The sequence below is a fragment of the Ralstonia flatus genome (genome assembly GCF_958439105.1).
In the GTDB taxonomy this organism is placed as follows: Bacteria; Pseudomonadota; Gammaproteobacteria; order Burkholderiales; family Burkholderiaceae; genus Ralstonia; species Ralstonia flatus.
Map to the genome: position 1 here is coordinate 621,513 of NZ_CAUDLI010000002.1, position 57,671 is coordinate 679,183.

The 57,671-nt window shown below is 65.3% G+C and carries 45 protein-coding genes and 1 riboswitch (2 of these 46 cut by a window edge); of the genes, 16 read left to right on the forward strand and 29 right to left on the reverse strand.

Annotated features, from left to right (window positions below):
* Nucleotides 1–206 carry the end of an NAD(P)/FAD-dependent oxidoreductase gene (locus R2676_RS06535; RefSeq protein ID WP_206273665.1) on the forward strand. It extends 1,021 nt beyond the left edge of the window, so the window shows 206 of its 1,227 coding nt (coding positions 1,022–1,227); the start codon falls outside the window, past its left edge; its stop codon occupies nucleotides 204–206.
* Between the two features lie 290 nt (nucleotides 207–496).
* The gene (locus R2676_RS06540; protein ID WP_206273553.1) at nucleotides 497–3,238 is read left to right on the forward strand and encodes a molybdopterin-dependent oxidoreductase; all 2,742 of its coding nucleotides are present in this window, start codon (nucleotides 497–499) and stop codon (nucleotides 3,236–3,238) included.
* Nucleotides 3,239–3,358: 120 nt separating this feature from the next.
* Here R2676_RS06540 and R2676_RS06545 read toward each other — a convergent pair whose 3' ends face one another.
* A complete protein-coding gene (locus tag R2676_RS06545) occupies nucleotides 3,359–3,736 on the reverse strand; it encodes a hypothetical protein (RefSeq protein ID WP_206273552.1) in 378 nt (125 codons plus the stop codon).
* A gap of 175 nt (nucleotides 3,737–3,911) precedes the next feature.
* Complete coding sequence (locus tag R2676_RS06550) at nucleotides 3,912–7,040, reverse strand: type VI secretion system Vgr family protein (protein ID WP_206273664.1); 3,129 nt, start codon at nucleotides 7,038–7,040, stop codon at nucleotides 3,912–3,914.
* Between the two features lie 321 nt (nucleotides 7,041–7,361).
* Between R2676_RS06550 and R2676_RS06555 the strand changes: the two genes are divergently transcribed.
* Together R2676_RS06555 and R2676_RS06560 are read left to right on the forward strand one after the other, a co-directional pair.
* Complete coding sequence (locus R2676_RS06555; protein WP_206273551.1) at nucleotides 7,362–7,976, forward strand: DUF2239 family protein; 615 nt, start codon at nucleotides 7,362–7,364, stop codon at nucleotides 7,974–7,976.
* Nucleotides 7,973–9,340, forward strand: a complete 1,368-nt coding sequence (locus R2676_RS06560) for an MATE family efflux transporter (protein ID WP_206273550.1) — start codon at nucleotides 7,973–7,975, stop codon at nucleotides 9,338–9,340. The genes R2676_RS06555 and R2676_RS06560 overlap by 4 nt, the downstream gene beginning before the upstream one ends.
* A gap of 52 nt (nucleotides 9,341–9,392) precedes the next feature.
* On the opposite strand, the gene R2676_RS06565 is transcribed toward R2676_RS06560, so the two are convergent.
* The 9 genes from R2676_RS06565 to R2676_RS06605 all read right to left on the reverse strand — a co-directional run bounded on the left by R2676_RS06565 (nucleotide 9,393) and on the right by R2676_RS06605 (nucleotide 18,421).
* Complete coding sequence (locus R2676_RS06565; RefSeq protein WP_206273549.1) at nucleotides 9,393–11,039, reverse strand: fatty acid--CoA ligase; 1,647 nt, start codon at nucleotides 11,037–11,039, stop codon at nucleotides 9,393–9,395.
* Nucleotides 11,040–11,087: 48 nt separating this feature from the next.
* Complete coding sequence (locus tag R2676_RS06570) at nucleotides 11,088–11,405, reverse strand: Rieske (2Fe-2S) protein (protein ID WP_206273663.1); 318 nt, start codon at nucleotides 11,403–11,405, stop codon at nucleotides 11,088–11,090.
* Between the two features lie 8 nt (nucleotides 11,406–11,413).
* Nucleotides 11,414–12,130 (reverse strand): DsbA family oxidoreductase, encoded by a 717-nt coding sequence (locus R2676_RS06575; RefSeq protein WP_316856769.1) that lies wholly within the window; start codon nucleotides 12,128–12,130, stop codon nucleotides 11,414–11,416.
* The gene (locus R2676_RS06580) at nucleotides 12,117–12,692 is read right to left on the reverse strand and encodes an RBBP9/YdeN family alpha/beta hydrolase (protein ID WP_206273547.1); all 576 of its coding nucleotides are present in this window, start codon (nucleotides 12,690–12,692) and stop codon (nucleotides 12,117–12,119) included. Before R2676_RS06580 ends, R2676_RS06575 begins: the two co-directional genes overlap by 14 nt.
* Nucleotides 12,693–12,795: 103 nt before the next feature.
* Nucleotides 12,796–13,929 (reverse strand): porin, encoded by a 1,134-nt coding sequence (locus R2676_RS06585; protein WP_206273546.1) that lies wholly within the window; start codon nucleotides 13,927–13,929, stop codon nucleotides 12,796–12,798.
* Nucleotides 13,930–13,986: 57 nt separating this feature from the next.
* The gene (locus R2676_RS06590) at nucleotides 13,987–14,835 is read right to left on the reverse strand and encodes a TauD/TfdA dioxygenase family protein (protein ID WP_206273545.1); all 849 of its coding nucleotides are present in this window, start codon (nucleotides 14,833–14,835) and stop codon (nucleotides 13,987–13,989) included.
* Nucleotides 14,836–14,844: 9 nt separating this feature from the next.
* Nucleotides 14,845–15,825 carry a quinone oxidoreductase family protein gene (locus R2676_RS06595; RefSeq protein WP_206273544.1) on the reverse strand — a complete coding sequence of 327 codons (981 nt, stop codon included), beginning with the start codon at nucleotides 15,823–15,825 and terminating at the stop codon, nucleotides 14,845–14,847.
* A 131-nt stretch (nucleotides 15,826–15,956) separates the two neighbouring features.
* Nucleotides 15,957–17,294, reverse strand: coding sequence for an MFS transporter (locus R2676_RS06600; RefSeq protein WP_206273543.1), 1,338 nt, complete (start codon nucleotides 17,292–17,294; stop codon nucleotides 15,957–15,959).
* Between the two features lie 71 nt (nucleotides 17,295–17,365).
* Complete coding sequence (locus R2676_RS06605) at nucleotides 17,366–18,421, reverse strand: beta-keto acid cleavage family enzyme (RefSeq protein WP_206273542.1); 1,056 nt, start codon at nucleotides 18,419–18,421, stop codon at nucleotides 17,366–17,368.
* Between the two features lie 142 nt (nucleotides 18,422–18,563).
* Between R2676_RS06605 and R2676_RS06610 the strand changes: the two genes are divergently transcribed.
* Nucleotides 18,564–19,628 carry an AraC family transcriptional regulator gene (locus tag R2676_RS06610; RefSeq protein WP_206273541.1) on the forward strand — a complete coding sequence of 355 codons (1,065 nt, stop codon included), beginning with the start codon at nucleotides 18,564–18,566 and terminating at the stop codon, nucleotides 19,626–19,628.
* Here the strand turns inward: R2676_RS06610 and R2676_RS06615 are convergent.
* Nucleotides 19,583–20,845, reverse strand: coding sequence for an MFS transporter (locus R2676_RS06615; protein WP_206273540.1), 1,263 nt, complete (start codon nucleotides 20,843–20,845; stop codon nucleotides 19,583–19,585). The two genes, R2676_RS06610 and R2676_RS06615, sit on opposite strands and share 46 nt — an antisense overlap.
* Before the next feature lie 91 nt (nucleotides 20,846–20,936).
* Entirely contained in the window at nucleotides 20,937–22,370 is a 1,434-nt protein-coding gene (gene cls, locus R2676_RS06620; RefSeq protein ID WP_206273539.1) for a cardiolipin synthase, read from the reverse strand.
* Between the two features lie 185 nt (nucleotides 22,371–22,555).
* On the opposite strand from cls, the gene R2676_RS06625 reads away from it, so the two are divergent.
* Nucleotides 22,556–24,283 carry a phospholipase D family protein gene (locus R2676_RS06625; protein WP_206273538.1) on the forward strand — a complete coding sequence of 576 codons (1,728 nt, stop codon included), beginning with the start codon at nucleotides 22,556–22,558 and terminating at the stop codon, nucleotides 24,281–24,283.
* Between the two features lie 73 nt (nucleotides 24,284–24,356).
* Here the strand turns inward: R2676_RS06625 and R2676_RS06630 are convergent, their stop codons facing one another.
* Entirely contained in the window at nucleotides 24,357–24,497 is a 141-nt protein-coding gene (locus R2676_RS06630; protein ID WP_206273537.1) for an entericidin A/B family lipoprotein, read from the reverse strand.
* A 295-nt stretch (nucleotides 24,498–24,792) separates the two neighbouring features.
* On the opposite strand from R2676_RS06630, the gene R2676_RS06635 reads away from it, so the two are divergent.
* A complete protein-coding gene (locus R2676_RS06635; RefSeq protein WP_206273662.1) occupies nucleotides 24,793–26,361 on the forward strand; it encodes a methyl-accepting chemotaxis protein in 1,569 nt (522 codons plus the stop codon).
* A 64-nt stretch (nucleotides 26,362–26,425) separates the two neighbouring features.
* Here the strand turns inward: R2676_RS06635 and R2676_RS06640 are convergent, their stop codons facing one another.
* The gene (locus R2676_RS06640) at nucleotides 26,426–27,868 is read right to left on the reverse strand and encodes an EAL domain-containing protein (RefSeq protein WP_206273536.1); all 1,443 of its coding nucleotides are present in this window, start codon (nucleotides 27,866–27,868) and stop codon (nucleotides 26,426–26,428) included.
* 224 nt (nucleotides 27,869–28,092) lie between these two features.
* A complete protein-coding gene (locus R2676_RS06645; RefSeq protein WP_206273535.1) occupies nucleotides 28,093–29,004 on the reverse strand; it encodes a flagellar brake protein in 912 nt (303 codons plus the stop codon).
* Nucleotides 29,005–29,120: 116 nt separating this feature from the next.
* Between R2676_RS06645 and R2676_RS06650 the strand changes: the two genes are divergently transcribed.
* A complete protein-coding gene (locus tag R2676_RS06650) occupies nucleotides 29,121–29,633 on the forward strand; it encodes a GtrA family protein (RefSeq protein ID WP_206273534.1) in 513 nt (170 codons plus the stop codon).
* A gap of 14 nt (nucleotides 29,634–29,647) precedes the next feature.
* On the opposite strand, the gene R2676_RS06655 is transcribed toward R2676_RS06650, so the two are convergent.
* On the reverse strand, nucleotides 29,648–30,130 hold the full coding sequence (locus R2676_RS06655) for a hypothetical protein (RefSeq protein WP_206273533.1): 483 nt from the start codon (nucleotides 30,128–30,130) through the stop codon (nucleotides 29,648–29,650).
* 649 nt (nucleotides 30,131–30,779) lie between these two features.
* Between R2676_RS06655 and R2676_RS06660 the strand changes: the two genes are divergently transcribed.
* The gene (locus tag R2676_RS06660; RefSeq protein WP_206273532.1) at nucleotides 30,780–32,120 is read left to right on the forward strand and encodes a diguanylate cyclase domain-containing protein; all 1,341 of its coding nucleotides are present in this window, start codon (nucleotides 30,780–30,782) and stop codon (nucleotides 32,118–32,120) included.
* 79 nt (nucleotides 32,121–32,199) lie between these two features.
* Here the strand turns inward: R2676_RS06660 and R2676_RS06665 are convergent, their stop codons facing one another.
* The 5 genes from R2676_RS06665 to R2676_RS06685 form a co-directional block, all read right to left on the reverse strand.
* The gene (locus tag R2676_RS06665) at nucleotides 32,200–32,763 is read right to left on the reverse strand and encodes an acyloxyacyl hydrolase (protein ID WP_206273661.1); all 564 of its coding nucleotides are present in this window, start codon (nucleotides 32,761–32,763) and stop codon (nucleotides 32,200–32,202) included.
* A gap of 302 nt (nucleotides 32,764–33,065) precedes the next feature.
* On the reverse strand, nucleotides 33,066–34,571 hold the full coding sequence (locus tag R2676_RS06670; RefSeq protein ID WP_206273531.1) for an efflux transporter outer membrane subunit: 1,506 nt from the start codon (nucleotides 34,569–34,571) through the stop codon (nucleotides 33,066–33,068).
* 2 nt (nucleotides 34,572–34,573) lie between these two features.
* A complete protein-coding gene (locus tag R2676_RS06675) occupies nucleotides 34,574–37,675 on the reverse strand; it encodes a multidrug efflux RND transporter permease subunit (protein WP_206273530.1) in 3,102 nt (1,033 codons plus the stop codon).
* Nucleotides 37,672–40,806: an MdtB/MuxB family multidrug efflux RND transporter permease subunit gene (locus tag R2676_RS06680; protein ID WP_206273529.1), complete on the reverse strand. Its 3,135-nt coding sequence runs from the start codon at nucleotides 40,804–40,806 to the stop codon at nucleotides 37,672–37,674. Before R2676_RS06680 ends, R2676_RS06675 begins: the two co-directional genes overlap by 4 nt.
* Nucleotides 40,807–40,863: 57 nt before the next feature.
* Nucleotides 40,864–42,261 carry an MdtA/MuxA family multidrug efflux RND transporter periplasmic adaptor subunit gene (locus tag R2676_RS06685; RefSeq protein WP_206273528.1) on the reverse strand — a complete coding sequence of 466 codons (1,398 nt, stop codon included), beginning with the start codon at nucleotides 42,259–42,261 and terminating at the stop codon, nucleotides 40,864–40,866.
* Between the two features lie 253 nt (nucleotides 42,262–42,514).
* Between R2676_RS06685 and R2676_RS06690 the strand changes: the two genes are divergently transcribed.
* The 3 genes from R2676_RS06690 (at nucleotide 42,515) to R2676_RS06700 (ending at nucleotide 45,094) form a co-directional block, all read left to right on the forward strand.
* Entirely contained in the window at nucleotides 42,515–43,243 is a 729-nt protein-coding gene (locus R2676_RS06690; protein WP_027679133.1) for a response regulator, read from the forward strand.
* Nucleotides 43,230–44,525, forward strand: a complete 1,296-nt coding sequence (locus tag R2676_RS06695; RefSeq protein ID WP_206273527.1) for an ATP-binding protein — start codon at nucleotides 43,230–43,232, stop codon at nucleotides 44,523–44,525. Before R2676_RS06690 ends, R2676_RS06695 begins: the two co-directional genes overlap by 14 nt.
* A gap of 122 nt (nucleotides 44,526–44,647) precedes the next feature.
* Nucleotides 44,648–45,094: a putative hemolysin gene (locus R2676_RS06700; protein WP_206273526.1), complete on the forward strand. Its 447-nt coding sequence runs from the start codon at nucleotides 44,648–44,650 to the stop codon at nucleotides 45,092–45,094.
* Nucleotides 45,095–45,179: 85 nt separating this feature from the next.
* Here R2676_RS06700 and R2676_RS06705 read toward each other — a convergent pair whose 3' ends face one another.
* On the reverse strand, nucleotides 45,180–46,835 hold the full coding sequence (locus tag R2676_RS06705; RefSeq protein WP_206273660.1) for a phospholipid carrier-dependent glycosyltransferase: 1,656 nt from the start codon (nucleotides 46,833–46,835) through the stop codon (nucleotides 45,180–45,182).
* 339 nt (nucleotides 46,836–47,174) lie between these two features.
* Here R2676_RS06705 and R2676_RS06710 point away from each other — a divergent pair, with 339 nt between their 5' ends.
* A complete protein-coding gene (locus tag R2676_RS06710; RefSeq protein WP_206273525.1) occupies nucleotides 47,175–48,398 on the forward strand; it encodes a Zn-dependent hydrolase in 1,224 nt (407 codons plus the stop codon).
* A gap of 116 nt (nucleotides 48,399–48,514) precedes the next feature.
* Nucleotides 48,515–48,670: riboswitch (FMN riboswitch) on the forward strand.
* A 126-nt stretch (nucleotides 48,671–48,796) separates the two neighbouring features.
* Nucleotides 48,797–49,522: a 3,4-dihydroxy-2-butanone-4-phosphate synthase gene (gene ribB, locus R2676_RS06715; protein ID WP_316887234.1), complete on the forward strand. Its 726-nt coding sequence runs from the start codon at nucleotides 48,797–48,799 to the stop codon at nucleotides 49,520–49,522.
* A gap of 34 nt (nucleotides 49,523–49,556) precedes the next feature.
* On the opposite strand, the gene R2676_RS06720 is transcribed toward ribB, so the two are convergent.
* The 5 genes from R2676_RS06720 to R2676_RS06740 all read right to left on the reverse strand — a co-directional run bounded on the left by R2676_RS06720 (nucleotide 49,557) and on the right by R2676_RS06740 (nucleotide 54,447).
* A complete protein-coding gene (locus R2676_RS06720) occupies nucleotides 49,557–50,183 on the reverse strand; it encodes a bifunctional 4-hydroxy-2-oxoglutarate aldolase/2-dehydro-3-deoxy-phosphogluconate aldolase (RefSeq protein WP_102066226.1) in 627 nt (208 codons plus the stop codon).
* Nucleotides 50,184–50,217: 34 nt separating this feature from the next.
* The gene (locus tag R2676_RS06725; RefSeq protein ID WP_027679122.1) at nucleotides 50,218–51,570 is read right to left on the reverse strand and encodes a GntT/GntP/DsdX family permease; all 1,353 of its coding nucleotides are present in this window, start codon (nucleotides 51,568–51,570) and stop codon (nucleotides 50,218–50,220) included.
* 81 nt (nucleotides 51,571–51,651) lie between these two features.
* Nucleotides 51,652–52,038, reverse strand: a complete 387-nt coding sequence (locus tag R2676_RS06730; protein ID WP_009240594.1) for a RidA family protein — start codon at nucleotides 52,036–52,038, stop codon at nucleotides 51,652–51,654.
* A gap of 41 nt (nucleotides 52,039–52,079) precedes the next feature.
* Complete coding sequence (locus R2676_RS06735; RefSeq protein ID WP_206273523.1) at nucleotides 52,080–53,576, reverse strand: N-acyl-D-amino-acid deacylase family protein; 1,497 nt, start codon at nucleotides 53,574–53,576, stop codon at nucleotides 52,080–52,082.
* A gap of 1 nt (nucleotide 53,577) precedes the next feature.
* Nucleotides 53,578–54,447: a MurR/RpiR family transcriptional regulator gene (locus R2676_RS06740; RefSeq protein ID WP_027679120.1), complete on the reverse strand. Its 870-nt coding sequence runs from the start codon at nucleotides 54,445–54,447 to the stop codon at nucleotides 53,578–53,580.
* Nucleotides 54,448–54,609: 162 nt separating this feature from the next.
* Here R2676_RS06740 and R2676_RS06745 point away from each other — a divergent pair, with 162 nt between their 5' ends.
* A complete protein-coding gene (locus R2676_RS06745) occupies nucleotides 54,610–55,887 on the forward strand; it encodes an amino acid deaminase (RefSeq protein ID WP_316856760.1) in 1,278 nt (425 codons plus the stop codon).
* Nucleotides 55,888–55,898: 11 nt separating this feature from the next.
* A complete protein-coding gene (locus R2676_RS06750; RefSeq protein WP_206273521.1) occupies nucleotides 55,899–56,825 on the forward strand; it encodes a sugar kinase in 927 nt (308 codons plus the stop codon).
* A gap of 332 nt (nucleotides 56,826–57,157) precedes the next feature.
* Here R2676_RS06750 and R2676_RS06755 read toward each other — a convergent pair whose 3' ends face one another.
* Nucleotides 57,158–57,671: the 3' end of a penicillin acylase family protein gene (locus R2676_RS06755; protein ID WP_206273520.1), read on the reverse strand. It continues 1,916 nt past the right edge of the window; only the last 514 of its 2,430 coding nucleotides appear in the window; its start codon lies beyond the right edge, outside the window; it ends in the stop codon at nucleotides 57,158–57,160.

Here is a 57,671-nt window from a genome sequence, read left to right on the forward strand (position 1 = left end):
CCGAAGACATCGTGCTGCGCGACCCGCGCCGCGGCGTCTACAAACGACTCGTCCTGAAGGAAGACCGCATCGTCGGCGCGGTGCTGTACGGCGACGTGGCCGACGGCCCGTGGTACTTCGACCTGATCCAACGCGAGGTGCCCATCACGTCGATCCGCCAGCGCCTGTTGTTTGGCCGCGCGCTGTGCGAAGCGGAAGCGGCGTAATGAACACCGGCAAGACGCAAAGCTGGCAACACCCTTTGCACGCCGCCGGTGTGGCAGTTGAAGCCCTAGATGGCGCCTTGAATTTCTGTTGCAGGGAGGAAAAAGAGGGGAGGCCTGTTTGAGCGAAGCGAGTTTGCCTCCCCTCCCTCCCTGCGACATAAATTCAAGGGGAGGTCGCCATCTCGGGCGCGCCTTTCTTTGCTTACTTTCTTTGGCAAGACAAAGAAAGTGAGTCGCCCCCGGCAGGGGGTGAAACAAGGGATGCACGACAAACGCACAGCAATACGGAAATGACGATGACCACCATCCCCCTCCACCCAGCAACCAACGCCGTACGCACCACCTGCCCCTACTGCGGCGTCGGCTGCGGCGTGCTAGCGACCCCGCAAGCGGATGGCAGCGTCAGCATTCAAGGCGATCCAACGCACCCCGCCAACGCAGGGCGCCTATGCGTAAAGGGCGCCGCGCTGGGGGAAACCGTCAGCCTAGAAGGCCGCCTCCTGTATCCCGCCATCCGCGAACGTTCGCATGACCTCGACGCCTCCATTGCCCCGCTGCAGCGCGTGACATGGGATACCGCCCTCGACACCGTCGCCCAGGGTTTCCGCCGCATCATCGACGAACACGGCCCCGATGCGGTCGCGCTCTATGTCTCCGGCCAGTTGCTGACCGAGGATTACTACGTCGCCAACAAGCTGATGAAGGGCTTCATCGGCACGGCCAACATCGATACGAACTCTCGGCTGTGCATGTCGTCGGCTGTGGCCGGCCACAAGCGCGCGTTTGGCGAAGACCTCGTTCCTGTCTGCTATGACGATCTGGAAATGGCGGACCTCATCGTGCTGGTCGGCTCCAACACGGCGTGGTGCCACCCGATCCTGTTCCAGCGCATCGTGCGCGCCAAGGAAGCGCGGCCCGAGATGAAAGTGGTGGTGGTCGACCCGCGCCACACGGCCACGTGCGAGCTGGCCGATCTGCATCTGCCCATCAAGCCCGGTACCGATGTGCGGCTCTTCAACGGCCTGCTGTCGTTCCTCTCGCGGCGCGGCGTGGTGGACAGGAACTTCGTCACGCTGCATACCAACGGCCCGGACGCCGCGTTGGAAGCCGCCGGCACCGAGAGCGAAGACGTCGAAGCCGTCGCCAGGGCCTGCAAGCTCAAACTCGACGATCTGCTCACCTTCTACAGCTGGTTTGCCGACACCGAACGCACCATCACCGCGTTCTCGATGGGTGTGAATCAGTCGACAGCGGGCACGGACAAGGTCAACAGCATCATCAACTGCCACTTGCTCACGGGCCGCATCGGCCGCGCGGGCATGGGGCCGTTTTCGATTACCGGCCAGCCGAATGCCATGGGCGGCCGCGAGGTGGGCGGGCTGGCGAACATGCTGGCCGCGCACATGGAGCTGAACGAGCCGTCGCATCGCGATCTCGTGCAGACGTTCTGGGGCGCGCCGCGCATGGCCGACAAGGCGGGCCTGAAGGCGGTCGATCTGTTCAACGCCATTGAAGACGGGCGCGTCAAGGCCGTGTGGATCATCGGCACCAACCCCGTGGTCAGCCTGCCGGATGCGGACCAGGCGCGCCGTGCGCTCGCCAAGTGCGAACTCGTCGTCGCGTCCGACATCGTTGAAGCCACCGACACGACCGTGCTGGCCGACATCCTGCTGCCCGCGCTCGGCTGGGGCGAAAAAGACGGCACGGTGACGAACTCCGAGCGCCGCATCTCGCGCCAGCGCGCCTTTCTGCCCGCACCCGGCGAGGCACGCGCCGACTGGGACATCATCGCCGACGTCGCCCGCCGCATGGGCTACGACGGCTTCGACTTCAAGCGCGTGCACGATGTGTTCGACGAACACGCGCGTCTGTCCGCCTACGCCAACGGCGCGAGCGGCATTCGCCGCGCCTTCCACCTCGGCGGCCTGGCGGGCCTCGATGCCGATGCATACGACGGCATGTTGCCGGTGCAATGGCCCATCACAACGTCGGGCAACGGCGAAGCGCGCCTCTTCAGCGATGGCCGCTTTGCCCACGCCGATGGCCGTGCGCGCTTCGTGCCGACGCCGGCCCGCGCGCCCGCGCATGCGGCCGACAGCGAATATCCGCTCATCCTCAACACGGGCCGCGTGCGCGACCAATGGCACACCATGACGCGCACCGGCCGCGCGCCCAAGCTGGCGGATCACGTGCCCGAACCGTTCGTCGATCTGCACCCGCACGATGCGCTGCTGGCCGGCGTGCGCGAGGGCGGCCTTGCGCGCGTGTCGTCGCGCTGGGGCAGCGTGGTGGCGCGTGTGCGCATGACGGGCGGCATCGCGCGCGGCAGCGTGTTCGTGCCGATCCACTGGAACGGCCAGTTTGCTTCCGATGCGCGCGTGGGTGCGGTCGTCAACCCGGTGGTCGACCCGGTGTCCGGCGAGCCCGAGTTCAAGCACACGCCGGTGATGGTCGAGCCGTTCGATGTGGCGTGGCACGGTTTCGTGCTCTCGCGCCGCGCGCTCGACACCGACGATGCAACGTGGTGGACGCGCATCCAGGGCAAGCAGTTCGTGCGCTATGAGCTGGCCGGTCGCCAGCAACTGGGTGCCGTACACGATTGGGCGCGTGCGCTGCTCGGCGTAGCGGATCCGCACGCCGACTGGCTCGAATACGAAGACGCCACCGCGCGCGTCTACCGCGCCGTGCATGTCGTGGACGACCGCATCGAAGCCTGCGTGTTTCTCTCGCCGCGCCCGGACCTGCCGTCGCGCAACTGGCTGGCCGGCCTGTTCGCGCAAGAACGGCTGGAAGACGTCGACCGGGCGGGCGTGCTGCTCGGCCAGCCGATCGAAGCCGGCGTCGACGTCGGTCCCACCGTCTGCTCATGCTTTGGCGTGGGCCGCAACACCATCTGCGATGCCATCCGCACGCAGGGCCTGCAATCCACCGGCGAGATCACGGCCTGCCTGAAGGCGGGCGGCAATTGCGGCTCGTGCGTGCCGGAGCTGAAGCGGTTGCTGGTGGAGGCGCGCGTGCAGCAGGCGGCGTGACTTTGCTTGGTGACGAGGTTTTGCGCCGTGTTGCCACCATCGTTAGAACAACGGTTCGCACGTGTAGCTTGCACACGTACCGCACGAACGGTGGTCCGGCTTGTAAGAACCGTCAGGTCATCAGGGGAGAATGGAGTGCAGTACGGCATTGCGTGAGAAATCCCCCAACATGCCCTCAGCGGTTGCCTGATCCTCGGGTGACTTCGGGGATGCCAGAAAGCGAGTGCGATAACGCAATGCGTCCGGTAAAGAAGCCATAGAGGCAGCGACAACGCAGTTGAGATTGCTTTCGCAAGGTGCGCCACCAGCGTTATAGGCCCGCACAACGTTCGCATAGCAGTCCAACTGAGGCTGGTTGCTCACGCGTTCACTCAACATGCAACGCATCATTGAGTACTCTGGTACGTCGCCTCGAATCGCGATCGCCGCTTCAAGCTTGCTCAATGCGCCCGCATAGTCACGTCGGCCGGCATGCTCGCTTGCTTCTTGCGCCAGCAAGAACGCTCGTTTCGACTCTGACGTCGGCACTGGCTTAGCCTGGGCAGCGACTCCACTCGATTGCGTTGAAACTTGCTCCTCTTGCCGTGGTGCGACCGGAGTGTTGGTACCACTGTCAGTGCAACCGAAAAGCCCTGCGCCCACCAGAGCAAGAGACAGCAACCATGCTTGATTTCTAGACATTGATGACTCCACTCTTGACTTTGCCAGGGACCACTTGAATCGGTATCGCGATTGCGCCACGGGGTGGGTTAGGTACCGCGTGACCCTCATCGCCTTTGTAGATGTACCCACCTGTGATGAGCAGCTCAATTTTCATCGAGGGGTCCGCTTTCGGCAGTTTCAATACGGCCGAGCCAATGGGCGAGAAATTATCCTTCGGCCAAACGCCAGGTTCGTTGTCCAAGCCCAGCGGAGTACTCGGCCCTTCGATGTCATTTATGCGAAGGGAGGCCGAGGCAAAGAAATGCGTCTTACCTATTCTTCCGGCGCTGGTGTAGCCCATAGCACTCAACCAAATGGACTCTTCCGCACCGCCGCTCTTCACTGCGAGCCCCCCCTTGAGATTGAACGCGCCATTCATGCCCACGCCTTCCGCAAACAAGTGGGCCCATTGGTTGATTTGATAGCTGGGCTGCGCAAGCTGATAGCGATACTCGCGACTTTCCTGCCCCCTATCATTTCCCACCATCAGGGCCGTCTTCACCATACCTGGCACTGAGCCAGCCGACTGGGGCTTGCCGAATTTGACGGCCAACACGTCGGTCGTCTCAGATTCATGCAGCTCCGTCTCTCCAAGAGCATTGGTAACGCCCTTGATGACGCTGCCGTCCTTCTTGGTGATTTCGTATGCGCGGTTGGCAACCGGCTTGTTGTCTGCGGGACGGATCAGTCGGAACTTGCGACCCACGTCGCCCGAATCAAACTGCGGCAGCGCCTCATTGACGCCCTCCGGCCCCGGCACGTCGAAGTTCCCCGTATGCAGGTGGATGAGCGTCGGCCCAAAGGCCTCGACCTTCCCATCCGCAATCCGAATCCCCGCGTCGCCGCTCATGAGCGTGATGCCCGTCTTGGCATTGAGCAGGATGGTGCCGTCCGTGGCGGTGACGACCACGTCCTGTCTGGCGTTGGCAGTGATGCTCTTCTGGTGCGCTTGCAATACGAGTTGCCCCTGATGGGCGATTCCCTTCCATTCACCGCTGTGTGCGAACAGACTGATGCCGGTGCCAGCGTTGACGAGGTATTGCTGCCCTGCGGTCTGTTGCTGGTTCAGCTTGGAAACGGTGTCGATGTGTTGGCCCGCGTAGCTGGTCAGGCTCTTGGGGCTAGCCAAGGCAATACCGGCCGACGCGTAGGCGCCCAGCAGGGGCTGGCCACCTTGGCCTGGCTTGTCCTGATGGTTGTTGGCGCCGGCATCCCATTCCTCAATGGCTTTGGCGAGTGTCGATTGCGGACCGGCGTCGGTTTTCAGGGCTTCATGCTGACTGCTGTAGTCGCCCAGGGATTTCGCGGCTTCGAGCGCGGCCTCCATGCAGCGGATGAACTCTTGCCGGTCGAGGTGGCCGCCCACGGCAGTAACCTGCCCCTCGGTGGTGAGGAACAAGCCCTTAGCCCCACGGATGGCGCCATGCCCATCGGTGCGCAGATCAAAACCCTCGCCTCTCTGGTCTTTGCGCCCGGGGTTGCCGGGCACACCGGTCAGGTAGCCCAGATTGAGCTGGCTGGTCTGGTGGTCAGACGACAACTGGGCCTGGATCTGGCCCTGCGTGTCATCCATCAGCAGGTGGTTGCGCCGCTTCCCGAACAGTTCCTTGCTGGCAATGCCCGAGAGGGCATGCTGACCGGGCAGTTGCCATGGCGGCAGATTCAGCTGGTTCGGCACCCGCCCAATAATGATCGGCGTGTTCGGGTCACCATTGAGGTAATCGACGAGGACTTCCTGCCCAATGCGCGGGACATGCATGGCACCGAACTGGTCACCCGACCAGCCGTTGGCGACGCGGATCCACGGCGAGGAGTTTTCGTTGTACTGGCCGTAGCGGTCCCACTCGAACTGGACCTTGACGCAACCGAAGTCGTTGGTCCAGACCTCCTGGTTCTCGGGGCCGGTGACGACGGCGCGCTGAATACCCTTGACGCGCGGTTTTGCGGTGGTCAGCGGTGGGCGGAAGACTTCATCCGTCGGGTGGGCTTCAAAGCGGACGTGACAGGCGTAACGCTGGGTGCTGCCCGATTGGACGGCGACGTCTTCGAGTTCGAGCTCAGTGCTGACGACGAGAAATTCCCGGTTGAGGTCATCCTTGTCGTGATTGGCGATCTGATAGGTGCAGCCAGCAGCGAGGCCGCGCAAGGCGCCGGCACCGCGTGCACGCCGTCCTTGCGATCGACGCTCCTCCATGCGGATGCGAGCGCGCTGGCTGCCAACGTCTCGGCTGGTGTAGACGCCGGGGTCGTATTCGTAGCGTTCGAACTCGGAGTGGTGCGTGTCACGCGGCAACCTGTCGCCCGTGGTGAGATCGGCCTTGGGCTGGCGCGGGTCGTAGTCTTTGAGGGTGATCTTGCCGGTACGGAGGCGGTTGATGGGTTCAAACCGGGTGAGGTGTTCTTCGTCGACCTTCAAGCCCTGCGGGTAAATCGGTAGCGTGTGATACGCAGCGCTGGGGAATTTGCGCCACGCGCCGGATTCGCTCACCAGCACGAGGCGGTGGTGGCCGCCGTCGTGCTCGAAGAAGTACGTGATGCCCCATTCTTCGGTGAGGCGTTGGAAGAAGTCGAAATCCGTTTCGCCGTGCTGGACTTCCCATTCGAGTTTGGGGAAGACGCTTTCGTCTAGGCGTTTGTCGACGCTGAAGGTGTAGTCGGCCAGGACTTCATCGAGGATGTCGATGACGCTCTTGTTCTGGAAGGCTTTGTAGTCGCTGGTCTGGGTAGCGAGCCACAGCCATGGGCGCAGGGTGTAGCGGTAGAGACGGTTGTCGCTCACACCGCCAACTTGTTCGACAGCGCTGATGACGCCAGTAATTTGGCGCTCGCCGGCACCAACACCACCCGTCAAGCCGGTACCGATGCCGTCTAACTCAATCGTCAACGTCATCTCTAGGCCGATGGCATCGTCCAGGTCGGCTTCGAGCATGGCTTGCTCGGCAGCCAGGGATACGGGACGCAGGTCGACCGTGTAGGTGAACAGTTCGCTCAGGGCTTCGCGGCCAGTGACGCGCACGAATTCCAACTGCGGTTGACCGAGCAATTCCGGGATCGCAGCACTCGTGGCTTTGACTGTGCGGTGAGGACCGGGTGGAGGGATGGCGTTACGCGCGTTCCCGGGGCGGTCGATGCGACGGGTGTTCTGACTCACGAGCGGTCTCCCAGTAGATGTCAAGAGGGAACATGCTCATGGCCCTGTCGCGTCGGCGGAGCGGAATTGACGAAACTTGACGCAATGCTCGAGTCGGACCCGTACTGTGGGCGGCGGAGGGCCGCCTATGCACGAATAGGTTTCGGCGAGCGCCCGGCTAGCCATTCCGCAATCTCGCAACTAATCCAAATTTTATCCGGGCGATATTGCTGTGTTAATTAAACCCGGGTAGAATGCGTTCCTGTTGAAACTTCAGCAGGAGCCTTTCTCATGGATGCCGCAGCAACCCAAGCGTGCACGGCGTTTGCCGGCACGCAGCGCCTGGCCGCCGGGCCCGTCCGCGACGTCGCCCGGGCCGTCAAGATCCACGTCGATGCACACCCCGAATCGCAGGTGCTGGTGTTCGACCGCACCACCGCGCAGCCCGTGGAATTCGACTTGCGCGGCACGGTGGAAGACGTGCTTGCGCGCCTCGATCCAACCGCATCGTCTGCCACGCAACCGGCCGAGTCCGATAGTCGCCCGCGTGGTCCTGGCCGTCCCAAGCTGGGCGTGATCGCGCGCGAGGTCACCTTGCTGCCGCGCCACTGGGACTGGCTGGCCGCGCAGCCGGGCGGGGCATCGGTTACGCTGCGCAAGCTCGTGGAAGATGCGCGCCGCGCTGCCGAAGGCGCCGACCGCCGCCGGACTGCGCAAGAGGCGGCGTACCGCTTCATGTCGGCGATGGCCGGCAACGCCGCGGGCTTTGAAGAGGCCACGCGCGCCCTGTTTGCCGCAGATGCCGCGGCGTTCGAATCCCTCACACACTCCTGGCCCGCCGACGTGCGCGACTTTGCGCGCGAACTGGCGAGCCGGGCCTTCAATCCTCAACAGGAGGCTGCATGACAGCGCCTGCTGCTCGCCCGTTGTGGCGAACATTCATCGCATTCCTCGGCCCGCTGATCCTGGCCAACATCCTGCAATCGTTGTCGGGCACGCTCAACAACGTCTATGTGGGGCACATGCTGGGCGTGAAGGCCCTCGCCGCGGTGTCGGCGTTCTTCCCGATCCTGTTCTTCTTCATCGCTTTCATCATCGGGCTCGGCTCCGGTGCGGCGGTGCTGATCGGGCAGGCGTGGGGCGCCAAGAAGCCAGAGGCAGTCAAGACCGTGGCCGGGACAACGTTGTCGGTGGGCTTCATCGTCGGGCTGGCGGTGGCGCTGCTGGGCGGCCCGTTCGCCAACGCGCTGCTGGGGTGGCTCGGCACGCCGGCCGACATCCTGCAAGACGCCACGCTCTACGCCAGCGTCATGCTCTATGCCATGCCGGGCCTGTTCGTCTACCTGCTGGCCACGGCGATGATGCGCGGCGTGGGGGACACGCGCACGCCTTTGCGCACGCTCGCACTGTCGACGGCGATCGGGCTGGTGCTGACGCCGACCTTCATTCGCGGCTGGTTCGGCTTGCCGCAGCTGGGCGTGGCAAGCGGCGCCGCGGCGACCATCATCTCGTTCACGATCGCGCTGGTGTGGCTCGCCTTCTTCCTGCGCCGCCGCAACCATCCGCTCGCGCCCGATGCCGTGCTGGCGCGGCATCTGTGGGTCGATCTGGGTGTGCTCAAAACCGTGCTGCGGATCGGCGTGCCGACGGGCGTGCAGCTTGTGGTCATCTCGATTGCCGAACTGGCGCTGCTGTCCTTCGTCAACGGCTTCGGCTCCGACGCAACGGCCGCGTACGGCGCCGGCACGCAGATCATCAGCTACGTGCAGTTTCCCGCCATGTCGATTGCGATCACGGCGTCCATCCTCGGGGCTCAGGCCATCGGTTCGGGCAATACGGAGCGGCTCGACGCCATCACGCGCACGGGGCTGTGGCTCAACGTGGCTATTACCGGCGTGCTGGTGCTGATGGCGTTGCTGTTCTCGCGCGCCGTCATCGGCTGGTTCACCACGAGCACGGAAGTGATGAGCCTTGCGCAGAGCCTGCTGCACATCTCGCTGTGGAGTTCGGTCATCTTCGGCATGGCGAGCGTCTTCTCGGGCGTGATGCGCTCAAGCGGCACGGTGATGGCGCCCACGGCGATTTCCATCCTCGCCATTGCGGCGGTGGAAGTGCCGGTGGCCTGGGTGTTGAGCCGCCATATCGGCACCGACGGCATCTGGGCTGCGTATCCGGCCGCCTTCCTCGCCATGTTCGTGATGCAGGGGCTGTATTACGCGCTCGTGTGGCGACGCCGCGCGCAGCGGTTCGGCATCCGCCGCATGGTGTGACGACACCGCCGCCGGTTGCCAGGTGGGGCCGGCGGTGGAGCGCGTGCGGGACTTACGCCGCGCTCTCGCGCAAGACCTTCTTGTTGATCTTGCCGACGCTCGTCTTCGGGATCTCCGCCACGAAGGCGATGCGATCTAATTCCGGCACGGCGTATTTGCTGATGCGTTTGGCGTCGGCGTGTGCCAGCAGGCAATCGCGAATGGCTTCAGCCTTCAGCCGCACGCCCGGCTTGCTTACGACAAACGCCATTGGCCGTTCGCCCCACTTGGCGTCGCGCACACCAATCACGGCGCTCTCCTGCACGCCCGGCACCTGGGCGATCAGGCTTTCCACTTCAATCGACGACACCCATTCACCGCCGGTCTTGATCACGTCCTTGATGCGGTCGACGATCTGCACGAAACCCTCGGGCGTCATGACGGCGATGTCCTGCGTGTGCAGGTAGCCACCGGCCCACAGTTCTTCCGATGCTTCCGGCTTGTTGAAATAGCTTTGCGTGAGATACGGCGTACGCAGCACGATCTCGCCCTGGTGCTTGCCGTCGTGCGGCACATCGCGCAGATGCTCGTCGACGATGCGCAACTCGGCCAGCGGGACGGGGCGCCCCGTGGCGCAGCGCATGCGGATCTCTTCCTGCCGGTCTGCTGGCTTGCGGCCAGGCGGCAGTTGCGCGAGCGCCACCACGGGGCCGGTTTCGGACATGCCATAACCGGCAAACACGTCAATGCCTCGCGAAAGCGCCGCTTCGCAGAGTGCCGGAGACAGTGCCGAGCCGCCAATCAGGACCTTCCATCCTGACAGGTCATGCATGCCGCCTTCTGCCGCCTGCAGCAGCATCTGCAGCAGTGTCGGGACGCAATGCGAGAAGGTCACGCGCTCCGTGTCGTGCAGCTTGAGGAGCAGGTCGGCGGCGTAGCGGCCCGGCAGGACCATCTTCAAGCCGAGCATGATGGCGATGTACGGCATGCCCCACGCCAGCACGTGGAACATCGGCGTGATCGGCATGTAGACATCTTCACGGTGCAGGCGCTGGCCATCGCGCGGTGCGCACAGCGTCGTGGCAGTCGCCATGGTGTGCAGCACGATGTCGCGGTGGCTGTAGCTCACGCCTTTCGGGTCACCGGTCGTGCCGGTTGTATAGAACGTCGCGGCCCGCGTGCGTTCGTCGAAGTCGGCAAATACAAAATCGGGCGAGGCATGGGCGAGCAGTGCTTCGTATTCGCCAGCCACCCGCAGCGTGGTGTGCGGCATGGGGGCGTTGTCGGCCAGCACGACAACGTGGCGTACGCTCGTCAACTCGGCCCAGATCTGTTCCAGCATCGGAACGAAGTCGGCGTGCACGAGCACGACTTCGGCCCGCGCATCGTTGAGCGTGTAGAGGATCTGCTGGGCTGAGAGCCGCACATTCACGGTGAACAGCGTTGCACCCATCATCGGCACGCCGAAATAGCACTCGAGGTAGCGGTGGCTGTCCCAATCCATGACGGCCACGGTCGAGCCGTGTTGAACCGTCAGTGTGCTCAGCGCCGATGCGAGCCGGCCGATGCGCTCGCGAAACGTGCGATAGCTGTAGCGCAGTGCACCGCGATACGTGATTTCCTGCTCGCCATGGAGGCATTGCGCGTTGATCAGCAAGTGCTTGACGAGCAGCGGATAGGTGTACGCCGAAGGTGTCGGGGTGATGAGGTTCACAGGCATGGTCTGGAGCGCGTTGTTCGGTATGCAGGTTCGTACGGGCGGGGCAATTCAGGCGTCGTCATCCAGCTGGATGACGATGTGGCCGTCGGCCTCGTGAATGGCGTAGGTCTTCAGGCACAGGCCGCCCGCGCCGGGCACGCAACCGGTGGCGAGGTTGAAGCGCAGGCCGTGTGCCGGGCACTGCAATACGTTGCCATCCAGACGCCCCGAGGCGAGCGATGCGCCGTTGTGCGGGCAGCTGTTGTCGACGGCATGAAGCCGGCCTTCGACGTTGAAGACGACAATGCTGCGACCGTTGGCGAAGACGAGCTTGCGCTGGCCGGCGGGAAGATGGCTGGCCGACGTCACGATGATGTTGCGCGCCATGGTGTTCACTACGCGTCCTCTTGAGGTTGCATTGGTGATAACAACAGCGCGCTCTGCATGGCGCGCACGAGCGTGCTTGCCGGATGCGCTCCCGAGACCGCTACGCCCGAGTTGAAGACGAAATGCGGCACCCCGGAAACGGTCACGCCTCGGCCGACCGGCTTGCAGACGCTGGGTGGGCCCGCATCGAGCGCTATCGCGCGGGCGACGTTGTGCTCGACCTCCAGGCTTTGCAGCACGTTTTCATTACCGATGTCTGCGCCTTCCACAAAATAGGCACTGAAGATGCGTTCGATAAGCTGAGCCGGCTGTCCGCCAGCGTCGATCCGGCGATATTTCCGAACCACGCCGTGCGCGCGCTCGGTATTGGGCAGGACGTTGATGCGCGAGAAATCGAAGTCGATGCTGGCGGCTTGCCCGGCGCGCTGCACCTGGGCACGCCGCATCGCGACGGCTGTAGGGGTGCCGTGGCGGCTGAGGTAGAACGCCTGGTAAGGGAGCCCTTCGGCCGGGGTGTCCGGCAACAGGGGGTAGGGGCGCCACCGCACCTTGGTTTTCACCTCCGGATGCAGCGCTGCGAACGTGCGTAGCGCGCTCGAAAGATGGCGCGTACCGATCCAGCACCACGGGCAGATGAAGTCGAAGAAGACATCGATCGTGAGCGATGCGCGCCGACGGTTCCCGCCTGCCGGTATTCCCCGCACGGGGCGGTCAAACGAGTTCATGGATCAGCGCTTCCGCCCCCGGCCACGGGCCAAAGCCCGATGCCGGATTGAGGTGTCCGACCTCCCCGAGATCGACCAGACGGCTGCCCCAGTCGGCGGCCATGCCGGCCACGCGTTCGAACGCGGCCAGCGGGTCGTTCCGGCTCGCGGCGACGACGCTTGGAAACGGCAGCGGATGCCGCGGGCAGGGCAGCCAGCCGTTTTCCTGCAGCACGTCGTGCGTGGGGTAGCCCGAAGGCAGGGGCGTGTCGAGATCGGCCGGCGTGGCCAGCAAAGCGCCGTGGATCTTGCGCGTGTGCCGCCGGGCCCAATGCACGGTGATCATCACGCCTGCGCTGTGCGCTACCAGAATCACCGGACCCTCGATGGCGCTGAGGGCCTTGTCCAACGCTGCGACCCGTGCCGCGCAGCTCAACCTGTCGACCTCCAGCGGCGGGACCGACGCAGCCTTGTGGCCTGCCGCCCGGAGTTCGGCTTCGAGCAATGTCTGCCAGTGTTCGGCCACGTGGTCGCGCAGGCCGGGTACGAAGAGGAGGGTGGGAGCGGTGTTGGACAACGTCATGATGAAACGCCATGCAGAAAAAAAGCGAGGAGGTCGCCCTCCTCGAATGCCGACCGGGGAGACGGCGGAGTCCGCCTCCCGTGGTGCTTTCGGGACCAGTCGCTCAGAACTTGTGACGGATGCCGACGGCCGCGCCCAGCATGCTGGTCTTGCCCGCGGCGAGGCCATAGCCCGTGGCGTTGAGATCCACCGTGGCCTGATCCAGCGCGAGGCCTGCGTTGCGCGCATACGCCGTCGTCAGATACAGGTCGGTGCGTTTGGAAAGCGTGTAGTCGGCAATGAACGCCAACTGCCACGGGTTGGCCTGTGTGGAAGGTGCGCTGTTGATGGTCTTGATCTTCTGATACGAGTATTCGAGCGAGAGCATCAGCGCGCTCGTCGCCTGATAGTTGGCGCCGGCCCAGAAGTAGTCGTCGCGCAGTGCCACGCTGCCGTTGGCGTTCTTGTTCTGGCCCCAGCGGTAGCCGCCCATGACCTTGAGCACATCGCCAACGAGGTAGCTGCCCGCCAGCGCCGCCTTGCGCACCGTGCCGGAGCTGAATGCGCCGCCGCCCAGCGGCGTGCTCGGGTTGTACTGGTCGTACGCGAGCGTGGCGCCCAGGGGCCCCGCCGAATAGGCCACCCCCGCGCCGTAGCCGCTGTCGCGCCGCGCCTGGCCTGGCACTTCGCCGTTGCCGCCGCCGGTCGGGTTGGTGCTCGGCGCGCCGGTGCCGAACGACCAATGGGCCTGTGCCGTCACCGGGCCGAAGTTGCCCGTGTACATCGCCGTGTTGTCGGAGCGGAAATTCACGCCGGTCTGCACGGCCGCCGGTTCGTACTGCGTGGAATACGCCATCGGCTCGAAGTTGGCCAGCAACTGGAACAGCGTCGTGTACTGGCGGCCGAAGGTGAACTGCCCGATCGTGCTGCTCTTGAGCCCAACGTAGGCCTGACGCCCGAACAGCCGTCCGCCTTGCTGCGATTGGCCCGTGTCGCTCGCAAAGCCGCTTTCCAGCACGAACAGTGCGCTCAGTCCGCCGCCCAGATCCTCCACGCCGCGCAGGCCCCAGCGCGAGCCTGAGAGCCCGCCGCTTTGCATGGACACGCGATTGCCCGAGCTGCCCGGCGTGGCGCCCGGCAGGTTCGTCGCATATTCGATGTTGGTGTCGACGACGCCGTACAGCGTGACGCCGGATTGCGCACAGGCTGCGCCGGCACAGGCCAGCAGCGCCGCGGGGGCGAGGTGCTTCGTCTTCATGTTGCAGGGTCTCCTCTTGGTGTGATCGCCGACGGGTCCGATGTGTCCCGACGGTCGTTAGAACGGCTTGCCGCCGATGATGCCGGCACGCTCCATCTTGCGATGGCACGGCGCGTAATCCATGACGGCGTAATGCTGCGTGGCGGTGTTGTCCCAGATCGCCACGCTGTTCGGTTTCCAGCGCCAGCGCACCTGGTATTCAGGAATGTAGGCCTGGCTGATGAGGTAGCGCAGCAGCTCCGACGCGCCGCCGGTGGCGTCCTGTCCGAAGCGCACGCGCGCCGGTGTGTGGTAGTTCGTGAAGTGCGTCGTGAAGCCGTTCACGTACAGCACCTTCTCGTCGGTCTCGGGGTGCGTGCGCACCACGGGGTGTTCCGGATCGGGATATTGCGCCTTGAGCGCGAGGCGCTTTTCGATCGGCATGACCGCGCCAAAGCTGGCTTCGATGCTGTGGCGCGCACGCAGGCCGGCGATGTCGCGCTTGACGTCTTCGGGCAGGTTTTCGTAGGCCAGCACCATGTTGGCCCACATGGTGTCGCCACCAACCGGCGGGCATTCCACGCAGCGCAGCACAGCGCCGAACTGCGGTGCCTCGCGCCAGGTGGTGTCGGCGTGCCAGCAGTTTTCGTAGCGGTCGTTCGGGTGATCGGGCGTCTTGTAGATGCGCACGAGGCCCGGGTGCTCCGGGTCGCTGCCGGCCACGGGGTGGTCTTCCAGATCGCCGAAGCGGCGGGCAAACGCGACGTGCTGCGCGCGGCTCAGGTCCTGGTCGCGCAGGAAGATCACGCGGTGCTTGAGCAGCGCGGCGCGGATCTCGCCGAACAGGCCTTCGTCTTCGATGGCGTCGCGCAATTGCACGCCGGTCAGCTCGGCACCCAGGGCGTTGGTCAGTTGTTCAATGCGCATGACGGCCCCTCAGATGACGAAGACGGACGACCCCGTCGTCTTGCGTGCTTCCAGATCGCGGTGCGCCTGCACGGCGTCTTCCAACGCATAGCGCTGGTGGATTTCGATCTTGATGCGACCGGCGGCGACGTGATCGAACAGCTCGCCGGCAAGCTCGGCTTTCTCGGCCGGATCGGCGATGTAATCGGCCAGGGCCGGACGCGTGAGGTACAGCGATCCCTTCATCGCCAGCAGCTGCGGGTTGAATGGCGGGATCGGGCCAGACGCCGTGCCGACGCACACCATCAGGCCGCGTCGCTTGAGCGAATCGAGCGAGGCATCGAAGGTGGCCTTGCCGACGCTGTCGAACACCACGTTGACGCCCATGCCATCGGTGAGTTCGCGCACACGCTTTGCAACGTCTTCGTGCACGTAGTTGATGACGTGGTCGCAGCCGTGCGCGCGGGCGATGTCCGCCTTGGCTTCGCTCGATACCGTGCCGATCACCGTCAGCCCGAGCAGCTTAGCCCACTGCGAGACGATCAGCCCCACGCCGCCGGCGGCCGCATGCAGCAGGATCGTGTTGCCCTTCGCAAACGGGTAGATGCGGCGCAGCAGGTAGGCCGACGTCAGGCCGCGCATGGTCATGGCGGCGGCGGTTTCGCACGCGATAGCCGCGGGCAGCTTGATGAGCGGTGCGGCCGGAATGAGGCGTTCGGTGCTGTACGCGCCCAACGTGTTGATGAAGCCCGTGTAGGTCACGCGATCGCCCACGGCGACATTGGCGACGCCATCGCCGACGGCTTCAACGATGCCTGCCGCCTCAACGCCCATGCCGGCCGGGCGCGGCACGGGGTAGAGCCCCGAGCGGAAGTAGGTGTCGGCAAAGTTCAGGCCGACGGCCTCGTGGCGCAGACGGACCTGCCCCGGGCCGGGTTGGCCGACTTCGACGGTCTCGCAGCGCAAGACCTCGGGGCCGCCGGTTTCATGAAAGCGGATTGCGGTTGCCATGGGTATCTCCTGGATTACTTTTTCAGATGTTCGGGGTGCGCGCCGCCCGCGCGCCTCGCTCAGGAGACGCGGTCAAAGCGGAGAGGGGATGGGTGCCTTGAAGGCGGCGCGCGGTTAGCGGAGCAGGGCTGTCATGCGGAAGCCACGGCGGCGGGTGCGGCGGAAGGTGCCGCGTCGATCGACACGTTGGCCACGCGCTTGAGTTCAGCTTCGTAGCTGCGTGCGGCCAGCAGGAAGCAACCCGCAGCCACCACGCCGAAGATCGGCATGACGGCCAGGGCGGTCTGCAGGCCCCATGCATCGGACATGGCGCCGCCCACAAACGGCCCGATCGCCAGGCCGAACAGGTTCTGGAACAGCGACAGCACCGCGGCGCCGGTCGAGCGCACGCCGGGGTGCACCACGTCGAACACCACGCTCGAAGCCGGCGCGACCGTGCACGTCATCAGGAAGCCGCCGAAGGCGATCATGAGGAACTGCTGGTTGGCCGGCATGGCGGTACCGAACGCCGTCATGAAGACGAGCAGCGTGACCACCGCCAGCACCGCCACCGCAATCAGCCGGTTGCGCTGGCGGCGTGCCGCAACCACATCGGCCACCACACCCCACACGAAGGCGCCCAGCGCGCCGCACAGCACCACCAGCGCGGCTTGCATGGCGGCGCGGTCCGGCGGCGTGCCGTGGTAGCGATTCAGGTAGCTCGGCAGCCACGACCAGATGGTCGACACGACGATCAACTGGAAGGCAGCGCCCAGGCACGTCCACCAGAGCGTGCGTGAGCTGGTCAGCGCGCCGGCCACGCGCTGCAGGAGCGTGCCTGCAGGCTGCCGCACGTGCCCGTTGCCCGGCGCGATCGCCACCGTTTTGTAATCCGGCACGAACACATACAGCAACGCCAGCACCAGCCCCGGTACGCCCACCACGCCGAACGCCGCTTGCCAGCCCCAGCGCGCTGCAATCACGCCGCCCAGCAGCACGCCCAACACCGAACCGACGGACGCCGCGGCAAAGAAGGCGCCCATCAGCGTGGCGCGCAGGCGTTTGGGGAACAGGCTGGCAATGAGCGCCGCGCCCACCGAGCCGTAGCCCGTCTCGCCCACGCCAACAATGGCACGCGCGGTGAAGAGCTGTGCGTAATTGCGCGTGAACATGCATGAGACCGTTGCGAGGCTCCATACGGTGGCCATCACGACGATGCTTTTGACGCGGCTGAAGCGGTCTGCCAGCAGCGCCACCGGCAAGCCGCCCACCGCCACCACGATCGAGATGACCGAGACGAGCGCGCCAAGCTGCTTGTCGGACAGCGCCCAGGCGGTTTTCAGATGCGGGAACAGCGACACGATGACTTGCCGGTCGATGTAATCGAACAGCATCAGTGCAAAGGTCATCGCAAACGCAAACCACGCCTGGGGGCGGCTGACGAGGTAGTCGTCGTGGTCTGCGCGCGGGTCGGCGGCATGCAGATTCATGGTTGTCTCCGAGTGGCGGCGCTTGCGTTGAGCGCCGCCTGTGTTGGCCCGGTGATGCTGCGGCGTTCAGTTTAAGCCGCGCGCAGCGGCAGGTTCTTCACGTTGGGGGCACGGTTGGGGGACATGCCGTTCTTCGCCAGCGTTTCTTCCACGCTGTCATATTGCACGCCAATGCGGTAAATGGCGCGGGCTTCCTTGCCGCTGGCAACCTCGCGGCCCAGTTCACGGGCCACGCGCACGCACTGCTCGATCTGCTGCACGGACGTCATGCGCTTGCCGTGCTGGTCGATGATCGTGTCTTCAATGCCGCACCGCGGATGCAGGCCCATTGCCATGGCCATCATGTTGAAGGGCAGCACGTTCTTGAGCAGCGACTCGGCCGTCAGCGTGCAGCCATCCGGGGCGCGGTGGATGAAGTTGAAGAAGTTGAACGGATTGGGGCCGTCGAAGCCGCCGCCAATGCCGATCCACGTCAGGTTGAGCGGGCCCTTGTAGACGCCCTTGCGGACGATGCGCTCCAGCGTTTCCAGGGCATGGATGCCGGTCAGCTGAAAGTGCGGCTGCACGCCGGCGGCCTGCAGGCGGCGCAGGTGTTCCTCCAGCCAGGCGGGGCCGGCGGGCACGGTCATCTCCGCATAGGCGGCGGCCAGCGCGGGGTTGGCCAGCGACGTGCCTTCCAGGTAGGCCGGATACAGCAGCTCCATGATGTTCATCTGCGTGGTGTTGACGGCCACGGTCACCTGGTCGGGCGCGGGCGTCAGGTCGGCCAGCATGTGGCGGGTGTCGTCCGACAGCCACTTGGCGGCTTGCCCTTCGTCTTCCGGCGCAAACGAAATCGAGCCGCCGACCTGAATGATCATGTCGGGCACCGCCGCGCGCACGCCGGCAATCAGCTCGTTGAATTTCGACAGCCGCTTGGAGCCCTTGCCGTCCAGCTCGCGCACGTGCAGATGCAGGACCGTCGCGCCGGCGTTGTAGCAATCGACGGCCTTCTGCACCTGTTCTTCCATCGTCACCGGAATGTCTTCGGGAAAATCTTCCGGCATCCATTCCGGGCCGTACGGCGCTACGGTAATGACAACCTTGTCCTGGTTTTCGGGGTGCAGCGAATCATCGAGGAATTGCATGTGGGGGCTCCTGTAGGGGATGTCTCGGCTGGACTTCACTATAGGGAAGCGGTAGCTTTGAATTTCTCATTTGGCGCCAAGTTTTTCTCTTTGTGCGCCATTCCGCGTAAACACCAACACGGCTCGGAGCGCCCGGAAATCGATGGAAACGATGGTGCGTGCCCGCTCGCTCAACGGCTACTTCCAGGTCGTGCGTCGGCTCGGTTTCAACCCGCAGGAAGCGCTTCGGCAGCTTGGGCTGGACCCGGCCAAGCTGGCCGATCCGGAGCAGCCCGTGCCGGTGGTGGCGACATGCCAGTTGATGGAGATCACTGCCGCGAGTGCCCCGTGTCCCACGCTGGGCCTGCAGATGGCCGAGGCCCGCCAGGAACTGGATTTCGGTGTGCTGGGGCTGCTGCTGGCGCATAAGCGCACGCTGCGCGAGGCGCTGCAGGCCATCATCCAGTACCGCCACCTGTTGAACGACGCGCTGGCGATCTACCTGGAATCCGACGGCGACATGGTGGTGATTCGCGAAGAGGTCATCACCGAGACGCCGGTGCCGCTGCGGCAGGCCAACGAGCTGGCCGTCGGCGTGCTCGCCCGGACGTGCAGTGCGCTGCTCGGCGTGCATTGGAAGCCGCGCAGCATTCACTTCTCACATACCGCCCCAACCGACCTCAGCCTGCACAGGCGCGTGTTCGGCTGCCCCATCGTGTTCGGCAGCGACTTCAACGGCATCGTCTGTGCGGCTGCCGATCTGGAAACGCCCAACCCCGCTGCCGATCCGGCGCTTGTGCGCTATGCGGAGAGCCTTGCGGAGCCGCTCAATGTATCGGCGCAGGAGGCGGTGGTGCAGGACGTGCGCCGCGCGATCTATCTGCTGTTGCCGTTGGAGCGTGCGTCGGTGGAGCAGGTGGCGGATCACCTTCACCTGAGCGTGCGCACGTTGCAGCGGCAGCTCGAATTGGCCGGCATGACGTTCTCTGACTTGGTGGAGGAGGTGCGGCACAACCTTGCCGTTCGCTACATGGCCAACCCCAGCTACCGGATCGGGCGGGTGGCAGCGCTGCTCGGCTATACGCGGCAGGCGTCGTTCACGCGCTGGTTCATCGCCCACTTTGGCATGACGCCGCGCGCGTGGCGCGATGCGCAGCGTGGTGATCGGGTTGGCGACGCGGCTCAGGCAGGCTCCAGCCCGGCCGACGCGTCATCCGCACGCGGCTGACGCGCCAGCCGCACCGCGGGCGATTGCAGGATGCACAGCAGCTGCAGCGCAAAGCCTGCCATCGCCACCAGCAGGCACGCCCCGACACCGGCATGTGCCGCAAGCCACGCGGCCATGGCCGCACCGACCGGCCGAGCGCCATACGACATCACGTTGACTGCGGATACGCGCGCCAGCAGCGCAGGCGGCGTCACCGTCTGCCGCAGCGTGGTCGTGCTCACCACCCAAAGAATCGGCCCACAACCGAGCAGGAAGAAGCCGGCCTGAGCCAGCGCAGGCCACGGCTGCCACAGCGTGGCCGCAAGTAGCATACCGCCCGCCAGTCCGCATACGGGGCCTGTCGCCACCACATGACCGAAGCGCCAGCGCGCGAGAATCCGCGCGGCCAGCAGCGCACCGATCACCATGCCCGCGCCGTACATGCCGAGCGTCAGCCCGATCGCCTGCGCAGAGAGATTCAACCGATGCGCCGCATACGGAACGAAGATGGCCGACACCATGAAAAAGGACATGGTGAAGACGAGCTGCGTGATGAATACCGGCCGCAGCAGCGGATGCTGAAACACGAAGCGCGCGCCTTCCGCAATGTCTTGCAGCGGATGCGCTGCGCGCGGTGCCGCAGGCTCCCGAGCGGACACGCCGGCCAACATTGCCGACGCCATGGCCGACAACGCCGCCGCCAGCACGAACGCCGCCATCGCGCCCGTCCAGCCGATCAACGCACCGCCGATGGCCGGGCCGCACGCAAATGCAACCGTGCGCGCCAATTCGATGCGGCCGTTTGCGCGTGCGAGCATCGCGGCCGGCACGAGCGACGGCACCAGCGCCGGGGCTGCCACGCTGAACACCGCCGTGCCGCACACCGCCACAAAGCCGAGCACGCCCAGCGCCGTCAGGTTCAACCGCCCGGCCATCAGCAGCCCCGCCACAGCAAACAACGCCAGTGCGCGCACCGCCTCCGCGCCGGCCATCAACGCGCGCTTGGGCCAACGGTCCGCCAGCATGCCGATGGGAATGGCAAACAGCACGAAGGGCAGCGTGAGCGCCACTTGCAGCCAGCTCGCCGTGCTGGCGTCGGCATGCAGGGTGAGCACAGCAACCATTGGCATGGCCGCCAGCGCAATCTGCTCGGCAGACTGGGCGGCCAGGTTGGAACCGGCCAGCCGGTTGAAGCCCGGCGGCAGGCGGTCGACAGCAGGGACATGGGGATCGGACATCGCACACTCCTGAAAACGTTCGCTCAGGGTAGGGGCGGCGATGTCTGGATGCGCTCCGCTTCTTGCGGGCAAATTCGGAGCGCGACCGTGGCTACAGGATGGGCGCGAACAGCTTGGCCACGTGCATGATCACGCGGCGCAGCGGGTGTGCGTGTTCGTATTCGTCACGGCCAACGCGGGCGGCTTCGGCAAAATCGGCTTCGAGCATCTGCGCGACGTCGTTGGCGAAGCGCGAATCGGCGGTCATGATCATCAGCTCGAAGTTCAGGCGGAACGAGCGATTGTCGAGGTTGGCGCTGCCCACGGCGGCGGCCTCGTCGTCGATCAGGACGACCTTCTGGTGCAGGAAGCCGGGCAGGTAGCGGTAAATCTTCACGCCCGCGCGGATTGCCTGATACGCGTACAGCGAGGACGCCAGGAACACCATGTGATGGTCCGGCCGCGACGGGATCAGGATGCGCACGTCCACGCCGCGCAGCACGGCCAGGCGCAGCGCGGCAAACACGGCTTCGTCCGGAATGAAGTACGGCGACGTGATCCACAGCCGCTTGCGCGCCGACTGAATGGCTTCCATGAAGAACAGCGAGCAGGTTTCCTGCTTGTCGGCCGGGCCGCTGGCGACCACCTGGCAGACCATGTCTTCTTCGGGCCGCAATTCGGGCACGATCAGCTGCGGCACTTCGCGGGCGGCCCAGTACCAGTCTTCGGCAAAGGTGAGCTGCAGGTCCATCACCGCGGCACCGACGATCTCGATATGCGTATCGCGCCACGGTGCAAGCGGCGGCTTCTCGCCCATGTATTCGTTGCCGACGTTGTGGCCACCAACGTAAGCGCGCTCGCCGTCCACCACGACGAGCTTGCGGTGGTTGCGGAAGTTGAGCTGGAAGCGGTTGACGAACCCGGCGTGCGTGGAGAACGGCTTGGCGTGCACCCCGCCTTCGACGAGCCGATGCACATAGTGGCGGGGCAGCGCGTGGCAGCCGATGCTGTCGAAGAGAAAGTACACGCGCACCCCGGCCCGCGCGCGGTCGAGCAGCAGGTCGGCCAGTCGGCGGCCGAGCGTGTCGTCGTGCACGATGAAGAACTGCACGATCAGCACCCGGCGCGCCTGTGCAATGGCCGCAAAGATGGCGTCGAAGGTTTCCGCCCCGTTGACGAGCAGCCGCACGCGGTTGCGTGCCAGGCACGGTGTGCCGGTCAGGCGCGGCAAGGCCTGCATGCAGGTGTGCTGCGGCGCGATCACGCTCGATTCGTGGTCGCGCAGGCGGCGCCAGTCGTCGGACAGGGTGATTTCTCGCAGGCGGGCGTTGTGAAAGCGGCGTGCATCCACGTAACCGGCAAAGGTGCTGCGCCCGAAGATCAGGTACGGGATCAGCGTGAATTCTGGCAGCGTGACCAGCGAAATGGCCCACGCGATGGCGCCCTGCGACGTACGCACGGTCAGCACGGCATGCATGGCGGCGAGCACGCCCACGCAGTGCACAAGAAAGAGAAAGGCGGCAAATGCCGTGGTGTTGGTCAGCATCGAACGCAGCGGGAAGAAGGCGCACCGTGGGCCATTTTGACACGCCGCAGGTGGCGTCGGACAAACACGGATATTGCCGCGGCTGCCAACTCGCGTAGTCTGGCGGGGCGGTCGGCCTAGGCACGCCGCATGCTGGTGTGAAGTCGACGTCCTGTCGACGCGCCGTCTCCAACACGATATCGAACATGCAACGGCACCCGAGGAACTTCCCGATCGCGTATCTGCGCGCCTGGTTTGCCTGCCTGGCGATCGCGCTGCTGACCGGCTGCGCCAGCCTGCCCGAGCACGTCGACCGCCCCGTCACGACGGCACTGCCGAACGCCGAGTCGGCCACCTCGCTGGGGCGCCTGGCGCAGACGAATGCGCCGTCGGCGGATGTGTCGGGCTTCCGGCTGATCCCGTCGGGCGAAGAAGCCTACGCCACGTTGCTGACCCTGTCCGACCGCGCCGAGCGCACGCTGGACTTGCAGTACTTCATCATTGAAAGCGACAACAGCGTGCGCGAGTTGATGCGTCATGTGCTGGCCGCCGCCGAACGCGGCGTGCGCGTGCGCATGCTGGTCGACGATCTGCACAGCGACGGGCGGGATCTGGCGTTCCTCAAGTTCTCGTCGCACAAGAACATCGACGTACGCCTGTTCAACCCGTTTCCGGGCGGCCGCATGTCGAACGTCACGCGGTACCTGAGCGGCGCCGCCGAGTTCCGGCGCGTCAATCGGCGCATGCACAACAAGGCCTTCATTGCCGACAACGCGCTGGCCGTGACGGGCGGACGCAATCTGGGCGCCGAGTATTTCACGCAGAACGAGACCACCAACTTTGTCGATCTGGACGTGCTGGCCGCTGGGCCGGCGGTGCGGCAATTGTCGTCGGCGTTCGATGCGTACTGGAACAGCGAATTTGCCTATCCGGTGCAGGCCTTGGCGCCCGAGCCGAGCACGGCGCATCCGCCCGCACAGAAAGACGGCAACTATCCCGCACCCGTGACGATGCCGAACCGGCCGGAAGGGCCGCCCCAGCGTATCGACGTGCCGACTGGGCCGATCGACATGGGCTCCGGTTCCGGCAAGGCGCAACCTGACCAGGCAACCTCGAAGCCCGAACAGCGCCGCAACCAGACCGACCTCGCCAAGCCGGCGCCGGGGCAGCCCTTGCCGCTCAAGCCTGCGCCGCGCGACTGGTTCCTCGCCGACCAGATCGCCCGCGGCCGGCTGCGCCTGGAGTGGGCGCCTGCGCAGGTGATTGTCGATCGTCCGGCCAAGGTGTCGGGCGACAAGGTGGAACCCGGCGGCGAGCGACTTGCCCAGACGCTTCTGCGTCTGATCGACGAGGCCAAGCGCGAGGTGGTGCTGATCTCGCCGTACTTTGTACCGGGCAAGGGCGGACTCGAAGTGGCCAAGCGTTTGCAGGATCGCGGGGTGCGGCTGCGTGTGCTGACCAACTCCCTGGCGGCAACCGACGCGCCCATCGTGCATGTGGGCTATGCCAAATATCGCGGCGAGTTGGTCGACGACGGCGTTGAACTGTACGAACTGCGGCCGACGCTGGGCGATCGCCCAAAGATGTTCGGCACGTTCCGTTCGTCGCAGGCGAGCCTGCATGTGAAGTCGATCGTGGTGGACCGCAGCACGCTGTTTGTCGGCTCCATGAACATCGACCCGCGCTCCATCGGGTTGAATACCGAAACGGGGCTCATCATCCGCAGCCCGGTCCTGTCGGAAGCGGTGGCCAAGCTGTTTGACGACTCCGTTCGCGACAGCGCCTATCGGGTGACCAAGGAAGACGGCCGGCTGCGCTGGACCACGCGGCAGAACGGCAAGGACGTGGTCGTCGATCACGAGCCCGAAGTGGGCCTGGGCCGCCGGACGTGGATCCAGTTGCTGGCGCCGTTTACGCCGGAAGAGCTGCTGTAGGGCCCCAAAAGAAAAACGCCGCGAAGGGCGGCGTTTTGCAGCGCAGGCCAGGGGTTGCCCGGCCGGTGCTTCTTTACATCTTCTGCTTGGTGTTGTCAGCGGCGCTTTCGAGCTTCTGGCCACCCGTCTGGATGTCCTTGCCCATGCCTGCCATCGTGTTGCAGCCAGCCAGAACGGCGCAGCCCAGGGCCAGCAGTGCGATCAGTTTCTTCATCTCGATCCCCTTGTGAGCCGTGCGGTATCCCGCACGATGTTCGCGTGATTGCCACCAAGGCGGTGGCGTAACCCGCATTTTAGTGCCACCCCGCGCACGTGGGGTGCGTCCGCCACATCTTTTTTATCGCCTTGCATATCACTTGCGGCGCATTCCGGACATTCGGGACGCTGCCCTCTATTTCCGCCGTCGGCTGCCGTTAGCACCTTTGGGAGTGAGTGAACAGGGTGCCCGAAGAGCGGCGCTGGAAGACCGTTTCAGCGTTGCGCGGCCCAACCATGCAGGGGAAAAAGACATGTGGAAGTGGATGGACACAAGCATTCGCACGCGGCTGACGTTCCTGGTCGCGGTATTTGCAGTGATGATTGCCGTGGTCGGCTTCGCGGGTATCACCACCGGCCGGGCCACCAACGACGATTTGCGCGCGGTGTACCTGGAAGACGCCAAGGGCTTGGACCTGCTGGCGAAAGACACCATCAACCTGCTGTGGGCGCGCATTCACCTGACGAATTTCGATTCGGTCTCGTCGCCGGAAGAACTCAAGAAGCTGCTGGCCGATGCGCACACCATGGTCAACTCGGCCAACGATGCGTGGGCCCAGTTCATGAAGCTGCCGATTCCGGATGCCGATCGCGCGCAGCTGCAAGCCGCCGACGCCGCCCGCACCAAGTTCGTCAAGACCGCGCTGGAGCCGGCCATTGCCGCGCTGGAGCGCAGCGACCTCACCACGTACCGCGAGCTGAACACCAACCTGGTGCCGAAGCTCTTCGTCGATTACGACACGGCGCTCGGGCCGCTGGTCGGGGCGCGCTTCAAATACGGTCAGCAGCGCTTCGACCATTCCCAATCGCGCTATGCGATGAGCATCTGGGTTTCCGGTGGCTTGCTGGCCGCCGCGCTGGCGCTGTCGATCGTGGCGCGCGGCGTGCTCAGCCGCACCGTGGTGCGTCCGCTGGAACGTGCCATTCAGGTCTTCGAGCGCATGGCATCGGGCGATCTTGCCGCGCGCATGGAGGGCCAGACCGCCGCCGGCCGCCGCGATGAAACCGCCCGCCTCATGCACGCCGTGTCGTCCATGCAAACGAGCCTGCAGCAGATCATCGGGCAGGTGCGCACCGGCTCGGATTCGATCGCCAGCGCCACCAAGCAAATTGCAGCCGGCAATGCCGACCTCTCGCAGCGCACGGAGCAACAGGCCTCGTCGCTGGAGGAAACCGCTTCCAGCATGGAAGAGCTGACCAGCATCGTGAAGCAGAACGCCGACAACGCGCGTCAGGCGAGTACGCTGGCGGTCAACGCGTCGGACATCGCCGTCAAGGGCGGGGAAGTCGTGGGGCGCGTGGTGGACACCATGGCCGGCATCAACGAAAGCAGCCGCAAGATCGCCGACATCATCGGCGTGATCGAGGGCATTGCGTTCCAGACCAACATCCTGGCGCTGAATGCCGCGGTAGAAGCCGCCCGCGCTGGCGAGCAGGGCCGCGGTTTTGCCGTCGTTGCCGGCGAGGTGCGCAGCCTCGCGCAGCGCAGCGCCACGGCTGCCAAGGAGATCAAGGAACTGATCGGCGATTCAGTGGGCCGCGTGCAGAACGGCTCGACGCTGGTGGCCGAAGCCGGTACGGTCATCGAGGAGGTGGTCGTGGCCGTGCGCCGCGTGACCGACATCATGGGCGAGATCAGCGCTGCGTCGGAAGAACAGAGCAGCGGCATCGAGCAGGTCAACCAAGCCGTCACGCAGATGGATCAGGTGACGCAGCAGAACGCCGCGCTGGTCGAGCAGGCTGCGGCCGCAGCGGAATCGCTGGAAGAGCAAGCCGAGGCGCTGCGCAGCGCAGTGGCAGTCTTCCGCGTCGAGCACGCATAAACCGCTCGGCACACCCAGGCGCCAGCAGCGCCCTTCCGCTTTGCACGCGGGAGGGCGTTTTCCTTTACGGCATCAGATCGCGCGCGCGCTCGGCAATCACGTCTTGTGTGTCGTCGATCCAGCGCGCCGGGAAAGGTTGCGACAGCAAATAGCCCTGGATGACGTCGCACCGGCAGGCGCGCAATGCGTCGAGCTGCGCGGCGGTCTCCACGCGCGTAGCGGTGACGGGCACGCCCGCACCATGCGCGGCCGTCACCAGGCGTTGCAGCATGGTCTGATCGCTCGTGTTGGTCACGGCGTTGACGACGGCCTGATCGAGCTTGACCTGATCCGGGCGGAAGGTCGACAGGCAATCCAGGCTGTGCGCAGTGGCCCCAAAGTCTTCCACTGCCACGCGTGCGCCGCAGGCGTGCAGCGCTTCCACCGCCTTTTGCGCGGCGCCGTTGGCACGGTGCAGCGTATGTTCGGAAATCTCGAAGACGAGTCGCGTGGTCGGCACCGCGTGGCGCGCGGCAATGTCGCGCACCACATCGCTCAATTGCGGATCAAGCAGCTGCGCAACCGACAAATTGACGGCCGCATGCACGCCGGGCTGATGCCGGCTGTTCCGCCCCGCGCGCTGCGATTCTTCGCGCAGCAGCCCGGCCAGCATTTGCGCGGCGTTATCGAGCACCCAGTGGCCTACCTGGCGGATGTCGCCGGTCTGCTCCAGGATCGGCAGAAAAGCGGCCGGTGCCACGCCGCCCAATTCCGGAGAGATCCAGCGCAGCAAGAATTCGTAGCCGACGATCCGTCCGTCGGTCAGGCTCAGTTGGGGCTGCAGGTTCAGGCTGAACTGGCGGCGCGCGAGTGCATGGCGCAGTTGCGCAGCCAGGCGCGGATGCTCGGCGATGGCGTCGTATCCGTCGCTGTGGCTCGAATTGCCGGTATCGCCTGAAGCGCCAGTGCCGCTGGCCGTGCGCGGGGGCATGGCCGCCGGGGCATACAGCGCAGGGCTTTGTTCGGCACCGTGCTGCACACCGTAGAGCGCGCGGTCGGCCTGTTCAATGAGTCGCGCTGCATCGCTGGGCATGCTTTCGAAAAGCGTCATGCCGATGCTGCACGAGCAGACCAGCTCGTAACCGTGCGTGATGAAGGGCCGTGTGAGCGCCGCAGAAATACGCCGCGCGAGATCGTGCACATCCTGCACTGAGGCGAAATCTGCGCAGGCAACGGCAAATGTTTCGGGGCCGATGCGCCCGACGATGGGGGCGATGCCATTCGCGGCCGGCACGCTCAGCGCTTCAAGGCGCGACGCGCATTCGACGATGACGTCTCGCGCCGCCAGCGGCCCGAGGGTGTTGGTCGCCTCGGCAAAATGGTCGAAGCCGATCAGCAGCAGCGCGCCGATGGCATCCGCGCGTGCGGGTTGCGGCATGGCAGCCAGCAGCTGGACGAATCGCTCGCGGTCCGGCAATCCGGAGATGGGATCCAGACTCGATGGCGCGGCAGACCTTGCGCGGCTCATAAATGGGGATCGTCCTGCAAATGCCTTTAAAACGGAAATGCGTGCGCTGGATGCACTGTCAATTGTATAGCTTTGTCACAAGCAAGCCTGCGGCATCATAAGCGGAAAGTCGGCCATGGTGGCCGTTTCCCGGCATGTTTTCGTGTGGATCGGGCAGGCTTTTTTAACGTTTAGCAGCAATTAATTCTGATCAAAGCGATACGAATATCAGTTCTGTCTGCACGTTACACCATGCGCTGGCCGCCCCAAAGCAACTGTTCATAGATGAAGCACTGCAGCAGCATTTTTTGCGCGGCCAGCAGTTCGACGAACTCCACGCCGTATTGGTAGACGTTGGGCAGGTCGGCCGGTTTTTCACTGCGTACCAGGGCGGCCGCCACCAGCTCGGAGTGGTAGTCGCGCGTTTTGACGCGAAAGCGCAGGCGCGCGGGGGCTCCGCTGACTTCCAGCCGATGCGCCGAGCGGAACGACGCGCCCGTCGTGCTGATGTCGGAAATGTGGATCATGCGCGGTGGGTCGCCGCTCACCAGCATCTTGCCCACCACATTGGCGCGCACGCGCAGCGATTTGCGCAACGTGCGGTTCTTGATCCGGCGTGGCGGCGACAGTACGACGTATTCGAACGGAATACGGCATACCGCCATGACCGTGCACTCGAAAGTGGCAATGCCTTCGCCCGAGAAGGCGTGAATCTCCACCAATTCATCCTTGACCGGCATGACCGTGCGGCCGCCGTCGGTGGGCATGGTGATGAGCAGATGCCGCTGCGGGCTGTACCCCATGACGCGCGCGGCACCTTTGGTCTGCCCGGCGCCTGCGGTCAGGCGCACGGTCAGCATGCCGCCCGGGCGCAGGCCCAGCAGCTCCATCGCGATCGTGCGTTCGCCGTCAGGGTCGTCGGCCATGTCCGGGAACATCGTGTTCGGGAACTGCGTATTGGCAAACGCCGGCGCGGGCGCGGGCGCGGGCGTGCCTTCCGCCTGACGGTGCGGGCGGTGCAGCGTACACAGCAGGTCGATTTCCTCCGGCGAGTGGATGACGTCGCCCTTCGGGACGAGCAACTGCCCGTCGGCGTCAAGCATCGGCCACGGCAGGGGAATCGCAAGCGGAATGTCGAGAGGTTGAAGTTCGAGCATGGCAATGGGGAGCCCACACCCGCGCGGGGCCCCACGTTTCTATACGGCCAAATGTTGCACAACTTTAAGCGCACTTATTGTGCAGAGGCTGGCACGCGAGTTGCGGCCCGGCAGCCATGATCGAGCACAATGTCGGTTCCAAAGTGAACGGGGTCAGCGCACGCATGGCGTCTCGGCGGCATTTCTGGGCAGCAGTGGAGCAGTTTGCGCGCTATATCGTGATCGGCGGCGGCGCAACGCTGGCGCACTATGTGATCCTGTTCGGGCTGGTGCAGGTGGGCGTCTCGCCGTGGCGGGCGTCGGTGGCGGGCAGCGTGATCGGGGCCACGCTCAATTACTTCATCAGCCGGCAGGCCGTTTTCAACAGCACGCGCGGGCATATCGGGGCGATGGTGCGGTTTGGCCTGGTGGCCTTTCTCGCGCTTGGCTGCAACGCCACCATCATGGCCATCGGCTTGGGGCTCGGGCTGTATTACCTGATCGCCCAGGTGTTCGCCTCGGCCAGCACGGCCGTTTTCAACTTCCTCGTACACCGGCACTGGACGTTCCGCGACGCCGACACCGTCGGTGCGCCAACGGAGCCGCAACCGGACATCGTGCTGGAGCGGCCCCCGCGCAAAGGGCCGTGAGCGGCCCCGCGGCGTTAATGCCGGCTTGCCACGCTTTGCAGACCCGTGGCGGGTTCCGCCACAAACGTGACTTCGCCGATACCGTCCGTTGGCGGGATGGGGCTGTCGTCGCGCAGACGTTCCACGACCAGCCGCACGTCAATGACATCGGCCACGCCGGACGCTTCCAGCGAAACAAGTGCCGCCAACTGCGCAATCGCAAACGTATCCGCGAGGAGGGGCGTGTCATCGTGCAGATCGCCCGCCACGCGTGCTTGCCCGGGCTGGCCGTCGGTGCGGGCCGGATGCTGTGCCGTCTCGCGCGCGCGATAGGCGAAATAGGCATCGGCAAAGTGCACGCGGTGCGCATCGAAGACGCGCACGGCGGCGGTGAGCGCATCGTCGATCCACGCTGGATCGACCGGTTTCGCGCCCGGTTCGGTATTTTCGGGCAGGCCCGCAAGCTTCAGCGCATAACGATGCGTGTGCGTGCCGGGGGCGACAAAGCTCAATTCCATACAACCTCCCACAACCGCGTGCGGATATGCCGCGGCTCGCCGTGTCTGACCTCGCCCCCCGAAGCGATAATGAAGAATAGTAACGGAGCTGCCCGGTTGCGCGTTTCGTCCTTCCGGATGAGGTCAGGGGCTTTGTCTGCACCTTCAGACATGAAGTGTGGAGAGGGCCGCACGCGGGGGTGGCAAACGGTTGCGTGGTGGCCGCGGCAGCCAGACCTAGCCGAACGGCTAGCTCCCTCGCAGGGGCGACCCGTGTAGAGTTGTCGCCTGTCCGGCGACGCTGGACAGGTGTCGACAGTCGCCGTCGACAAACGCAGATGGGAATGACGCGGGGCGCGTTTCCTTCGCGTCATTTCGCGTACGAGGGGACCCCAAAGCGCGTGTGCGGTCCATGTCCCCTCGCGGGAAGGGATTGCCCCGTTAACTCGCGGCTTCTATAGTCCGCCTCGATTCGTGCGCTTGCAACGCACCAAGGCCTGTTTGCCGGCTGCCAGCCGGGCTACGCAGGCCACGAGACCGGTTACGGGGATCACGCCAGCAACCACCGCAGGGGCCAAGCGCAAAGCATTGCGTGAGGGAGCATCTGCGGCGCAACGGCCATCACACCAGCACCCCCCCGGGACTGCCGCATTCGCGAAACAGCATCGCCATGCTTGAGGACCACCACTTGTATAAGGCTGCGATCGAACATTCGCCGATAGGAATCGGCCTGTGCGCGCCGGAGGGTCGCTTCCTCGACGTGAACCGTGCGCTGTGCGCGCTGACCGGTCACGAAGCACAGGCGCTGCGCACGCGCGATCTGTTCGACCTTTGCCACCCTGATCACACTGAACGTACGCGACATGGTGTCGAGTCGCTGCTCGCCGGCCAGCGCGATGCGCTGTCGATGGAAACGCGCCTGGTGCGCCAGGACGGTACCACCGTGTGGGTGCAGACCGACGTGGCGGTGGCGCGCGATGCTGGCAGCCAGCACCTCGTCGTGCAGATGCAGGACGTGACTGCGCGGCGCCTGGCGCTGGAATCGCTGCGCGCGTCGGAGCAACGGCTGGCCTATGTGCTCGACGGCGCGGGGCTGGGTACGTTCGACTGGTCCACGCGCGCACGGCACGTGTCGTTCAACCGCCGGACGGCCGACATGCTCGGCTACGAGCCGACGGATCTGCCTAACGATCCGGATGCCTGGTACGCCATGGTGCATCCGCAGGACGCCGCCTTGAGCGCACGACGCATCTATCGCCATATGCGCGGCGATGCCGACAGCTTTGAAGTCGAGCAGCGCATGCGCGCGCGCCACGGCCAATGGATCTGGGTGGCCGCGCGTGGGCGCGTGACCGAGCGCGATGCCCGGGGCGTGGCCACACGCGTGAGCGGCACGCTGCTCGACGTGACGAAGCGGCGTGCGGCGCTCGATCAGGCACATCACCTCGCGCTGCATGACCCGCTGACGGACTTGCCGAACGCACGCCTGCTGCGCGATCGCCTGTTCGTCGCCATTCAGGCTGCGCGTCGCGCGCGGGGGCAGGTCGCCGTGGTGTTCATTGATCTCGATCGCTTCAAGCCCGTCAACGATGAGTATGGCCACGCCGTGGGCGACCTCGTCCTGAAGGCGACGGCCATGCGCTTGCGCAGCGGGTTGCGCGCCTCCGACACGGTGGCGCGGCTGGGCGGCGATGAATTTGTCGCCGTTCTCACGCACTGCGCCACGCGCGAGGATGTCACGCAAACCGTGGAACGCCTGATCGAACAATTGCAGACGCCGTTCCGGGTGGAAGGCCATGTGCTGTCGATGGGCGTGAGTGCCGGCGTGGCGTTGTACCCCACCGACGGGCATGACGCGCAGACGCTCATCCGCAATGCCGACGCCGCGATGTATGAAGTCAAACGTGCCGGTGGCAATGGCCTCGGCTTCCATGCCTCGCTCAACTACGAGCGGCTGATGGGCATGCGCTCGCGCAATCGCGATCTCGACGGCGAAACCGACGCGCGCTGATCTGCTACCGCGCACCCAAATAAAACGGCCCGCCGCAAGGCAGGCCGTTTTTTCTTCCAGCGTTGCAAACGCTCGAAACTCAGAACGTGTACCGCAAGTACAGCTCGTTCAGATCCGTGCCCGGGTTCGGGCGCTTGATCGACGCATTCGACAGGTGTTCGAAGCGATAGCCCATCTGGAATTGCTGCTTGCTGCCGAAGGCCACGCCCACACCGATCATGTCGGAGAACTGGAAGGCCGTGCTGAAGTTGTGTTCATCCGACGTGCGGGTGTGCGAGAGCAGGCGCGGGCCAATGCCAGCTTCAATGAACGGCACCCAGGAGCCGCCGCGCTTTTCGATGCGGAACAGCGGCGTCACGCCAAATTCGGTCAGGTTCTGGCGGTTGGTGCCCTTGGTCGAGCGCCATTGGCCCAGAGCCACTTCCCAATCCAGGTTCACGAACCAGCCTTGCGGGTTGCCCCAGTGGAAGCCCGAATCGAAATCCAGATCGACGCCGTACTTCTCGATGCCGTGACTGTTGTCCCGGCCGTAGATGGCGCGCACGGACGGGTCAGCCTGCGCAGGCAGAGCGGCGAACAGCGTGGCGGCGCCCAGGGCGGTGGCCAGCAACTTGGCGGAGCGGGGAAGCGCGGATCGGATCATCAGAGAGAGAGCGAAATCAGTTGAACGGCGCGCGTGAATCGGGGCAACAGCGTCGGCAACCACGCGCGCGGCGGACATGGTGGCAGGCAAACGGACGGTCGGGATCGCACCGGGGCGGGCTTGCAAGGCACCCGACGACGCAATTTGCGCGCCTGCTGCTGCACCCGCCGGCCCACATGATCGGGACGGTCCGAACAAATTCCGACGATTATAGGGGGAACTATCCGACTGCGTGCGTGCTTACGCACAAGGGGACATTGCCGGCGGCGAAACGTCGTCGCCCACCGGCCATGCCAGAAGGGTTATTGGGCGGCGGGGGCGGAAGCCGGCTGCAGCGCCGCCTTGCCGACCACCGGCACCTCGCCGTGCCATCCACCGCCCAGCGCCTTCACCAGCAGCACCGCTGCCGAATACTGCTTGCCCTGCAGCGTGAGCAGCGTGCGCTCGGCACTGTAGGCCGTGGCTTGTGCGGTGATGACTTCCAGGAAGCTCACCGTGCCGGCGCGATACCGGTTCAGGTTGAGCTGGGCGGCTTCCTGCGCGGCCTTGACGGCATCGGCCTGTACACCAAATTCCTGGGTCTGCCAGCGCAGCGCGGCAAGGTTGTCCTCGACATCCTGGAACGCGCCGAGCACGGTCTGGCGATACGTTGCGACCGATGCATCGTAAGCAGCGCCGGCCTTGTCGACGGCAGCGGCACGTGCGCCGCCATCGAACAGCGTGGCCGCCAGCGTCGGGCCGATCGACCAGACGCGGCTGGGCAGCGTCGCCAGGCGTGACAGTGTGTTGGCCGCCAAACCGGCCGATGCCCCCAGCGTGAGCGTGGGGTAGTAGGCGGCCTTGGCCACGCCGATCTGCGCGTTGGCGGCAGCCATGCGGCGCTCGGCGGCGGCAATGTCGGGGCGGCGCTCCAGCACGGCCGATGGCACTTCCAGCGGAATGGCGGGCAGCGCCGGCAAGTCGGCCACGCTGGTGGCGGTGGCCGGGGCCAGCGAGAACTCCGCCGGCGGTTTGCCGATCAGCACCGCAATGGCGTGCTCAAGCTGTGCGCGGGTGACTTCGGTATCCAGCAGCAGCGCCTGCGACTGCTTGAGCTGCGTCTGCGCGGTCAACACATCCGAGCGCTGCGCCACGCCCACGGCATACTGGTTTTGCGTGAGCTTCAGGAAGCGTTCGTAGTTCGCAACGGTGCGCTGCAAGACGGCCTTCTGGGTATCCGTGACACGCAGTTGAAAATAGTTCTGCGCAAGCGTGGCCTGGGCCGACAGCAAAGCGGACGATAAATCGCCTGCGCTGGCTTGCGCGCTGGCCTTGTTCGACTCCACCGATCGGCGGATGCGGCCCCACAGGTCGAGTTCCCAACTGGCGTTGAGCGATAGGTTTTGCGCGTTCTGCAGGCTCGGGTTGCCGGTCGACAGGCTGCCATCCGGGTTGACCGACGTGCGCACGGAACGGCTGCGCGTGGCCGACGCACTGGCCCCCAGCGTCGGGAAGAACGAAGCCTGCGCCGATTGCACCAGCGCCTGGGCCTGGCGGTACTGCGCCTCGGCCACCAGGATGTTTTGGTTGGCGGCCGCGACTTGTTCCTCCAGCGCGTTCAGCTGCGGGTCGTTGAAGATCTCCCACCACTTGCCGCGGGCGATGGCGTCGCTCGGGTCGGCGATCTTCCAGTCGCCGGCTTCCTTGTATTGCTGCGGCACTTCGGCGTCGGGCCGCTTGTAGTCAGGCCCGACCGCGCAGGCCGAGACGAGCGCGCACGCGGCCAGCGCGAGCAACGAGGTGCGAAGGGCTTGAGTGCCTCTTGTCATGTTCAGCTTCCTTGCGAATCCAATGCGGGCAGCGGTGCGTCTTTGCTGCGGCCGGCGCGACGCAGGCGCAGCCGGTCGAGCGCCAGGTAGACCACCGGCGTGGTGTAGAGCGTGAGGATCTGGCTGACCAGCAGGCCGCCGACGATGGAGATGCCAAGCGGTGTACGCAACTCCGCGCCGTCGCCGTGGCCGAGCGCCAGGGGGAGGGCGCCCAGCAGCGCAGCCATCGTCGTCATCAGGATCGGCCGGAAGCGCAGCACGCAGGCGTGGAAGATCGCATCCGCCGGGCTCATGCCCTGGCTGCGCTCCGCCTCGAGCGCGAAGTCGATCATCATGATCGCGTTCTTCTTGACGATGCCAATGAGCAGAATCACGCCGATCAGCGCGATGATCGAGAAATCCGTGTCCGTGATGATCAGCGCCAGCAGCGCCCCCACACCGGCCGAGGGCAGCGTCGAGAGAATCGTGATGGGGTGGACGTAGCTCTCGTACAGGACGCCCAGCACGATGTAGATGGTAATCAGCGCAAACAGGATCAGCACGGGCTGGCTGGAGAGTGAATCCTGGAACGCCTTGGCGGTGCCCTGGAAGCTGCCGTGCACGGAGGACGGCACGCCGATGCGGTTCATCGCGTCCTGGATGTCCTGCGTGGCGCCCGACAGCGATGCCCCCGGCGCGAGGTTGAACGAGATGGTGCTCGCCGCAAACTGCCCCTGGTGGTTGACCGCCAGCGCCGTGTTCGTGGGCTCGTAATGCGAGAAGGTCGACAGCGGCACCTGCGCACCCTTCGAGGTGATGATGTAGATGTCGCGCAGGCCGTCGGGGTTTTGCCAGTACTGCGGCGCGGCTTCCATCACAACGCGGTATTGGTTGAGCGGGTTGTAGATGGTCGATACCTGGCGCTGCCCGAACGCGTTGTTCAGGGCGTTGTCGATGTCGGCCGGATTGATGCCGAGCGATTTGGCCTTGTCGCGGTCGATGACGAGTGATGTCTGCAGGCCCTTGTCCTGCGTATCGGTGTTGACGTCCGTCAGCGACTTCACCTGCGTGAGCGCCTGCTTGATCTTCGGATCCCACGCGCGCAGCTCGTTCAGGTCGTCGGCCTGCAGCGTGTATTGGTATTGCGCGTTGCTGGCACGACCCCCCACCCGGATGTCCTGTACCGATTGCAGGAACAGGCTCGCGCCCGGTTCACCTGCCAGCTTGCCGCGCAGCCGGTTGATGATCTGGTCGGCCGACATCTTGCGCTCGGCCAGCGGCTTGAGCTGAATGAACATCTGCCCGGTATTGCGCTGACTGCCGCCTGTAAAGCCCACCACGTTCTCCACCGCCGGGTCTTGCCGCACGATGGCGATGAAGTCGGTCAACTTGGTGCGCATCGCCTGGAAGGAGATCGACTGGTCCGCCTGGATGAAGCCCATCACCCGGCCGGTGTCCTGCTGCGGGAAGAACCCCTTCGGCACGATGATGTACAGGTAGACGTTCAGGCACACCGTGGCCAGCAGGATCAGCAGCGTGAGCCAGCTGTGCCGCAGCGCCCACGCCAGCGAGTTGCGGTAGAGATCGAGCAGGAAGGTGAAGAAGCCTTCGGTCTTGCGGTGAAACCAGCCGTGTTCTTCCTCGGCGGCGGGCTTGAGCAAGCGTGCGCACATCATCGGCGTAGTCGTGAGCGATACCACCAGCGACACCAGGATGGCTACCGACAGCGTCACCGCAAACTCACGGAACAGCCGGCCGACGATGCCGCCCATCATCAGCAGCGGGATGAACACGGCAATCAGCGAAAAACTCATCGACACCACGGTGAAACCGACCTCGCGCGCGCCCTTGAGCGCAGCCTGCATGGGCCGCATGCCGTTTTCGATGTGGCGCGAGACGTTTTCCAGCACGACGATGGCATCGTCCACGACAAAGCCTGTCGCCACGGTCAGCGCCATCAGCGAGAGGTTGTCGAGGCTGTAGCCACACAGGTACATCACCCCGAATGTGCCGATGAGCGAGACCGGCACCGCCACGCTCGGAATGAGCGTCGCCCGCACGTTGCGCAAGAACAGGAACACCACCATGATCACCAGCGCGATCGACAGCACCAGCGTGCGCTCCACATCCTTGAGCGAGGCGCGGATGGTGGGCGTGCGGTCCATCATCACATCGAGGTTGATCTGCGCGGGAATGGTGTTGCGCAGGTACGGCAGGATGTCGTTGATGCGGTCGACCGTGTCGATGATGTTGGCGCCCGGCTGCCGGCTGATGATGAGCAGCACCGAAGGCTTGCCGTTGGCCGAGCCGTAGTTGCGGATGTCCTGCACGCTGTCGGTCACCTCGGCCACGTCGGCCAGCCGCACCGGCGAGCCATTGCGCCAGGCGATGATGAGCGATTGGTATTCGACGGCCTTCTTGGCCTGGTCGTTGGCGTAGATGGTCCAGACGCGGTCGCCGGATTCCATCATGCCCTTGGGCTTGTTCGCGTTCGTGCTGGTGATGACGGTGCGCACGGTCTCCATCGAGATGCCGTACTTGTTCAGCGCCATCGGGTTCAGCTCGACCCGCACCGCCGGCAGCGACGCACCGCCGATGGTGACCTGGCCCACGCCGTTGATCTGCGACAGCTTCTGCGCAAGGATGGTCGAGGCCGCGTCGTACAGTTCACCGCGCGACTTGGTGTCGGACGTCAGCCCGACGATCATGATCGGCGCGTCGGCCGGGTTGACCTTGCGATAGGTCGGGTTGCTGGGCAGGCCGGAGGGCAGCAGGCTGCGTGAAGCATTGATGGCCGCCTGCACATCGCGCGCCGCGCCGTCGATGTCGCGCGACAGATCGAACTGCAGCGTGATCCGCGACGAACCGAGCGAACTGGACGACGTCATCTCAGTAATGCCCGCGATGCGGCCAAGCGAGCGCTCCAGCGGCGTCGCCACGGTGGCCGCCATGGTCTCGGGGCTGGCACCCGGCAGCGATGCGCTGACCGAGATGGTCGGGAAGTCCACCTGCGGCAGCGGCGACACCGGCAGCAGGCGGAACGCCGCGATACCGGCCAGCGCCACACCGATGGTCAGCAGCGCCGTGGCCACCGGCCGTGCGATGAAAGTGGCGGACAGGTTCATCGCGGCCCGCCAGATTCGTTGGCGCCGGCCGCACCGTGGCGTCGGGCGGCTCGGCGCGCGCGCCAGTCGCGCATGCGTGCGCCAAGGTTGTCGAAGGCCAGATAGATGACCGGGGTGGTGAACAGCGTCAGCACCTGGCTGACCAGCAGGCCGCCCACCATCGTGATGCCGAGCGGCTGGCGCAGCTCGGAGCCCACGCCGGTGCCGAGCATCAGGGGCAGGGCGCCCAGCAGCGCGGCCATGGTCGTCATCAGAATCGGGCGGAAGCGCAGCAGACACGCCTGGTAGATGGCATCGCGCGGGGCCATGCCTTGCTCGCGCTCGGCCTCCAGGGCGAAGTCGATCATCATGATCGCGTTCTTCTTGACGATGCCGATCAGCAGGATGATCCCGATGATGGCAATGATGCCCATGTCCTTGCCCGACACCAGCAACGACAGCAGGGCGCCCACGCCGGCCGACGGCAGCGTCGACAGGATCGTCACCGGGTGAATCGTGCTTTCGTACAGCACGCCCAGCACGATGTACATCGTGATGATGGCCGCAAGGATCAGCCACAGCTGGTTCGACAGCGACGCGCGGAACGCCAGCGCCGCGCCCTGGAAACTCGTCTGCATGCTGGCCGGCAAGCCGATTTCCTCTTCGACCGCATTGATGGTGTCGACCGCTGCGCCCAGCGATGCACGCGGCGCCAGGTTGAACGAAATGGTCGCCGCCGGGAACTGGCCCTGATGGTTCACCACGAGCGAGCCGGGCTGCTCCACCACCGTGGCAAACGCGCCCAACGGAATCTGCTGGCCGCTGCTGGATGCCACGTGCAGGTCATACAGCGATTGCGGCCCCAGCTGCATCTTCGGGTCGGTTTCTAGCACCACGCGGTATTGGTTCGATTGCGTAAAGATGGTCGACACCAGGCGTTGGCCATAGGCGCTGTACAGCGCGCTGTCGACAGCCGCCATCGTGATGCCGTACACCGCCGCCTTGTCGCGGTCGACCTGCACGTAGGCGCGCAAGCCGTTGTCCTGCAGATCGCTCGCCACATCGCGCAGCTCGTGGGTCTGCTGCAGGCGTTCAACGAGTTTCGGCACCCACTTCGAGAGGTTGTTCGGGTCTGGGTCTTCGACGGTGAACTGGTACTGTGTGCGGCTGACGCGGTCTTCAATCGTCAGATCCTGCACCGGCTGCATGTACAGCGAGATGCCCGCCACCTTGGCCAATTCGGGTTGCAGGCGCTGGATGATCTCGGTGGCGTCGGCGTCGCGCTCATCCTTCGGCTTGAGGTTGATCAGCATGCGGCCGCTGTTGAGCGTGGTGTTCACGCCATCCACGCCGATGAACGACGACAGGCTTTCCACCGCCGGATCTTTAAGCACCACCTCGGCCAGCTTCTGCTGACGCTCCGCCATGGCCGAGAACGAGATCGACTGCGACGCATCCGAAATGCCCTGGATCACGCCCGTGTCCTGCACCGGGAAGAAGCCTTTGGGAACCACGACATACAGCAGCCCCGTCAGCACCAGCGTGCCGATGGCCACCAGCAGTGTCGTCTTCTGCCGGTCGAGCACCCATTGCAGCATGCGGCCGTACCGCGCGATGACGTTGTCGAAAAATGCGCCCGCAGCGTGATAGAAGCGCGATTGCTCGGCTTCGGGAATGTGCTTGAGCAGGCGTGCGCACATCATCGGCGTAAGCGTGAGCGACACCACGGCAGAGATCAGGATCGATACCGCCAGCGTGATGGCGAATTCGCGGAACAGCCGCCCCACCACATCGCCCATGAACAGCAGCGGAATCAGCACCGCGATGAGCGAGAAGGTGAGCGAGATGATGGTGAAGCCGATCTGCTTGGAGCCCTTGAGCGCGGCTTCCATCGGCGGGTCGCCGTCTTCAATGTAGCGGGCGATGTTTTCGATCATGACGATGGCATCGTCCACCACGAAACCCGTAGCGATGGTCAGCGCCATCAGCGTGAGGTTGTTGATCGAAAAACCCGCCAGGTACATCACGCCAAACGTACCGATCAGCGACAGCGGCACCGCCACCGCCGGAATGACCGTGGCCGGCACGTTGCGCAGGAACAGGAAGATCACCATCACGACCAGCGCCACGGCGAGCATCAGCTCGAACTGCACATCCGACACCGAGGCGCGGATGGTCGTGGTGCGGTCGGTCAGCAGCGACACTTCCACGTTGCCGGGCAGCGTCTCCTTGAGCTGCGGCAGCAGGGCCTTGGCGCGGTTGACCACTTCGATCACGTTGGCGCCCGGCTGGCGCTGCACGTTCAGGATGATGGCGGGTGTGGTGTTGGACCACGCGGCCAGCTTGCTGTTTTCGGCGCCGTCAACGATCTGCGCCACATCGGTCAGGCGGATGGGCGCGCCGTTCTTGTAGGCGACGATCATCTTGCCGTACTCGGCAGCCGACTTGAGCTGGTCGTTCGCGTCGATGGTGGAGGCGCGCGCCGGGCCGTCGAAGCTGCCCTTGGCGCCATTCACGTTGGCGGTGCCGATGGCGGTACGGATGTCGTCGATCGACAACCCCAGCGCCGCCAACGCCGACGTGTTCGCCTGGATGCGCACAGCCGGCCGCTGCCCGCCGCTGATGCTGACCAGGCCGATGCCCGGCAACTGCGACAGCTTCTGCGCGATGCGCGTGTCGACCAAGTCTTCCAGCTTGGGCAGCGGCATCGTGTTGGAGGTGATCGCCAGCGTGAGAATCGGCGCGTCGGCCGGATTCACCTTGCTGTAGATCGGCGGCATCGGCAGGTCGTTCGGCAGCAGGTTGCCGGCCGCGTTGATGGCCGCCTGCACCTCCTGCTCGGCAATGTCGAGCGAGAGCGACAGATCGAACTGCAGCGTGATGACCGAGGCGCCGCCCGAGCTGGACGACGTCATCTGCTTGAGACCCGGCATCTGCCCGAACTGGCGTTCGAGCGGCGCGGTGATGGACGACGTCATCACATCGGGGCTTGCGCCCGGGTACAGCGTCGTGACCTGGATGGTCGGGTAATCGACTTCGGGCAGCGCAGAGAGCGGCAGCATCCGATACGCCACCAGGCCCGAGAGCAGGATGGCGACCATCAACAGCGTGGTCGCCACGGGCCGGAGGATGAAGATTCGGGAGGGATTCATGCCAGCTCGGAACAGAAGACTTCGTCAGGCGCGTGCATGCAATGCACGACTCAGGGCTTACGGTTTGGCGGCCGGGGCACTCGCGGCGGGTGCCGAAGCACCGCCCTGGCCACGGCGATGACGCCCGCCCTGATGGGCTTGGCCGGCGGCGGGTGCGCTTGCGGCGGCGGCTCCCGGCTGGATCACCTCAACCGGCGAGCCGTCGCGCAGCTTGTCGGCACCGTCAACCACCACGCGCTCGCCGGGCTGCAGGCCTTGCGCCACCGACACGCGCTCGCCTTCGGTCACGCCCAGCTTGATCACGCGCAGCGCCACCTTGTTGTCGTCGCCGACCACGTAGACGAAGGTGCCCTGCGTGCCGCGCTGGATGGCGGCGCCCGGCACGATCACCACGTCGCGCAGCGTATCCACCTGCATGCGAACGTTCACGAACTGATTGGGAAACAGCATCGCGTTCTGGTTCGGGAACTGCGCACGCAGCTTGACCGTGCCGGTGGTGTTGTCGATGGTGTTGTCGACCGTCATGAGCACGCCGCGCGCGAGCTGCGTGGTCTGGCTGCGGTCCCACGCTTCCACCGGCAGCTTGTCGCCGGACTGCAGGCGCGGCATGACCTTGGGCAGGCTGTCTTCGGGAATCGAATAGATGACCGTGATCGGGTCGATCTGCGTGATGACGACGATGCCGTTGGTGTCCGACGCATGCACGATGTTGCCCGGATCGACCTGGCGCAGGCCAACCCGGCCCGACACCGGCGCCGTGATGCGCGTATAGGAAAGCTGCACGCGCGCGTTGTCGACGTTGCCCTGGTCCAGCTTGACCGTGCCGTCGTATTGGCGCACGAGCGCGGCCTGCGTATCCACCTGCTGCTTGGAGATCGAATCCTGCGAGAGCAGCGTCTGATAGCGCTGCAGGTCGAGCTTCGCGTTCTGCAGCAGCGCCTGATCGCGCGCCAGCTGACCTTCCGCCTGCGCGAGCTGCGCCTGATAGGTGCGCGGGTCGACCTCGGCCAGCAGGTCGCCGGCCTTGACGATCTGGCCCTCGGTAAACGCCAGGCGCACGAGTTGGCCGTCCACGCGTGTTTTGACCGTCACGTTGTTGACCGGCGTGACATTGCCCAGCGCCGACAGCACCACGTTGATGTCGCCCTTGACGGCCGTGCCAACCATCACCGGCATCGGCTTGTTGGCCATGGCGGCGCCGCGTCCGCCAGCGCCGCCCCGGCTACCGGGCCCACCCGGCCCGCCCGCGTTGCGATACTTCGCGTGATAGACCGCATAACCGATCAGCACCAGGAGAATGATCACCACCCAGATGCCCCAGCGGCGGCGCTTGCCGCCCTCGCGCGGGGGCGGCAGCAGCGTCGGAGACACCTCGTGGGGCGTCTCTTTCCCGTCGTGTGTACGGCGACCGGCGTCGTCAAACTGGCCGGGCTTCTGGTCCTTGGGATCGGACATGTTGGCGTTCCTGTTCTTAGCAATATGGGGACGAGCGCACATGATAGCGGGCACCCGTGCCAGTCAGACCGCAGCTTAAAGGCAACGTCTTTGCGCTGAATTAGTCGCGCAGCGGGTTCTATTACGTCAGATTACAAATCCGTTGCGGTGTTACGGGGAGAAACAATATGGTGAAAGTGCGCCGGATTCGTGACGGCCACAGTCGCTATCATGAGCACACCTTCCTGCGTGTACCAGACACTCCACCAGACAGATGAGCGGCACCAAGATCCTGGTCGTCGATGACGACGTCGAACTGCGCGACCTCCTGCGCGAATACCTGACCCAGCAGGGCTTTGCCGTTTCCGTGCTGCACGACGGCGACGGGCTGGCAGCCAGGCTTGAGCGCGAGCGCCCCGCGCTGGTCGTCCTCGACCTGATGATGCCCAAGGTGGACGGGCTGTCCGCCCTGCGCGACCTGCGCGCCCGCAACGACGACGTGCCGGTCATCCTGCTCACCGCCCGCAGCGATGAGATCGATCGCATCATCGGCCTGGAAATCGGCGCCGACGACTACCTCGGCAAGCCGTTTTCCCCCCGCGAGCTGCTGGCCCGCATCAATGCCGTGCTGCGCCGCCGCCTGGCCGTGCCGGCCTCTGCACCGGAGGACCGCGACAGCTTCAGCTTCGGCCCGTTCAAGCTCAACTTCCGCATGCGCACGCTGTTTCGCGGCGACCGCGCCCTGTCCATCAGCGATACCGAATTCGCGCTGCTGAAACTGCTGATCGGGCATGCGATGCAGGTGCTCACGCGCGAGCACATCGTCGAGTTGATGTACGGGCCGGGCAGCGGTGTGTCCGACCGCGGCATCGACGTGCAGATCTGGCGCCTGCGTCGCGTGCTGGAAGAAGACGCCCAGCGCCCGCGCTATATCCAGACCGTACGCGGCCGCGGCTACACCTTCGTGCCGGACGAGCGGGAAGAGGTCAATGAAGTTCAATAAGATTCGCCCCAGATTCGACACGCTCTTCGGCCGCTTGGCCGTGCTGATCGTGGTGGTGCTCGTGCTCAGCCATTTCTCGTGGCTGGGCGTGCTGCGCGCGGAGCGGCGCGAGCGGCAGTTCCAGGCGTCGGTAGACCAGATGGCGTTCCAGCTGCAGGCGTTTCAGGCAGCGATGGATGGTCACCTGCGCGTGAAGCTGCCCGACCTCGTGACCGAAACCGCCGAGGCCCCCGTGGGCGACGCTTCGTCGGCCTCCGATAAATCTGCGGAGTTGGTGCGTCAGCTTGCGCGCCGCTTGCCTTCCGACACGCAGCTGCGGCTCGAAGCGGGCCCCACGCCGCGCGTGTTTGTGCGCTTTCCGCAGCGCAACAAGTGGATCGCCATGCCGCTGGTGTGGGTGCATGCGCCGCCCACCATCTCGGCCGTGGTGCCCGGCGTGATGGTGGTGCTGGCGATTGCGATTGCGTTCTCGCTCTTCGCGGCGTGGCAGATCCAGCGCCCCGTGCGCGAGCTGGCCGATGCAGCCGGTGCGCTGGCCCGCCGTCGATACGTGCCCCCGCTCAAGGAGCGCGGCCCCTACGAGCTTCGCCAGCTGACCGAGCAGTTCAACCATATGGCGGCAGACCTGTCGGCCACCGACGAAGAGCGCAACACCATGCTTGCCGGCATTGCGCATGACCTGAAGACGCCGCTGTCACGCCTGCGCCTGCGCGCCGAAATGCTGGCCGACCAGAAAGCCGGCGCCGGTATCGAACGCGATGTCGAGTCCATGTCGGCCATCGTCGAGCAGTTTCTTGCCTATGCCCAAAGCGGCGACAGCGAGGCGCGCGAGGTGTCGGTCGACCGCCATCTGCGCGGCCTGGTGCAGCCGTTTGCCGAGCAGGGCAAGCATGTCGCGCTCGATCTGCATGCGGGGGACCGCTTCCGCCTCAAGCCGACGCATCTGGAGCGCATCGTCGTCAATCTGCTCGACAACGCGTTCGCGTATGGCGCGGAGCCCGTCAACGTGCGCACCGCCGTGGACGATGCCGGCTACACGCTGACGGTGGAAGATCATGGCGCCGGCATCCCCGCGGCCGACTTTGACCGCGTCATGCGGCCCTTTGTGCGCCTGGACCCGGCGCGGGGCGGCAACGCGCACTGCGGGCTGGGCCTGGCGATCGTCGATCGGCTGGTGCGTCATCTTGGCGGCGACCTCGCGGTCGGACCGACGGCGGCGGATGCGTCCGCGCCCGGTTTTCGCATCACCATGCGGTTTCCGGTGTCGACTGCGGCGGCTTGATCGCCCGATCGTCCATTCGTCCAATCGCCCGACTGACATATGGGCACGCGGTTGCGTAAGCTATCCTAGGCGAGGCAAGCACGCTTGTTGCGTGCGCTCACCAGAACTCCGGGAGGAAACGCATGAATCGCGCTGTCTGTCTCGTCAAGGATGCTGGCCAGGCCCGCATGACCGCTGCCGTTGCTGCATGTGTGCTGGCGATGGGTCTGGCGGGTTGCTCGTCGCCGATGCCTCCGTGGGAGCCGCCGCGCACGATCATCCAACCCGCGCCGCCGCCCCCGCCGGCCCCCGCACCTGCACCTGCGCCCGCGACGACGTTGCCGCCTTCACCTGCCATGCAGCCGGTGCCGACTCCGCCGCCGACCTACACCGCACCGCCTGCTGCTGACACCGAACCGCCGCGCGCAACGCCCGGCATGGCGAATCCGGCATCCACGTATTGCCTGCAGCGCGGCGGTCAGCTTGAATTTTCCACGCGTGCGAATGGCGCCGAGGTGGGCACCTGCGTGAGCCCCGGCGGGGATGAATGCGAGGAATGGGCATTCCTGCGCGGCAGTTGCACGTGGTAAGCGCCGGCAGTCGCTGCAGGTAACAAAAAGGGCCGCAGACGTTGCGGCCCTTTTGTTTTGGAAGATGCGATCGATTTGGCGACGCTTACCGCCGCGCCACCACCACCTTGTCGGCAGACTCCGCCACCAGCCGCATCGGTACGCCGGCGGCTTGCAGATGCTGCCATGTCGTGCGGCGCATGAAGGCGTAGGCGGGCGGCCCGTCGGTCCAGCGGCGGATCCATTCGTCGGTGGTGGCAACGACCTTGCTCGGTTCAAGCCCGGCGCCCATTTCGAGTTCGTCAAAGCCGGACACCAGCGTCATCGGCCGCCCGAGGTAATAGATGGCCGTCTGGTCCAGCCACTCGACCGAGTAGAAAGGCGTTTCGGGCGGAATCGGGCCCGTCGCATTCAGCGTCTTTTCGATGAGATCGCGGGCAGACAATGCATCGCGGAAGATCTCGCTGGCGTTGAGCACGCGGTCCCAGCAGAACAGGGCGGAGATCGACAGCACGATTACGGCGACGGTGCGCCGCTGCCAGCGCAAGGCGGCGAGCGCGGCCAGCGTGCCGACGGCCAGCATGGCCATCACTTCGCGCAGTGCCGGCATGGCCAGCGCCACCTGTTCGGCGGGCATCTTGGCGCCGGCCTTGGCGCCGATCGTCGGCACGGCAAACCACAGCCCAATGGCGATCAGCAGATTGACACCCAGCGACCACGCAACGGCGCGCGTCGGCATTTTCTCCAGCGCCAGCGCCAGCACAATGGCCAGCGCGGGGAAGGCGGGCACGATGTAGCCGGGCAACTTCGAACTGGAGGCCGAGAAAAACAGGAAGATCATCCCCGCCCAGGCAATTGACCAGCGCATCAGGTCAAACTGCCGCGTGCCGACAAAGAGATCAGCCACGCGGCCCAGGCGCCGGCCGATGGCCGCAAACAGCAGCGGCGTCCACGGCAGCAACCCGGCCGCGCCCACCGCGATGAAGTACCACCACTTGCCGCTGCGATGGTGCTCGTTGGTGAGGAAGCGCTGGAAATGCTCGTGGATGAAGAAGAAGTTGAAGAACTCAGGATTGCGCTGCTGCACGATCACGAACCACGGCACCGTGGCGATCAGGTACAGCGCCAGGCCCGGCAGCCAATGCATGCGGCGGATCAGCGCCCAGTCGCGCGTCATCAGCAGATAGGCAACGCCGATCAGGCCGGGCACGACCAGCCCGATCAGTCCTTTGGTCAGGGTTGCACCGGCCAGGGCCAGCCAGACCACCAGCATCCAGGCGAGCCGTCCGCCACGCGATGCGCCCGACCGCTGCGCCAGCGCAAAGCCGCACGCACCGACGGTCAGGAAAAAGCCCACGCCCATGTCGAGCGTGATGACCTGCCCGAACAGCAGATACAGCAGCGACGAGGCCAAAATCGCCGCGCCCGTCGCCGCCGTGCGCCCGCCGCGATAGACGGCCAGCGTCCATGCCGTCATCAGGATGCCGCCCAGGCCGAACAGCACCGGCCACAGGCGTGCCCCCCAGGCGTTGACGCCGAATGCCTCGAACGTGGCGGCGGTCGTCCAGTACTGCAGCGGCGGCTTTTCGAAATATTTGAGATCGTTCAGACGCGGCGTCACCCAGTCGCCGGAGGCCACCATCTCGCGCGGGATCTCCGCATAGCGGCCTTCATCGGGCCGGAACAGGGTGGAGCGCTGGAAGAGGTCGTCCGTCCACAGCGCGAGGAACACGCCGATGAGCGCGACAACGATCAACGCCATCCACGGCGAGCGGCGGGGAGAAACAAGGCGGGATTCCATGCGAGGGCGGCAATAGCGAGCACGGTCAGAAAGGCTTGGATTCTAGTCGATGCGAGGTTAGCGGACGGTTAGCCTGGCCAAATGTCTTGTCCCCGGAGTTGTCGCGCCATGAAGGCCAAGCTCGTCGCCTCCGTCAACGAGGGCGTCGGTCCGAAACCGTGAAGCACGCTTTGCGCCGCCATATTTGCCGGACTTATAGCCCGAATAAACATTCGCAATTTGACGCGCATTTTGCGATTGCCAGATAAAGGCGGCTGGATGCGCCGAGCCGGTCGGCGCGCATGCAAAAGGAATGGAGACATGTTGAAGGTCAACGGGGCGCGGCTGTGGTCGAGCCTGATGGAAATGGCGGCGGTCGGTGCCACGCCAAAAGGCGGCGTGCGGCGCCTAGCGCTGACGGAAGAAGACGCGGCCGGCCGCGCGCTGTTCGCACGCTGGTGCAAAGACGCGGGCATGACGCTCAGCTTTGACCGCGTCGGCAATCTGTTTGCGCGCCGCGCCGGCAAATCGGCGCAAGCCCGCCCCGTGGCGAGCGGCAGTCATCTCGACACGCAGCCCGAAGGCGGGCGCTTCGATGGCGTCTACGGTGTGCTGGCCGCGCTGGAAGTGGTGCGCACGCTCAACGACGCGGGCATTGAAACCGACAAGCCCATCGAGATTGTCGTGTGGACCAACGAGGAGGGGGCGCGCTTTACGCCCGCCATGTTGGGTTCAGCCGCATTTGCAGGCGTCATGCCGCTGGAACAGGCGTTGGTCTCGCGTGATGCGCAGGGCATCTCCGTGGCCGAAGCGCTGGCGGCAACGCGCTACGCGGGCGAACGCGCCATCCCCGGTGCACCGTTCGACGCCTACTTCGAGGCGCATATCGAGCAAGGGCCGATCCTGGAAGAGAACGGCGTGCCGATTGGCGTGGTGACGGGCGGGCAGGCGATCCGCTGGCTCGATGTGCATGTGCAGGGCCAGGCCGCCCATGCGGGCACCACGCCCATGCGTTTCCGCCGCGACGCGATGTTTGCGGCAGCGGAGATGGCGACCTCGCTGGAAGTGCTGGTCGACAGCTTTGCGCCGCATGGCCTCGTGACGATCGGCGAACTCGGCATCCGCAATGCCTCCCGCAACACCATCGCCGCCGATCTCACGTTCACGGTGGATTTGCGTCACCACGAAGACGCGCGCATTGCCGAGATGGAAGCGGCGCTGCGTGAACGCTTTGCCGACATTGCAGAGCGCCGCGGCCTAGCCGTGCAGATCGACCAGCACTGGGTCAGCCCGGCCACGCCGTTCGACGCCGCCTGCGTGAAGGCGGTGGCCGATGCGGTAGAGGCCCTCGACTACCCGCATCAGCGCATCGTGAGCGGCGCCGGGCACGACGCCATCCACATTGCCAAGCATTGCCCGACGGCGATGATCTTCATCCCGTGCGTGAACGGTCTGAGCCACAACGAAGCGGAAGATGCGCTTCCCGAAGATGTGACGCGCGGTGCCGATGTGCTGCTGCATGCCATGCTGGCACGGGCGCGGTGAGCGAAATGGCGTGATAACGATATGACGGCATAGCGCTTTGCCCGACCCGTCAGTAGGGTCGAATCGTTGCAACCTGTTGCGGTAGCATTGCGTTTGCCGGCGATCCTGCCGGTTCAGTACGTCTTCAGGGCGGGGTGAAATTCCCCACCGGCGGTATGCGGACCGTGTGTCCGTGAGCTCGCGAGCGCCTTGCATGCGCCTGCATGCAGGGGTCAGCAGATCCGGTGAGATGCCGGGGCCGACGGTCAGAGTCCGGATGGAAGAAGATGTGCGGAACAACACGCGCGTGCTACAGGAGCGCGCCTGGCTTTGTGCCGGGCTGCGTGGCTGCATGGCTCGCGCGTGTTTGTCTGCTTGCCCTGGAACGTCTTGTCGCCAATCTTGCGAGGAGCGTTTCCATGTTGTCCACTCAGCAATCCCCTGCAGTTCACCCGCCCGCATTGCCTTCCGCGAATGTGGCGTTTGACGCCATCGAAGCCCGCTTCGATCCGGCCGACATGCCCGCGCGCATGGCCGCCGCCCTCGACGCGGTGCGGCTTGGCGTGCCTGTGGTCGTGCTCGACGATGCCGACCGCGAAAACGAGGCCGACCTCATCGTCGCCGCCGACAAGCTCACGCAGGCCAGCATGGCCATGCTGATTCGCGAGTGCAGCGGCATCGTCTGCCTGTGCCTGACGGCGGAGAAGAGCGCGTCGCTCGGCTTGCGCCCGATGGTGGAAGACAACCGCAGCCAGTACGGCACGGCGTTCACGGTGTCGATTGAAGCCCGCACCGGCGTGAGCACCGGCGTATCGGCGGCGGATCGCATCACGACCATCTGCGCGGCCATCGCGCCCGATGCCGATACGCAATCGGTCGTCAGCCCGGGGCACGTATTCCCGCTGGTAGCAAAGGAGGGTGGGGTGCTCACGCGGCGCGGTCATACCGAGGGCTCGGTCGACCTGGCACGTCTGGCAGGCTTGCCGCCGGCCGCCGTGCTACGCGAACTGATGCTGCCCGATGGCACCATGGCGCGCCGTGACGACGCGGTGCGCTTCGCCGATCAGCACAACCTGCCGGTGCTGACCATTGAAGACATCGTTCAATATCGGGAGCAGATGGAGCGCGCGGTCAGCTTTGTCTGACGACCAGCCGGCCGCGCGAGAGAGGTGACGCTGGTTACCGCTTGAGCGCGGCGGCTTCCTTGGCGAGCGCCGTGATGCCTGCCCAGTCGCCGGCCGCGACCTTGTCCTTGGGCACCATCCACGAGCCGCCCACACACACGACGTTGGGCAATGCGAGATAGTCTGGCGCGCTTTGCGGCGTGATCCCGCCGGTCGGGCAGAAACGCACATCGCCAAACGGCCCGTAGATCGACTTGAGCATCGGGATGCCGCCAGCCGCTTCGGCCGGGAAGAACTTCAGCGTGGTCAGGCCGAACTCCAGTGCCAGGATCAGCTCGGACGGCGTGGCGATGCCCGGCAGCCAGTCCAGTTCAGCTTTCGCCTGTGCCACGGCCAGCATCGGCGTAATGCCCGGCGACACCGCGAACACCGCCCCGGCATCCTTCGCCTGCTGGAAATGCTCCGGGCGCGTGAGCGTGCCGGCGCCGACGATGGCATCGCTGCCCAGGTCCTTCACCACCGCACGGATCACGTCGAGCGCCACCGGCGTGCGCATCGTGATCTCGAACGTGCGGATACCGCCCTCGTACAGCGCGCGGCACACCTTGACGCCCTCATCGACAGATTGGAACTGCAGCACCGGGATGACCGGGCCGGCCTTGACGACGGAATCGATACCCACAACGTTCTCCTAGATCAACTTCAACGGAACAAGCTTAAACGACGGTCGCCAGCGCCAGCGTGAGCAGCAGCGCGACGATCGAGATGATGGTTTCCAGCACCGTCCACGTCTTGAAAGTTTGCGGCACGGTCAGGTTGAAGTACTCCTTCACCAGCCAGAAGCCGCCGTCGTTCACGTGCGACAGGATCAGCGAGCCTGCGCCGGTGGCCAGCACCATCAGCTCCGGCTTGACGGCGGCGCCAGAGGCGGCGGCGATCGGCGCGACGATACCGCAGGCGGTCGTCATGGCCACCGTGGCCGAACCCGTGGCGATGCGAATCAGCACGGCCACCACCCAGCCCAGCAGCAGCGGCGAGAGATGTGCATCGGTGGCGACGGCCACGATGGCCTTCGACACGCCCGAATCACGCAGGATCTGGCCGAAGCCGCCGCCTGCGCCCACCACCAGCGTGATCGTGGCGATCGGTGCCAGACACTCGTTGGTGAACTTGAGGATGGTGTCGCGATTGAAGCCGCGTGCCTTGCCGAACGTGTAGAAGCTCACGATGGCGGCAATCAGCAGGGCCATCACGGAGTTGCCGGCCAGCTTCAGGATGTCGTTTGCCAGCGTCTTGGGCGGGACGATCAGGTCGGCCCAGCTGCCGATCAGCATCAGCACCACCGGCAGCAGGATCGTGAACAGCGTCACGCCAAAGCCCGGCAGCTCGCGCTTCTGGTCGGCTTCAACAAACTGCGCGGCCAGCGGGTTGTTCTCGTCCGGCTTGACATAGCGCGAAACCAGCATCGCCCAGAGCGGACCGGCCAGGATGGCGGTCGGCAGGCCGACGATCAGCGCATACATGATGGTCTTGCCGATGTCGGCCTGATACGCCGTCACGGCCAGCAGCGCCGCCGGGTGCGGCGGGATCAGACCATGCACCACCGACAGACCGGCCACCATCGGCAGGCCCACCAGCAGGATCGGCGTGCCCGTGCGCTTGGCCACGTTGAAGGCAATCGGGATCAGCAGCACGAAGCCGACTTCGAAGAACACCGGCAAGCCGATGATGAACGCCACGACCATCATGGCCCAGTGCGCGTTCTTCTCGCCAAAGGCACTGATGAGCGTTTTGGCGATGCGCTCGGCCCCGCCTGATTCCGCCATCATCTTGCCGAGCATCGTCCCGAGGCCCACCACCAGGGCGATGTGGCCGAGCGTGTTGCCCACCCCGGTTTCGAACGCCTTGACGATATTGCCCATCGGCATGCCAACCACCACGCCCAGCACGAGCGAGACGACGATCAGCGTAACGAACGGGTTCAGTTTCTGGACAGCGATCAGGTAGATCAGTGCGACCACCGCCAGCGCGGCGGTCAGCAATAGCGAGTTGCCTTGCATCGGGACCATCGGGTTTCCTCCTCAGGGATATTCACGGCTCTTGTTGTCTGGGCGCCCCGTCATGCAGCGCGCCCTTATGAAAAATGCGGATTACGGCTTCTTGTAGGCCACGCAATCGACTTCGACCTTGCAGTCGATGACCATGCTCGACACCACGCAGGCGCGCGCGGGCGGGTTGGCACCGAAGTACTCCTTGAACACCTTGTTGAACGACTGGAAGTCGCGCGGATCATCCAGCCACACGCCGCAGCGCACGACGTGCTCGGGCCCGTAGCCGGCTTCGGCCAGGATGGCCAGCACGTTCTTGATGGTCTGGTGCGATTGCTCGACGATGCCGTTGCCGACCACCTCGCCATTCACCATGGGCGTCTGGCCCGACACAAACAGCCAGCCGTCTGCGCCCGCCGCACGGGCAAAGGGGAGGTGCTGGCCACCGGTGCCGGTGCCGCCTTCAACGCCAATTCGGGTAATCGTCATCGCTACGTTCCTTCTTTCAAACTTGCAAACAAAACTTGGATTCAGTGGACCTCGGCGGCCGCCGTTGCCGGCGCACGCGGGCCGCGCTTGAGGAAGCGACCCGCGCCGGGTGTCCGCACAGCGGGCTGCGCGGCGCCTCCCTGATACGACAGATGGCCGTTGACCCACACGGCCGCAATGCCCGTTGCCGGTTGCTGCGGGTCGGTAAAGGTGGCGACATCGCGCACCGTTTCCGGGTCGAACAGCACGAGATCGGCCCAGTAGCCCTCGCGCACGAGGCCGCGTTCGCTCAGCCCGAAGCGCTCGGCAGACTGGCCCGTCATCTTGCGGACGGCGGCTGCAAGCGAGAGCAGCTTGCGCTCGCGGCTGTAGTAACCGAGCACGCGCGGGAAGGCGCCCCACAGGCGCGGATGCGGTTTCGGATCGTTCGGCAGGCCGTCGGAGCCGATGACGGTGGCGGGGTGCGTGATGATGCGGTCCAGGTCCTGCGCCGACATGTTGTGGTACACGGCGCCCGCCGGCTGCAGGCGGCGCGCCGCGTCCATAAGGTCGGTGCCCCACGCGGCAGCAATCTCCTTGAGCGTCTGCCCAGCCATGCTGGGTTCGGGCTCCGACCACGTGATGAAGATGTCGAATTCGTCCGTCACCTGCTTCAAGTCCAGCGTGGACGAGCTTGCGGTGTACGGATAGCAGTCGCAGCCCACCGGCTGATAGCGCTGCGCGCCTTCGATGGATTCCAGCACTTCGCCCGCGCGGCCCCAATTGGCAGCGCCCGCGCACTTCAGGTGCGAGATCACGATCGGCACGCGCGCATGTTTGCCGACGCGGTACGCCTCGTCCATCGCATCGAGAATCGCCGCAAATTCGGTACGCAGATGCGTCGTGTAGATCGCGCCGGCCCCGGCCAGCGGCTCCGCCAGGCCCATCACTTCTTCGGTGGTCGACGCAAAGGCGTTGGCGTAGGCCAGGCCGGTCGACAGGCCGAGCGCGCCGTGGTCGAGCGCCTCGCGCAGCTGCGCGCGCATGCCTTCAACCTCGTTAGCGGTGGCGGGGCGGTCGAGGCGGTCCAGATGGTTGTTGCGCAGCGCCGTGTGCCCGACCAGCGCGGCGACGTTCACAGCCGGTTGCGCGCGCTCCACGGCGTCCACGTACGACGCGAAGGTCGGATACGCAAACGCGCTGGCAGGCCCCAGCAGGTTCATCGGGTCGGGCGGGTCGCCCTTGAGCGTGGCCGGTGACGCGCTGATGCCGCAGTTGCCCACGATGACGGTCGTGATGCCTTGCGACACCTTGCACAGCATGTCGGGCGTGCGGATCACGTTGGTGTCGTCGTGCGTATGCACGTCGATGAAGCCAGGAGCAAGGACGCGGCCCTCGCCGGCGATTTCCTCATCCCCCAGCCACGCGGTGGAGTCGGATGTGGCGATGGCGGCGATGCGGCCGTCGGTGATGGCCACGTCGAACAGCGTGGCCTCGGGTTCGTGGCCGCTGCCGTCCACAATGCGGACTTGACGGATGACGGTGTCGTACTGCTGCATGTCAATCTCCGAGCGGCTGGCGATTGCCGCCGCCGCGATGCGCATCGAGCACGTACTTGATGCGCCGTAAAAGCTCCTTGCTGCGATCGGACTGCTGCAGCGCGACCTCGGTCGCCAGCAGGTCGATCATCATCATCATGGCGTAGCGCGATGACGACGGCTTGAAGATGAAATCGGTTTCCATGGCCTGGATCGGCAGCAAGACATCGGCCAGCGTCGCCAGGGGCGAGCCCATGGCCGTGATGGCGACGATCCGGGCGCCGTACTCGCGCGCGATGGTCACGCTGTCGATCACCTCCGGCACGTGGCCGGTCACGGAAAACACGACCACCACATCGTCCGGGCTCAGCGTGGCCGCGACCATCCGCTGCAGCATCGAATCATGATAGGTGGTGACCGGCCGTCCCAGGCGGGCGAGCCGGTAGCGCATTTCGTCGGCCATGGTGGTCGAGCCGCCGCCCATGCCGAACACGGCAATCATGCGCGCCGCCACCAGTGCGACAGCGGCAGTACGGAAGGCCTCGGGCTGCACCAGCGCGCGGTTGGCCTCCAGCACATTGCTGATGTCGGCCAGGATGCCGTCGGCGCTGGAGGGCGGGCGGTCCGCACCGCCATCCAGAAAGCGCTGGCCGACTGCGGCTGCCTGCGCTAGCTTGAGCTTGAGTTCGCGCACATCGCGGCAACCCATCGCCTTGGCAAAACGGGTGACGCTGGCCTCACTCACGCCGGCGCGTTCGGCGAGCGTCTGTATGCTGCCGGCGGCGGCTTCTGCAATGTCGCTCAGGACGGTCTGCGCGACCTTTTGCTCGGCGGGGCGCAGTTCAGCGGCACGCTGGGAGAGTCGGGTCACGATGTCCATCGGTTCACGCATCGGGTCGGGCTTAGGGTCTCGCATTCTGGCCCCCGGTAGTCGTCCGGATAGCGGCTTTGAGAGTGCTTTGGTACTTTGTAACAGGCTGGCCCGGAGAATAATTTCGCCGCTATCATTATGTCAACCCGATGTTTACCCCCAAAGGAACACGAGTCCATTCCCATGAGTGATACAAAGTACCAAGGAGACGCCAACGCCCTCGTCAACCCGCTCGACAAGGGCTTGGGTGCGTTGGAAGCCGCATGCACGCCGGAGCAGATCGCTGCCCAGCGGTGGAACGTATTGAACGAAGACCTGAACCTGCCCGCGGCGGTGCTCTCGCAGTCGCGCGTGGAGCACAACCTCGCCTGGATGCAGCGCTTCGTGAGCGAATACGGCGCCAAGCTCGCACCGCATGGCAAGACGACGATGGCGCCGCGCCTGTTCCAACGTCAGCTGGCCGGCGGTGCGTGGGGCATCACGCTGGCAACGGCGCACCAGACACGCATTGCATATGCCCACGGCGTGCGTCGCGTGCTGATGGCCAACCAGCTGGTCGGCAAGCGCAACATGGCGATCCTGGCCGAGTTGCTGGCCGATCCGACGTTCGAGTTCTTCTGCCTGGTGGATGCGGCGGATCAGGTCGATCAGCTTGCCGCCTTCTTCGGCAAGGCGGGGCGCCCGATCCAGGTGCTGATCGAACTGGGCGTGCAGGGCGGTCGCACGGGCGTGCGCGACGACGCGCAACTGCAATCGGTGCTCGATGCGCTCACGCGGGCCGATGGCGCCGTCAAGCTCGCGGGCGTGGAAGTTTATGAAGGCGTGATCAAGGAAGAGGCGGATATCCGCACGTTCCTGCAGCGCGCGGTAAAGGTGATGGGTGACCTTGCAAAGGACGGGCGCCTGCAGCGCACGCCGGCCGTGCTCACGGGTGCCGGTTCAGCCTGGTACGACGTCGTCGCCGAAGAGTTCGCCAAAGCCAATATCGGCCAGCCGCTGGATGTGGTGCTGCGCCCCGGCTGCTATCTGACGCACGACGTGGGCATCTACCGTGCCGCGCAGGCCCGTATCGACGCCAACAACCCGATCGCGCACAAGATGCGTTCGAGCCTGCTGCCCGCGCTGCAACTGTGGGCCTATGTGCAGTCCGTGCCGGAGGGCGAGCGCGCCATCATTGCGCTGGGCAAGCGCGATGCTGCATTCGACGCCGGTCTGCCGCTGCCGGTCCTGCATTTCCGGCCGGGCGACAAGACCTCGTCGGCCACGCCGGCGCACTGGGAAGTCACCGGCATGATGGATCAGCATGCCTACCTGAAGATCGCCCCGGGCGACGACATCAAGGTCGGCGACATGATCGCCTTCGACATCTCGCACCCGTGCCTCACCTTCGACAAGTGGCGCCAGATTTCTGTCGTTGACGACGCCTACAACGTGGTCGACGTTGTGCAGACCTACTTCTGAGCGGGGCGCCCATGGCTGACATCCTCGCCTATGGCGAAGCGCTGATCGAGTTCAACCAGGCGGATCCCGGCAGCACGTCGTGGAATTTCGGCTTCGGCGGCGATACGTCGAACTTCTGCATCGCTGCGGCGCGGCAGGGCGCGCGCACGGGCTACATCAGCGCAGTGGGCGCCGACCGCTTCGGCCAGGCGCTGCGTGCACTGTGGCAGGACGAGGGCGTCGACCACACCTACGTGCACACCGATGCGCAGGCGCCCACCGGCCTGTACTTCGTTTCGCACGACGCGCGTGGCCACCATTTCGACTACCTGCGTGCAGGCTCGGCCGCGAGCCGCTTCCAGACCGCGCAACTGCCGCTGCAGGCGATTGCGGCGGCCAAGGCGTTTCACCTGTCGGGGATCAGCCTGGCCATCAGCGACACCGCGTGCGATGCGGGTTTGGCAGCGATGGCGCATGCGCGGGCGGCGGGTGTGCTGGTGTCGTTTGACACCAATCTGCGCTTGCGCCTGTGGCCGCTCGCGCGTGCCCGCGCCGTGATGCAGGAAGCGATGCGCACGTGCGATCTGTGCCTGCCGAGTTGGGACGATGTAACCGTGCTGCTCGACTGCCATGACCGTGACGGCATTGTCGATACGCTGCTCGGCTGGGGCGTGAAGCTGGTGGCGCTGAAGATGGGCGCGGAAGGCTGCTACGTGGCCACACCGGAGTACCGTACGCTGGTGCCGCGTCATACCGTCAATGCCGTCGATGCGACCGGCGCGGGGGACTGTTTTGGTGGTGCGTTTGTGGCGCGGATTGTTGCCGGGGATTCGCCTGCGGAGGCGGCGCGGTATGCCAATGTGGCGGCTGCGATTTCGACGACGGGGTATAGCGCTGTGGCGCCGATTCCGCGGGTGGAGGTTGTGCGGGCGGTGTTGGGTTCTGCGCAAGCTGTTTAGGTCGATGTTGATGGTGCATCCCTTGTTTCACCCCCTGCCGGGGGCGACTCACTTTCTTTGTCTTGCCAAAGAAAGTAAGCAAAGAAAGGCGCGCCCGAGATGGCGACCCACTCCTTGAATTTATGTGACCGTGCGGGGAAGGAGGCAAACTCGCTGCGCTCAGACAGGCCTCCTTCCTTTTTCCGCACGCTCACAGAAATTCAAGGCGCCATCTAGGGCAGGGTACGGCCAAACCGTCGTGTGCCTGTGTTGGTGTCCAGTTGTGTTCTTGTTGGGTAAAGAAAAACGCCACCGCGTATTTGCGGTGGCGTTTTTGCTTGCGCATCGTGTGCTTACTTTCCAGGCACCAGATGCACGCGGGATTCCGTTGCAGCTTCCACCGCCTTGCGCGAATACAGCAGCGGGAAGTACTCGCCCTTGAGCCACAGCGGTGCGAGGTCGCGGTAGTGCGGGCTGTCGGGGTTGCCGGACTGGCCGGGGAGGTTGACGGCGCGGGAGTTGTCCCAGTTGCCGACGTCCACCACCGTGCGGAACGAGGGGCCGTTCGTCTGCAGGAAATCGCTCGCGCGATACGTCGATTGGTTGGGCGTGTAGGGGCTGCCACCTTCAGGCGTGGGGCCCACGTTGAGTTTGGCGCGCGTGGCCTCGTCGACGATGGCGGCGAACGGATGGGCGTTCAGGTTGTGGTGCAGCTGGCCCCAGTTCCACGCTTGCGGGCTCGGGCCCTGGCGCTTGACCATATCGGCCCACGCAGTCTTCAGGCTGTCGAGCAGCACGGCATCGCGTTTGGCGGCGGCTTGTTGCGGGTCTTCGCCGAATTTGCGTTCGCTGCCTTGCGGGTGCTCC

Excerpts from the sequence above, each read along its gene's own strand:
- R2676_RS06675 (WP_206273530.1), bottom strand. The coding sequence starts at position 37,675 with ATGAACCTGTCCGCCACTTTCATCGCACGGCCGGTGGCCACGGCGCTG.
- R2676_RS06570 (WP_206273663.1), bottom strand. The coding sequence starts at position 11,405 with ATGGCGCGCAACATCATCGTGACGTCGGCCAGCCATCTTCCCGCCGGC.
- R2676_RS06625 (WP_206273538.1), top strand. The coding sequence starts at position 22,556 with ATGCAACGGCACCCGAGGAACTTCCCGATCGCGTATCTGCGCGCCTGG.
- R2676_RS06580 (WP_206273547.1), bottom strand. The coding sequence starts at position 12,692 with ATGACGTTGTCCAACACCGCTCCCACCCTCCTCTTCGTACCCGGCCTG.
- R2676_RS06555 (WP_206273551.1), top strand. The coding sequence starts at position 7,362 with ATGGATGCCGCAGCAACCCAAGCGTGCACGGCGTTTGCCGGCACGCAG.
- R2676_RS06700 (WP_206273526.1), top strand. The coding sequence starts at position 44,648 with ATGAATCGCGCTGTCTGTCTCGTCAAGGATGCTGGCCAGGCCCGCATG.
- R2676_RS06735 (WP_206273523.1), bottom strand. The coding sequence starts at position 53,576 with ATGCAGCAGTACGACACCGTCATCCGTCAAGTCCGCATTGTGGACGGC.
- R2676_RS06680 (WP_206273529.1), bottom strand. The coding sequence starts at position 40,806 with ATGAATCCCTCCCGAATCTTCATCCTCCGGCCCGTGGCGACCACGCTG.
- R2676_RS06685 (WP_206273528.1), bottom strand. The coding sequence starts at position 42,261 with ATGTCCGATCCCAAGGACCAGAAGCCCGGCCAGTTTGACGACGCCGGT.
- R2676_RS06670 (WP_206273531.1), bottom strand. The coding sequence starts at position 34,571 with ATGACAAGAGGCACTCAAGCCCTTCGCACCTCGTTGCTCGCGCTGGCC.
- R2676_RS06575 (WP_316856769.1), bottom strand. The coding sequence starts at position 12,130 with ATGAACTCGTTTGACCGCCCCGTGCGGGGAATACCGGCAGGCGGGAAC.
- R2676_RS06660 (WP_206273532.1), top strand. The coding sequence starts at position 30,780 with ATGCTTGAGGACCACCACTTGTATAAGGCTGCGATCGAACATTCGCCG.
- R2676_RS06740 (WP_027679120.1), bottom strand. The coding sequence starts at position 54,447 with ATGCGTGAACCGATGGACATCGTGACCCGACTCTCCCAGCGTGCCGCT.
- R2676_RS06610 (WP_206273541.1), top strand. The coding sequence starts at position 18,564 with ATGGAAACGATGGTGCGTGCCCGCTCGCTCAACGGCTACTTCCAGGTC.
- R2676_RS06600 (WP_206273543.1), bottom strand. The coding sequence starts at position 17,294 with ATGAATCTGCATGCCGCCGACCCGCGCGCAGACCACGACGACTACCTC.
- R2676_RS06635 (WP_206273662.1), top strand. The coding sequence starts at position 24,793 with ATGTGGAAGTGGATGGACACAAGCATTCGCACGCGGCTGACGTTCCTG.
- ribB (WP_316887234.1), top strand. The coding sequence starts at position 48,797 with ATGTTGTCCACTCAGCAATCCCCTGCAGTTCACCCGCCCGCATTGCCT.
- R2676_RS06730 (WP_009240594.1), bottom strand. The coding sequence starts at position 52,038 with ATGACGATTACCCGAATTGGCGTTGAAGGCGGCACCGGCACCGGTGGC.
- R2676_RS06560 (WP_206273550.1), top strand. The coding sequence starts at position 7,973 with ATGACAGCGCCTGCTGCTCGCCCGTTGTGGCGAACATTCATCGCATTC.
- R2676_RS06590 (WP_206273545.1), bottom strand. The coding sequence starts at position 14,835 with ATGCGCATTGAACAACTGACCAACGCCCTGGGTGCCGAGCTGACCGGC.
- R2676_RS06705 (WP_206273660.1), bottom strand. The coding sequence starts at position 46,835 with ATGGCGTTGATCGTTGTCGCGCTCATCGGCGTGTTCCTCGCGCTGTGG.
- R2676_RS06585 (WP_206273546.1), bottom strand. The coding sequence starts at position 13,929 with ATGAAGACGAAGCACCTCGCCCCCGCGGCGCTGCTGGCCTGTGCCGGC.
- R2676_RS06645 (WP_206273535.1), bottom strand. The coding sequence starts at position 29,004 with ATGCTCGAACTTCAACCTCTCGACATTCCGCTTGCGATTCCCCTGCCG.
- R2676_RS06565 (WP_206273549.1), bottom strand. The coding sequence starts at position 11,039 with ATGCCTGTGAACCTCATCACCCCGACACCTTCGGCGTACACCTATCCG.
- R2676_RS06605 (WP_206273542.1), bottom strand. The coding sequence starts at position 18,421 with ATGCAATTCCTCGATGATTCGCTGCACCCCGAAAACCAGGACAAGGTT.
- R2676_RS06690 (WP_027679133.1), top strand. The coding sequence starts at position 42,515 with ATGAGCGGCACCAAGATCCTGGTCGTCGATGACGACGTCGAACTGCGC.
- R2676_RS06745 (WP_316856760.1), top strand. The coding sequence starts at position 54,610 with ATGAGTGATACAAAGTACCAAGGAGACGCCAACGCCCTCGTCAACCCG.
- R2676_RS06695 (WP_206273527.1), top strand. The coding sequence starts at position 43,230 with ATGAAGTTCAATAAGATTCGCCCCAGATTCGACACGCTCTTCGGCCGC.
- R2676_RS06725 (WP_027679122.1), bottom strand. The coding sequence starts at position 51,570 with ATGGTCCCGATGCAAGGCAACTCGCTATTGCTGACCGCCGCGCTGGCG.
- R2676_RS06615 (WP_206273540.1), bottom strand. The coding sequence starts at position 20,845 with ATGTCCGATCCCCATGTCCCTGCTGTCGACCGCCTGCCGCCGGGCTTC.
- R2676_RS06540 (WP_206273553.1), top strand. The coding sequence starts at position 497 with ATGACGATGACCACCATCCCCCTCCACCCAGCAACCAACGCCGTACGC.
- R2676_RS06750 (WP_206273521.1), top strand. The coding sequence starts at position 55,899 with ATGGCTGACATCCTCGCCTATGGCGAAGCGCTGATCGAGTTCAACCAG.
- R2676_RS06710 (WP_206273525.1), top strand. The coding sequence starts at position 47,175 with ATGTTGAAGGTCAACGGGGCGCGGCTGTGGTCGAGCCTGATGGAAATG.
- cls (WP_206273539.1), bottom strand. The coding sequence starts at position 22,370 with ATGCTGACCAACACCACGGCATTTGCCGCCTTTCTCTTTCTTGTGCAC.
- R2676_RS06655 (WP_206273533.1), bottom strand. The coding sequence starts at position 30,130 with ATGGAATTGAGCTTTGTCGCCCCCGGCACGCACACGCATCGTTATGCG.
- R2676_RS06650 (WP_206273534.1), top strand. The coding sequence starts at position 29,121 with ATGATCGAGCACAATGTCGGTTCCAAAGTGAACGGGGTCAGCGCACGC.
- R2676_RS06630 (WP_206273537.1), bottom strand. The coding sequence starts at position 24,497 with ATGAAGAAACTGATCGCACTGCTGGCCCTGGGCTGCGCCGTTCTGGCT.
- R2676_RS06665 (WP_206273661.1), bottom strand. The coding sequence starts at position 32,763 with ATGATCCGATCCGCGCTTCCCCGCTCCGCCAAGTTGCTGGCCACCGCC.
- R2676_RS06595 (WP_206273544.1), bottom strand. The coding sequence starts at position 15,825 with ATGGCAACCGCAATCCGCTTTCATGAAACCGGCGGCCCCGAGGTCTTG.
- R2676_RS06640 (WP_206273536.1), bottom strand. The coding sequence starts at position 27,868 with ATGAGCCGCGCAAGGTCTGCCGCGCCATCGAGTCTGGATCCCATCTCC.